At 38.6% G+C, this 42,557-nt stretch carries 38 protein-coding genes and 1 other RNA gene (1 of these 39 cut by a window edge); 23 read left to right on the top strand and 16 right to left on the bottom strand.

From position 1 onward, the window contains the following. Positions 1-503 precede the first annotated feature (503 nt). Entirely contained in the window at positions 504-1,373 is an 870-nt protein-coding gene (locus tag HC176_RS09100) for a lysophospholipid acyltransferase family protein (protein ID WP_167917884.1), read from the bottom strand. A gap of 50 nt (positions 1,374-1,423) precedes the next feature. Between HC176_RS09100 and HC176_RS09095 the strand changes: the two genes are divergently transcribed. From HC176_RS09095 to HC176_RS09070, 6 genes are all read left to right on the top strand, one after another. Continuing rightward, on the top strand, positions 1,424-2,074 hold the full coding sequence (locus tag HC176_RS09095) for a rhomboid family intramembrane serine protease (RefSeq protein WP_167917883.1): 651 nt from the start codon (positions 1,424-1,426) through the stop codon (positions 2,072-2,074). Positions 2,075-2,253: 179 nt separating this feature from the next. Continuing rightward, entirely contained in the window at positions 2,254-4,704 is a 2,451-nt protein-coding gene (lon, locus tag HC176_RS09090; RefSeq protein ID WP_167917882.1) for an endopeptidase La, read from the top strand. A gap of 225 nt (positions 4,705-4,929) precedes the next feature. Next, entirely contained in the window at positions 4,930-5,949 is a 1,020-nt protein-coding gene (porQ, locus tag HC176_RS09085) for a type IX secretion system protein PorQ (RefSeq protein WP_167917881.1), read from the top strand. Positions 5,950-6,020: 71 nt separating this feature from the next. Then, positions 6,021-6,725: a (d)CMP kinase gene (gene cmk / locus HC176_RS09080; protein ID WP_167917880.1), complete on the top strand. Its 705-nt coding sequence runs from the start codon at positions 6,021-6,023 to the stop codon at positions 6,723-6,725. A 92-nt stretch (positions 6,726-6,817) separates the two neighbouring features. Continuing rightward, a complete protein-coding gene (locus HC176_RS09075) occupies positions 6,818-8,047 on the top strand; it encodes a class I SAM-dependent rRNA methyltransferase (protein ID WP_167917879.1) in 1,230 nt (409 codons plus the stop codon). Positions 8,048-8,107: 60 nt separating this feature from the next. Further along, the gene (locus HC176_RS09070) at positions 8,108-9,055 is read left to right on the top strand and encodes an NAD(P)H-dependent flavin oxidoreductase (protein ID WP_167917878.1); all 948 of its coding nucleotides are present in this window, start codon (positions 8,108-8,110) and stop codon (positions 9,053-9,055) included. On the opposite strand, the gene HC176_RS09065 is transcribed toward HC176_RS09070, so the two are convergent. Together HC176_RS09065 and HC176_RS09060 are read right to left on the bottom strand one after the other, a co-directional pair. Then, positions 9,048-9,392 carry a hypothetical protein gene (locus HC176_RS09065; protein WP_167917877.1) on the bottom strand — a complete coding sequence of 115 codons (345 nt, stop codon included), beginning with the start codon at positions 9,390-9,392 and terminating at the stop codon, positions 9,048-9,050. The two genes, HC176_RS09070 and HC176_RS09065, sit on opposite strands and share 8 nt — an antisense overlap. Positions 9,393-9,653: 261 nt before the next feature. After that, complete coding sequence (locus HC176_RS09060; protein WP_167917876.1) at positions 9,654-10,838, bottom strand: MFS transporter; 1,185 nt, start codon at positions 10,836-10,838, stop codon at positions 9,654-9,656. A gap of 284 nt (positions 10,839-11,122) precedes the next feature. Between HC176_RS09060 and HC176_RS09055 the strand changes: the two genes are divergently transcribed. Beyond that, entirely contained in the window at positions 11,123-11,305 is a 183-nt protein-coding gene (locus tag HC176_RS09055) for a CAL67264 family membrane protein (protein WP_167917875.1), read from the top strand. A gap of 22 nt (positions 11,306-11,327) precedes the next feature. Next, complete coding sequence (gene ettA / locus HC176_RS09050; protein ID WP_167917874.1) at positions 11,328-13,019, top strand: energy-dependent translational throttle protein EttA; 1,692 nt, start codon at positions 11,328-11,330, stop codon at positions 13,017-13,019. Between the two features lie 55 nt (positions 13,020-13,074). On the opposite strand, the gene HC176_RS09045 is transcribed toward ettA, so the two are convergent. From HC176_RS09045 to HC176_RS09035, 3 genes are all read right to left on the bottom strand, one after another. Then, entirely contained in the window at positions 13,075-13,410 is a 336-nt protein-coding gene (locus tag HC176_RS09045) for a CCC motif membrane protein (protein ID WP_167917873.1), read from the bottom strand. 2 nt (positions 13,411-13,412) lie between these two features. Beyond that, positions 13,413-13,691 carry a DUF2752 domain-containing protein gene (locus tag HC176_RS09040; protein WP_167917872.1) on the bottom strand — a complete coding sequence of 93 codons (279 nt, stop codon included), beginning with the start codon at positions 13,689-13,691 and terminating at the stop codon, positions 13,413-13,415. Positions 13,692-13,753: 62 nt separating this feature from the next. Continuing rightward, entirely contained in the window at positions 13,754-15,622 is a 1,869-nt protein-coding gene (locus tag HC176_RS09035) for a T9SS type A sorting domain-containing protein (protein ID WP_167917871.1), read from the bottom strand. Between the two features lie 172 nt (positions 15,623-15,794). Between HC176_RS09035 and HC176_RS09030 the strand changes: the two genes are divergently transcribed. Together HC176_RS09030 and HC176_RS09025 are read left to right on the top strand one after the other, a co-directional pair. Beyond that, positions 15,795-15,989, top strand: coding sequence for a hypothetical protein (locus tag HC176_RS09030; RefSeq protein WP_167917870.1), 195 nt, complete (start codon positions 15,795-15,797; stop codon positions 15,987-15,989). Continuing rightward, positions 15,989-16,546, top strand: a complete 558-nt coding sequence (locus HC176_RS09025; protein ID WP_167917869.1) for a Smr/MutS family protein — start codon at positions 15,989-15,991, stop codon at positions 16,544-16,546. The genes HC176_RS09030 and HC176_RS09025 overlap by 1 nt, the downstream gene beginning before the upstream one ends. Here HC176_RS09025 and HC176_RS09020 read toward each other — a convergent pair whose 3' ends face one another. Further along, entirely contained in the window at positions 16,547-17,476 is a 930-nt protein-coding gene (locus tag HC176_RS09020) for a hypothetical protein (protein ID WP_167917868.1), read from the bottom strand. It abuts the gene before it with no gap. Between the two features lie 134 nt (positions 17,477-17,610). Between HC176_RS09020 and HC176_RS09015 the strand changes: the two genes are divergently transcribed. Together HC176_RS09015 and HC176_RS09010 are read left to right on the top strand one after the other, a co-directional pair. Further along, positions 17,611-18,753 carry a cysteine desulfurase family protein gene (locus HC176_RS09015; protein WP_167917867.1) on the top strand — a complete coding sequence of 381 codons (1,143 nt, stop codon included), beginning with the start codon at positions 17,611-17,613 and terminating at the stop codon, positions 18,751-18,753. 295 nt (positions 18,754-19,048) lie between these two features. Continuing rightward, the gene (locus tag HC176_RS09010; RefSeq protein ID WP_245234865.1) at positions 19,049-20,488 is read left to right on the top strand and encodes a cell wall anchor protein; all 1,440 of its coding nucleotides are present in this window, start codon (positions 19,049-19,051) and stop codon (positions 20,486-20,488) included. A 3-nt stretch (positions 20,489-20,491) separates the two neighbouring features. On the opposite strand, the gene HC176_RS09005 is transcribed toward HC176_RS09010, so the two are convergent. Next, positions 20,492-23,014: a TonB-dependent receptor gene (locus HC176_RS09005; protein ID WP_167917866.1), complete on the bottom strand. Its 2,523-nt coding sequence runs from the start codon at positions 23,012-23,014 to the stop codon at positions 20,492-20,494. After that, complete coding sequence (locus HC176_RS09000) at positions 22,968-24,653, bottom strand: M23 family metallopeptidase (protein ID WP_167917865.1); 1,686 nt, start codon at positions 24,651-24,653, stop codon at positions 22,968-22,970. The genes HC176_RS09005 and HC176_RS09000 overlap by 47 nt, the downstream gene beginning before the upstream one ends. A gap of 175 nt (positions 24,654-24,828) precedes the next feature. Here HC176_RS09000 and HC176_RS08995 point away from each other — a divergent pair, with 175 nt between their 5' ends. From HC176_RS08995 to rny, 4 genes are all read left to right on the top strand, one after another. Continuing rightward, complete coding sequence (locus HC176_RS08995) at positions 24,829-25,119, top strand: hypothetical protein (protein WP_167917864.1); 291 nt, start codon at positions 24,829-24,831, stop codon at positions 25,117-25,119. 16 nt (positions 25,120-25,135) lie between these two features. After that, complete coding sequence (locus tag HC176_RS08990; RefSeq protein WP_167917863.1) at positions 25,136-25,429, top strand: cell division protein ZapA; 294 nt, start codon at positions 25,136-25,138, stop codon at positions 25,427-25,429. A 55-nt stretch (positions 25,430-25,484) separates the two neighbouring features. Next, positions 25,485-25,615: non-coding RNA, 6S RNA (ssrS, locus tag HC176_RS08985), on the top strand. A gap of 59 nt (positions 25,616-25,674) precedes the next feature. Then, the gene (gene rny / locus HC176_RS08980) at positions 25,675-27,249 is read left to right on the top strand and encodes a ribonuclease Y (RefSeq protein WP_167917862.1); all 1,575 of its coding nucleotides are present in this window, start codon (positions 25,675-25,677) and stop codon (positions 27,247-27,249) included. 80 nt (positions 27,250-27,329) lie between these two features. Here the strand turns inward: rny and xerD are convergent, their stop codons facing one another. Further along, positions 27,330-28,232, bottom strand: coding sequence for a site-specific tyrosine recombinase XerD (xerD, locus tag HC176_RS08975; protein ID WP_167917861.1), 903 nt, complete (start codon positions 28,230-28,232; stop codon positions 27,330-27,332). Positions 28,233-28,454: 222 nt separating this feature from the next. Between xerD and HC176_RS08970 the strand changes: the two genes are divergently transcribed. From HC176_RS08970 to aroQ, 3 genes are all read left to right on the top strand, one after another. Further along, positions 28,455-28,952, top strand: coding sequence for an outer membrane beta-barrel protein (locus tag HC176_RS08970; RefSeq protein ID WP_167917860.1), 498 nt, complete (start codon positions 28,455-28,457; stop codon positions 28,950-28,952). Between the two features lie 136 nt (positions 28,953-29,088). After that, positions 29,089-29,649 (top strand): porin family protein, encoded by a 561-nt coding sequence (locus HC176_RS08965; RefSeq protein ID WP_167917859.1) that lies wholly within the window; start codon positions 29,089-29,091, stop codon positions 29,647-29,649. Positions 29,650-29,727: 78 nt separating this feature from the next. Then, the gene (gene aroQ, locus HC176_RS08960; protein ID WP_167917858.1) at positions 29,728-30,150 is read left to right on the top strand and encodes a type II 3-dehydroquinate dehydratase; all 423 of its coding nucleotides are present in this window, start codon (positions 29,728-29,730) and stop codon (positions 30,148-30,150) included. Between the two features lie 150 nt (positions 30,151-30,300). On the opposite strand, the gene lpdA is transcribed toward aroQ, so the two are convergent. Continuing rightward, complete coding sequence (lpdA, locus tag HC176_RS08955) at positions 30,301-31,677, bottom strand: dihydrolipoyl dehydrogenase (protein ID WP_167917857.1); 1,377 nt, start codon at positions 31,675-31,677, stop codon at positions 30,301-30,303. Positions 31,678-31,784: 107 nt separating this feature from the next. On the opposite strand from lpdA, the gene HC176_RS08950 reads away from it, so the two are divergent. Further along, complete coding sequence (locus HC176_RS08950) at positions 31,785-33,071, top strand: NAD(P)/FAD-dependent oxidoreductase (protein WP_167917856.1); 1,287 nt, start codon at positions 31,785-31,787, stop codon at positions 33,069-33,071. 46 nt (positions 33,072-33,117) lie between these two features. Here HC176_RS08950 and HC176_RS08945 read toward each other — a convergent pair whose 3' ends face one another. Then, positions 33,118-34,284, bottom strand: coding sequence for an agmatine deiminase family protein (locus HC176_RS08945; RefSeq protein ID WP_167917855.1), 1,167 nt, complete (start codon positions 34,282-34,284; stop codon positions 33,118-33,120). Between the two features lie 472 nt (positions 34,285-34,756). Continuing rightward, positions 34,757-35,239: a peptide-methionine (R)-S-oxide reductase MsrB gene (msrB, locus tag HC176_RS08940; protein ID WP_167917854.1), complete on the bottom strand. Its 483-nt coding sequence runs from the start codon at positions 35,237-35,239 to the stop codon at positions 34,757-34,759. Between the two features lie 142 nt (positions 35,240-35,381). Here msrB and HC176_RS08935 point away from each other — a divergent pair, with 142 nt between their 5' ends. Next, entirely contained in the window at positions 35,382-36,197 is an 816-nt protein-coding gene (locus HC176_RS08935) for a M48 family metallopeptidase (protein WP_167917853.1), read from the top strand. Positions 36,198-36,265: 68 nt separating this feature from the next. Then, entirely contained in the window at positions 36,266-37,585 is a 1,320-nt protein-coding gene (locus tag HC176_RS08930) for an MFS transporter (protein ID WP_167917852.1), read from the top strand. On the opposite strand, the gene HC176_RS08925 is transcribed toward HC176_RS08930, so the two are convergent. Then, a complete protein-coding gene (locus HC176_RS08925; protein ID WP_167917851.1) occupies positions 37,582-37,983 on the bottom strand; it encodes a hypothetical protein in 402 nt (133 codons plus the stop codon). The two genes, HC176_RS08930 and HC176_RS08925, sit on opposite strands and share 4 nt — an antisense overlap. Before the next feature lie 92 nt (positions 37,984-38,075). Beyond that, on the bottom strand, positions 38,076-40,379 hold the full coding sequence (gene metE, locus HC176_RS08920) for a 5-methyltetrahydropteroyltriglutamate--homocysteine S-methyltransferase (protein ID WP_167917850.1): 2,304 nt from the start codon (positions 40,377-40,379) through the stop codon (positions 38,076-38,078). 128 nt (positions 40,380-40,507) lie between these two features. Here metE and HC176_RS08915 point away from each other — a divergent pair, with 128 nt between their 5' ends. Further along, entirely contained in the window at positions 40,508-40,996 is a 489-nt protein-coding gene (locus tag HC176_RS08915) for an Lrp/AsnC family transcriptional regulator (protein ID WP_167917849.1), read from the top strand. 63 nt (positions 40,997-41,059) lie between these two features. On the opposite strand, the gene HC176_RS08910 is transcribed toward HC176_RS08915, so the two are convergent. After that, on the bottom strand, positions 41,060-42,557 hold the 3' portion of the coding sequence (locus tag HC176_RS08910) for an ATP-dependent Clp protease ATP-binding subunit (protein ID WP_167917848.1). The gene runs 1,049 nt beyond the window's last position; the window shows 1,498 of its 2,547 coding nt (coding positions 1,050-2,547); its start codon lies beyond the right edge, outside the window; its stop codon occupies positions 41,060-41,062.

Here is a 42,557-nt window from a genome sequence, read left to right as displayed (position 1 = left end):
GTTCGTTTTCTTTTAAGATCTTGATGATCTGACTTTCGGTAAATCTACTTTTTTTCATCTGACAGTTTATTGGTTTAAAATTAATAATTTCGAATTTTAAACTGTCTTATTTTTAGGGAAGGTTACAAAGACACAAAGGTTTTCTCTAATTTATATTTAGCGTGATTTCGATAATAATGTCGTATTTACCGTTTGTATTCCCAATAAAACTGACTGTTGTCACCTTGAGCATTGGTTGAATAAGAAATATATTTCTTTGAAAGCACCTTGCGGAGCAAAACGAAAGGTCTTGAAAAAATAGGATTTCAATTAGGTTTCGACTTTAGTTTATCTTGAGCGAAGCCGAAAGGCTCAACCTGACACAAAACGCCAATTTATTGATATTAACGTGTAATAAATGGATAGTTATTTCGAACTCACGTTAAATTAGTTTCCAAACTCTAAATTCAAAACCCAAAACCCAAAACCCGAAACTTTAAACTTTAAACCCGAAACTTTAAACCCTAAACCCGATGCTTCCAACGTTTGTGCGTCCAGAAATAATATTCGGGTGCTTCGTATATTTGTTTTTCAACCTCGCGTAAAAATAGGTCGGTTAGCTCGTAATCTTTGTAAATTCTCGAATCTTCCGCTAAAGTGATGATTTCAGCTTCGTAATAGCCTCGTTTTACCTTGTTCACCTTTAAATAAGCGGTTGAAAAATCCAACTTTTTAGCCAAGCGTTCGGCGCCCGTAAAACAAGGTGCTTTTATCCCCATAAATGTGCTCCAATATACTTCTTTGCTCAATCGGGGCGATTGGTCGCTTAAAAAACCGGTAATGGATTTTGTTCCAGTCAACTCGTTTTGGGTGATGGTGTGTATAGTTTCTTTGGTGCTGATTAGGGTGGTGCTGTATTTCGAGCGGATATCACGAACCAATTTATCGAAATGCTTGTTGGCCAATTTTTTGTAAACCGCAAAACCTTTAAAATTGATATAGTTCTGCAACACGATAGACCACTCCCAACTGGCATAATGACCAAAAATTAAAATGATGCTTTTATTAAGTTTTTCAAGGCGTTTCAGTTCTTTCGGGTTGGTGATTTTAAAGCGTTTTTCCAGTTCTTTTTCAGAAATAGTCATGGTTTTGGCCATTTCCAAAAACATATCGCAAAGGTGCTTGTAGAATTTCTTTTTTATAGCGGTAATTTCCTGATCGGTTTTTTGGGGAAAGACCAATTTTAAATTTTCGGTCACCACCTTTTTTCGGTAGCCCACAACGTAGTACAGCAGTAGGTACAGGCCATCGGAAAGCAAATACAACAACCGAAACGGCAATTTGGAAACCATCCACAATAGCGGATAAACCAAAATATAAACTAGAAATTGCATGAATAAATTTTAGATTTGCAAATATAGACTAATTCAAACTTATATTCCCCATGGGTAACATAGATCTGATAACCATAATTCTTATTGCGGCCAACGTTATTATTTCATACAAAGGATTTCAAGATTATTCGTTTTTCGAAAAGTACAAATTCAATGTAGGGGCGGTAAAACGCGGTGAACAGGTAAGAATGTTCAGTTCCGGCTTTTTGCATGCCGATACGCAGCATTTGCTATTTAATATGCTTACGTTGTATTTTTTTGCCGGTGTGGTTATTACATTATTGAACACTACTCAGTTTGTTTTAATTTATCTGGGCAGTTTATTGTTGGGTAACTTGTTGTCGTTATACTTCCATAAAAATGAATACCATTATAGTGCCGTTGGTGCCAGTGGTGCGGTTTCTGGAGTTATTTACGCCGCCATATTATTGCGACCGGATATGAGTTTGTACTTGTTTTTTATACCCATTCCTATTCCGGCGTATGTTTTTGGTATTGGGTATTTGCTGTATTCCATTTACGGAATGAAAAACCGTATAGGCAATATTGGTCACGATGCGCATTTTGGAGGTGCTATAGGTGGTTACATCATTACTTTAATCCTTTCTCCGTGGTTGTTCAAAACTAGTTTGCTAATGGTCGTTTTGTTGGCCATTCCCATTGTGTTGCTTTTTGTATTGAAGAAAATGGGGAAGATGTGATACTAAACCTCAAATTGGGTTTTACAAAATCCAATTATGGCACAGCAATTGAATTTACTACATTAAAGAGAATAGGTGTGTTCGTTTAAACCGCCTGTTTTCAGCATTTTAAAACTTTTAGAGTTAAATTAAAAATCAAAACCATCTGTTTTTAATGACAGATTGGCTTAATATAGTATATGAAGAAATCGAATATCATGAATCTTGACAGTTTGTCATTGCAGGAGTTTGACGAAAATGCAGAATTGATTCCGTTAATGACACCAGAAGATGAAGAGGCCATAAATAACGAAGAGCTGCCCGAAACCTTGCCAATTTTATCATTACGAAATACGGTATTGTTTCCGGGCGTGGTGATACCTATTACCGCTGGTCGAGACCAATCCATAAAACTGATTAACGATGCTAACAAAGGCGGAAAGGTAATTGGCGTAGTGGCCCAAAAGGACGAAAATGTAGAAAAGCCCACCGCAAAAGACATCCACCCAACTGGAACCGTAGCTCGTATTTTAAGGGTTTTAAAAATGCCCGATGGCAACGTTACCGTTATCATTCAGGGTAAAAAACGCTTTCAGGTGGCCGAAGTCATCACCGAAGAGCCCTACATGAACGCCACTATTAGGGATATTCCGGAAACAAGGCCAGCTCAAAAAAACAAAGAGTTTAATGCCATTATCGAGTCCATAAAAGAATTGGCTCTAGATATCATAAAGGAAAGTCCAAATATTCCCAGCGAGGCTTCGTTTGCCATAAAAAACATCGAAAGCAGTTCGTTTTTGGTGAATTTTGTGTCATCAAATATGAATCTTACTGTAGACGAAAAACAGGAGCTTTTAGAAATCAATGATCTAAAAGAACGTGCTCTGGCTACCTTAAAATATATGAATGTTGAGTTTCAGAAGTTAGCCTTGAAAAACGATATTCAGTCTAAGGTTCAAATGGATATGAGCCAACAGCAGCGTGAGTATTTCTTGCACCAACAAATGAAAACCATTCAGGAAGAATTGGGCGGTGTAAGCCACGATACCGAGATTGAGGAAATGCGCATCGCGGCTAAAGAGAAAAACTGGGACGAAAAAGTAGCTAAGCATTTTGAGAAGGAAATTGCGAAAATGCAACGTATGAATCCGCAGGTGGCCGAATATTCTATTCAACGTAACTATTTGGAGTTATTCTTGGATTTACCGTGGAACGAGTTTAGCGAAGATAAATTCGACCTAAAACGCGCCATGAAAATTTTGGATAGAGACCATTTTGGTTTGGAAGACGTAAAACGACGCATCATTGAATATTTAGCGGTACTGAAACTTCGCAACGATATGAAATCGCCTATTTTGTGTCTTTATGGACCTCCGGGTGTAGGTAAAACGTCTTTGGGGAAATCCATAGCCGAAGCTTTGGGGCGTGAATATGTGCGTATGTCGTTGGGTGGATTGCGCGACGAGGCTGAAATTCGTGGGCACCGAAAAACTTATATTGGCGCTATGCCAGGGCGTATCATTCAAAGTTTGAAAAAAGCAGGCACTTCAAACCCCGTGTTTGTATTGGATGAAATCGACAAGCTATCCAATTCGCACCAGGGCGACCCGTCGTCTGCCATGTTGGAGGTATTAGATCCCGAGCAAAACAGCGAATTTTACGACAATTTCTTAGAAATGGGCTACGACCTCTCTAAAGTGATGTTTATTGCCACTTCAAATAGCTTATCGACCATTCAGCCGGCATTGCTCGACCGAATGGAAATCATAAACGTAACGGGCTATACCATTGAAGAAAAGGTTGAAATTGCCAAGCAGCACTTGTTGCCAAAGCAATTGAAGGAGCACGGGTTGTCTTCCAAAGATTTAAAAATTGGCAAGCCACAATTGGAAAAAATAGTTGAAGGCTATACGCGCGAATCGGGTGTGCGTGGTTTGGAAAAACAGATTGCCAAAATGGTACGCTTTGCAGCCAAAAACATTGCCATGGAAGAGGAATACAATATTAAAGTAACCAACGAAGATATTGTTGAAGTTTTAGGCGGACCAAAATTGGAGCGCGATAAATACGAAAACAATAATGTGGCTGGCGTGGTAACAGGTTTGGCTTGGACCCGTGTTGGTGGTGATATTCTGTTTATCGAATCCATTTTATCAAAAGGAAAAGGCAACTTAACCGTAACCGGAAACTTGGGTAAGGTTATGAAAGAGTCCGCCACCATTGCCATGGAATACATCAAATCGAACGCAGACGAGTTCGGTATTGATTCAGCTGCATTCGATAAATATAATGTACACATTCACGTTCCGGAAGGAGCCACCCCAAAAGATGGGCCAAGTGCAGGTATCACCATGTTAACCTCGTTGGTGTCTTTATTCACTCAGAAAAAAGTAAAGAAAAGCATCGCCATGACTGGAGAAATTACCTTGCGTGGAAAAGTGCTTCCCGTTGGTGGTATTAAAGAAAAGATTTTGGCGGCTAAACGTGCCAGAATCAAAGAGATTTTATTGTGTGAAGATAACCGTCGCGATATTGAGGAAATCAAACCAGAGTATTTAAAAGGCTTGACATTTCATTATGTATCCGATATGAGTGAGGTGATTAAATTAGCCATCACAAATCAAAAGGTTAAAAACGCCAAGAATATTTAAAGTTTACAGACTGTTTAAAAAAGTAACCTGTAAACGTCATTAAGAGAAATTTATATTTCGAAGCAATCTCATAATCATTAGCTTGATTTTTTTAAGATTCCTTCTCCCGATAACTATCGGGATTCAGAATGACGGCTTTTTTAAACAGTCTGTTTTTTTATATTCTAAAATAAAATATACGTACCGCCGTTTTAAGATAGATTTACTTTCTTTGTGTTCGTAAATATGCTGAAACCATTCGTCTTATTTTTTAGCCTCACATTAACCACTTTTGCTTGGGCGCAGGTTGGGGGAGAGCATACCTATCAGTTTCTGAATTTGGTATCGTCGCCCCGTCAGGCGGCCTTGGGCGGAAAGGTTTTAACCAATGTGGATTACGACGTAACACAAGCCCTTTTCAACCCGGCGACCATCAATGTGGAAATGGATAACCAATTGGCACTGAATTATACAAGCTATTTAGGAGGGATTGGTTACGGAACGGCCGCTTATGCTTATACGGTCGACAGGCGTACACAAACCTTCCATGGTGGTATTACTTACATTAATTATGGTTCATTTGAAGGCTATGACGAGGACGGAAATTCAACAGGAACGTTCAGCGGAAGCGAAACCGCATTATCTTTAGGCTACGCTACACAAATTGGTTATTCCGATTTTTATTTCGGTGGAAACCTAAAGCTCATCACCTCAAAACTGGAACAATACGGTTCCTTTGGTGCGGCGGTCGATTTAGGGTTGGTTTATATTAATGAATACCTCGATTTTAATGCTGCTTTGGTGGTTCGAAATTTGGGCTCGCAGATCACTACGTATGCGGGACTTCATGAGCCCTTACCTTTTGAAGTGGCTTTTGGGATGTCGCAACTCATGGAAAACGTACCCATCCGTTGGCATATAACTTTAGATAATTTACAGGAATGGCCCATTTCCAGACCAAACCCAGCCCGAACTACCAGCGATTTATCGGGAAATTCAACCGAAGAAAGCATCGGGTTTATTGGCCAAGTGATTCGCCATACTATTGTTGGGGCAGAGATTTTTCCCGAGGGAGGATTCAACATTCGTTTAGGATATAATTTTAGGCGGGGCGAGGATTTACGCATTTTAGACCAACGTAATTTTTCGGGGCTTTCGGCAGGTATTTCCATAAAAATGAACAAAATGCGTTTTAGCTATACCCACGCCAAATATACAAGTGCTGGCAATTCTAATTTTTTCGGCTTGCAGATTGATTTACAGTAAAAAACTTTTAATATCCCAATATTTTAAAGGCTTAAGCATTTTAAGTATTTTTGGCACTTCAAAATTAAATCATGCAAAATATCACCATTGCTATTGACGGGTTTTCGTCCACAGGAAAAAGTACCGTTGCCAAACAGTTGGCCAAACATTTAGGCTACGTATACGTTGATACGGGGGCGATGTATCGGGCGGTGACGCTTTATGCCATGCAAAACGGATTAATTGATGCTGAGGCTTTTAATGTGGAAACCTTGGTAGACCATTTGCCGGAAATTAATATCAGTTTTAAGTTTAATGCCGAATTGGGTTTTGCTGAAGTATATTTGAACGGCGTGAATATTGAAAAAGACATCCGAACGCTAGAGGTGTCCAGTTTTGTGAGCCAAGTGGCGGCCATTTCAGAAGTGCGCCAAAAACTGGTGGAGCAGCAGCAAAAAATGGGTGCTGATAAAGGCGTGGTTATGGACGGGCGCGATATTGGTACTGTGGTGTTTCCAGATGCTGAATTGAAATTGTTTATGACGGCAACGGCCGAAACCCGTGCCCAACGTCGGTTTAAGGAACTCATCGAGCGAGGGGACCAAGTGGCATACGAAGATGTTTTAAACAATGTAAAGGAACGCGATTATATTGACTCGAACCGTGAAGATTCGCCTTTGGTAAAAGCAGATGATGCCATTGAAATTGACAATTCGGACCTGACTTTCGAGGAGCAATTCGAAAAAATCCTTCAGTTGGTCAAATCGGTTATTGGGAATGGTAATTATAATGGATAGACAAATTTCAGTCAGTTTAAATGAGTTCCATACGGTTATTTGTAAATTCACCCGAAAAAAGATTTACTTTTTAACTAGCTTAATTTGTTGAAATGCCATTTTCATTAAGTCTTAAATCTAATTGCCAACCCAAACGTTTGGCCGTAAAACTCAATGCCAAAGGCGAACAGTTTGTTTTAAAAGGCCATCCGTGGGTATTTTCAAACAGTATCGTGAAAATAAATGATGATGCCAAAACGGGCGATTTGGCTATAATTTTCAGTAAAAATAAAAATCGTGTAATGGGTTTGGGATTGTACGATGCACAGTCTCCCATCCGAATAAAAATGCTCCACAGCGGTATTGAAAAGGTAGAAATCAACGAAGTATTTTTTCAAAAAAAAATTACCGAAGCATTTCAAAAAAGGAGTGAGTTACAGAAAACAAACACCAACAGTTATCGTTTGTTATTCGGTGAAAACGATGGTTTTCCGGGGTTGATAGCCGATGTATATGCTAAAGTTTTGGTAGTAAAACTGTATTCTGAAATATGGTTGCCGTATTTGGATGTTGTTATGCCCATTTTACAAAGTACTTCAAAAGCTGAATCGGTAGTAATTAGATTGAGTAGAGGGCTTCAAAATTCAAAAAACCATAGGTTAAAAGATGGCGAGGTAGTTTACGGCACACTTGAAAACGAGGTTGTGGAATTTGTGGAACATGGCGTCAATTTTTCGGCTAATGTGATTAAAGGTCATAAAACAGGTTATTTTTTAGATCACCGAGCCAACCGAAAGCAAGTAGGTGAGTGGAGCAAAAATAAAAGTGTTTTAGATGTTTTTAGTTACGCAGGCGGGTTTTCGGTACATGCCTTGGCCAATGGAGCCAAAGAAGTGACCAGTTTAGATATAAGCAAACAAGCCTTGGAAATAGCGGTTGAAAACGGTAAACTCAATACCTATTCGGGCGTACATAAAACCATTGGAGGCGATGCTTTTGAAGAATTAAATAAACTTATTAAAAAGCGCGTAACATTCGATGTGGTGGTAATTGACCCACCAAGTTTTGCAAAACAAGCTTCGGAAATCGATTTGGCCAAAAAGAAATACGCCCAACTTGCCGAATTGGGTGAAAAATTAACAGCTAAAAATGGACTTTTGGTATTGGCTTCATGTTCATCCCGAGTGGTTTCGCAAGCGTTTTTCGATATTAATAATGAGGTGTTGTTGGCTTCAAACCGTCCGTTTAAAATGATTCTTCAAACACATCACGATATGGATCACCCTGTAGGATTTCCCGAAGGCGCCTATCTCAAGTGCGGATATTATCGGTTTTCAAATTAAATAGTGGTGCTGTTATGCATGCATAATATTTGTTATATTTGTTGAAGTCAAGTTCAATAAATGGAAACACGCCTTACTCAACTTCTCGATATTAAACATCCTATTATTCAAGCGCCAATGTTTTTGGTTTCTAATGTAGCCATGGTAAAGGAAGCAATGCACTGCGGAATTGCCGGTTGCATTCCCGCTTTAAATTACCGTACAGTGGACGAATTACGAATAGCAATCAGGGAATTAAAAGCAGCCAAACCAAAAGGCGGTTCGTTTGGGTTTAACCTTATTGTTAACAGATCGAATGTAAAATATAAAGGGCAATTGGAAGCCATTTGCGAAGAAGGTTGCGATTTTATTATCACTTCGCTTGGAAGCCCTGAAGAAACCATTAAACGGGCGCGCCAAGTTGGCATTAAAGTGTTTTGCGATGTGGTGGATTTAAAGTTTGCAAAAAAGGTCGAAACATTAGGTGCCGATGCCATAATTGCTGTTAACAATGAAGCCGGAGGGCACCGAGGGAATTTATCGCCCGAGAATCTAATAAAAGAATTAAAGGCGCATTGTAACATCCCCATAATATCGGCCGGTGGTGTAGGCTGTAAAGCCGATTTAGATAAAATGTTGGGATACGGTGCCGATGGCGTTTCGGTGGGAAGTCCGTTTATAGCTTCAGAAGAGGCCAATGTTACCATAGACTACAAGCAAGCGTGCGTAAATTACGGTGCCAATGATATTGTAATGACCGAGCGTATTTCGGGAACACCCTGTACCGTTATCAATACGCCTTATGTTCAAAAAATAGGAACTAAAGCCACATGGCTTGAAAACATCCTGAACAAAAATAGAAAACTGAAAAAGTGGGTAAAAATGATTCGTTTTGCCATTGGTATGCGTGCTACCGAAAAAGCGGCAAAACAGGCTACTTACAAAACCGTATGGGTGGCGGGCCCCAGTATTGAGCACACTAATAAAATTCTACCGACTAAAGAAATTGTTAGGCGACTGATTAGTTGACCAATGCCACGGCTTTCTTTTTATTGCCAATAAAAAGGCTCAAAGTGGTGCTCATAAACAATCCGCCAGCGGTAGTAGCAACAATTTCTCCTGTGTCAAACCGTTCATTTTGGCCAAGGTCAATAGCTTCTTTTGCTATACCGGCTAAAGCAGACGCGCCCAAACTATACCAAAAAGCTTTTTTCTTGTTTTTGGTAGCTGAATACACAGTATAAGACACTCCAGAAACTAAAGCTCCTGCTCCTAAATGTAGTCTGTCATCCGCAGAAATGAATTGGGCGTTACAAATAAGTATATTAGAAAAAAATAATAGCAAAAGGGTTAAAATTAGTTTCATAAGTTTACCAAAATGTTTTTGAAGATTTAAAGTAACTAAATGGTTTTTTAACAGCAAAATATGATGCTTAATTATCAATTAACTCCGATAAAATGTTTATATCCTTAAAAAAAAATTGGTGTTGAAAAACGGATTGTCAAGGTGTTTTTGAGTGTGAATGAGCCACTACAGATTTCCAATCAAAAAGTTTTATATGAGAATAATTTTTTTGACTATTGTGTCATTCCCTGGCTAATTAATTACTTTTTAGACACCCATTTTTTATGAGTAACAGGTTTTTAACTCACTATTCTTTCGTTTTTGCTGTTGCCTTAAAGCGATAATTCCGAAGGCAATAATAACGCCTACAGAAGCCATAGCGGCGCCAATCCAATCGGCTGACGTGTAACCGAATCCCATGGCAATTGGGATACCGGCAAAGTACGCTCCGGTAGCGTTTCCAATGTTGAACGCACTTTGGTTAAGCGACGATCCCAAAGTTTCCGAACCTTTTGATGCATTGATGATAGCCACCTGAATAGGGGTGGAGAGGCAAAAGGTTATCGTACCGATAATAAAGGTCATAACCAAAACCATAATTTTGTCTGAAGCCAAATAGGTATTGAGGCCCAAACAAATTACCATAAAAATGAGGGTAATAATGATGGCATTAATTGGTGAAAATTTTTCGGCCAGTTTGGCACCAATAAAATTTCCGATAAACATGCCCAATCCGGCCAAAATCATAGCCAGCGATACCATTTCCTTTGGGTGTCCTGCAACATCGGTAATCAGAGGCGCAATGTAGCTGTACCACGCAAAGAATCCGCCCGTACCAATGGTGGTCAATAAAATAATTAACCACAATTCCAGTCGTCTAAAAATTTTAAATTCTTCAACAAAACGGGTTGCCGAAGATTTTTTCAACTCAGGCATCCAAAATTTCACGCTTAAAACTGCCAGAAAGCCAACAAAACCAACCATTAAAAACGAAACGTTCCAATTGAATCCTTTTCCTAAATAAGTGCCCAATGGAACCCCCAAAAGGTTAGCGATGGTTAATCCACTAAACATAATGGCAATGCCTTGTGCCTGTTTTCCGGGTTTGGAAAGTTTGCCCGCTACCACAGCCCCAATACCAAAAAAAGCACCGTGGGGTAAGCCGGATAAAAATCGTAAAATCAAAAATTGGTAATAACCGTTGGCGAACGCCGAAATGGTATTGAAAACCGTAAACCATACCATAAGTGCCAAAAGTACTTTATGGGCGGGCCATTTGCTGCCAATTCCCGTTAAGGTTGGTGCGCCAATCACTACGCCCAAAGCATATGCCGAAATAAAATGTCCTGCTTGGGGGATACTGATATTGAATGCCGTAGCCACCTCGGGCAAAATGCCCATAATTACGAATTCGGTCAATCCAATGCCAAAACCGCCAATGGCTAATGATAGTAATGCTTTGTTCATAAGCGTTCAAAGATTTAGAAACGACAAAAATACACACCAATGCATTAATTGAACGCTTGCCGAATGATAAATAAAAGTTAATTCAGAAATCGGTAAAATACAACCTCGATAATTATCGTTTTGCAATATTTTGAGAAATGATATTGTACAATTGATGCCTGTTAAACTGTTTTTGAATGAAAAACGATTTCTTCAAAAAGAAATATATAAAATGAAGAGATGCTTTTTAATTTATGGTTAATAACCGATATTTGCCTATAACTAACCAAATAAAGAAAAAGATTATGGCAATGAATAAAAACACGGTATTGGCTTGGGCTACATGGATTATGATTTTTGTGGGGCTAGGGTTAATTGCCATGGGAGCTTTTAAATATCAGGAAGTAGCAGGTTGGGGATTTGCAGCTGTAGGATTGGGCTTTTTCGCTGTGGCTTGGGTATTTAATGCTTTAAAGGGACGTGTTTAAATTAAAACTTACTTAAAATAAAATGAGCGACGATAAAAAAATAATATTCTCAATGTCTGGTGTTACCAAGACATTCCAGAGTGCCAATACACCGGTGCTTAAAAATATTTACCTCAGTTTTTTCTACGGGGCCAAAATCGGTATCCTGGGGCTTAATGGTTCGGGTAAATCTACTTTACTGAAAATCATTGCGGGTGTTGATAAAAACTATCAGGGCGATGTGGTGTTTTCGCAAGATTACTCAGTCGGCTACTTAGAGCAGGAACCGCAGTTGGATGAAGAAAAAACGGTGATGGAAGTAGTTCGTGAAGGCGCTGCCGAAACAGTTGCCATTCTTGACGAATATAATAAAATAAACGATATGTTTGGTTTGGAAGAAGTGTATTCCAATCCAGATAAAATGGAAAAATTGATGAACCGCCAAGCCGAGCTTCAAGACCAGATTGATGCCGCCAATGCTTGGGAGCTAGACACCAAATTGGAAATAGCGATGGATGCCTTGCGCACGCCCGAAGGAGATAAAAAAATAGGTGTGCTTTCTGGTGGTGAACGTCGCCGTGTAGCACTGTGCAGATTGTTGTTGCAAGAGCCCGATGTATTACTGTTGGATGAGCCTACCAACCACCTGGATGCCGAATCGGTACATTGGTTGGAACACCATTTGGCGCAGTACAAAGGCACGGTGATTGCGGTAACGCACGACCGTTACTTTTTGGATAATGTAGCGGGTTGGATTTTAGAACTCGATCGAGGTGAAGGCATTCCGTGGAAAGGGAATTATTCGTCTTGGTTAGATCAAAAATCAAAGCGCATGGCGCAGGAAGGTAAAGCCGCTTCAAAACGACAAAAAACCTTGGAACGTGAGTTGGAATGGGTACGTCAAGGCGCTAAAGGCCGACAAACCAAACAAAAGGCACGTTTAAAGAATTATGATAAACTTTTGAGCCAAGACCAAAAACAGTTGGATGAAAAACTGGAAATTTACATTCCAAACGGCCCACGATTGGGAACCAACGTTATTGAAGCCAAAGGCGTAAGCAAAGGCTATGGCGATAAGTTATTATATGAAGATTTAAATTTCAATTTGCCACAAGCGGGAATTGTAGGTGTTATTGGGCCAAATGGAGCTGGTAAAACCACTATTTTCAGAATGGTAATGGGTGAGGAAACACCAGATAAAGGTGAATTTGTAGTTGGTGACACGGCCAAAATCGCCTATGTGGATCAGAGCCATTCCAATATTGATTCCGAAAAAACCATTTGGCAAAACTTTAGCGACGAGCAGGAATTGGTGATGATGGGAGGAAAGCAAGTCAATTCACGAGCTTATTTGAGTCGATTTAATTTCAGCGGAAGCGAGCAAAATAAAAAAGTGAAACTGCTTTCGGGTGGTGAGCGTAACCGACTTCATTTGGCAATGACCCTAAAAGAAGAAGGCAACGTGCTGCTTTTGGATGAGCCCACTAACGATTTGGACGTAAACACGCTTCGTGCCTTGGAAGAAGGTCTTGAAAACTTTGCAGGTTGTGCAGTGGTTATTAGTCACGACCGTTGGTTTTTAGATAGAATTTGCACCCATATTTTGGCTTTTGAAGGCAATAGCCAAGTGTATTTCTTTGAAGGTAGTTTTTCTGAATACGAAGAAAACAAAAAGAAACGATTGGGAGGCGATTTAATGCCGAAACGAATTAAGTACAAAAAATTGGTACGATAAAAAAAGAGGTCGTCTAAAAAGTAATTTTTAGGCGACCTCTTGAGTTTTTGGGTAATTAATTACTTTGTTGATTTTGAATCTGCTCCATCATTTCTTGCGATTGCTGCATTAATTCGTCCCAACCAATAGTTGAAATCTGATAAATGGTGTAAACAAGGTAAAGAACATTGATGATTAAAATGATTAAAGCCACTGTTTTGGCGGTTCCCATGGCTTTTATACTGTTTGCCTCGTAATTTTCAGGGTTTAACTTTACGGCGTTTAGTTTGCTGTTGGCAATGAAAAAGGCCACAGCAGCAAGAATAGCGCCAGCACCACCAAAGCAACAGCACAAAAGGCCTACAATTGCTAAAACATAAACAAGGCTTGGGTTGAGTTTTTGTTGTTCCATATTTAATTATTGATTAATTTAACCATATAGCTTATTACAATAGTCGTTACCGTTATTATGGCTAATGCTCCAATGATTTTATTGGAATGTCTAAATTTAAAGAAAATATTTACGCCCATAACAGTAAACAGTATTAATAAACTATAAACGGCTGGATACATTTTGAAAGCTGCCACAAACTCTCCTTGAAACACAAGGGCGATAGCCCTTTGCAAACCACAGCCTAAACATTCAATGCCAAACAGTTTTTTGTTCAGACAAGGTAGCATATATTTTTCCATAGTTAATGTTTGAAGTGAAATGCCCAAGCAAATTTAATAAAAAGAAAAGATACAAAGGAAGTTTATTTTGTAATATCATGAACAACCACTTTTTTGGTAATGCTTTGATTATCTGAAGTTTCAATATTTACCAAATAAGTACCAACGTTTAAAGATTTTGTTGATATTACATGCCTTTTTTCTGAATGAAAATGTTTACGGTTTACTATCTGTTTCCCGGAAATATCAAAAAGTGTTAGGGCTTTAAGTTCTATTTGTTCGGGGTTTAAAATGGTGATTTCAGAGGCAGGTTTATTAAAGAATACTTTAAAGTTGTTTTCGGCAATAACTGGAAGGTTTAAAGCATTTTTAGAAAAAGTAATTTCAAATCGGTTGTTATATGTTCCTTGATTGAGGATGATTTCAAAAGTGCCGTTTTTTACATCGGTATAGCTGTTGTTTTCACGGTCATAAACATATACGTCCACATGCTCAGGAACATTGTTTAGTTTATGGATTTTTAAGCTGAATAGGCTATTATCTTTCCCGGCCTTAAACCCCAAAGGTAAACTAACCGATTCACCATATTTTATGGATTTTACAACCAGTTTTTCGTTGCTCGAAATAAGGTAAACATCAGTAGCTAGATTATTTATGTTTCTACCATCAAAAAACTTGTTGTAGGTACTGTTGTTCGGAGTGCTTTCCCTGAAAGCAATAACGTTTTCTTTATAATAACTGTTGTTAATATGGGTGTGCAATCTAATTTCAGGCACAATCGTTGGGTTTTCAAAAATGGCTTTGTAATCTATACCGTTGTGCGAAATTGGGTGTTTTTTTTCTTCAGATTCAGCCTTTTTATTTTTGCTTTTAGCAAATACAGAACCATTTACTAAATCTTTGGCGGCATACACTCTCATCGAGTTGTTAAAGGTAGCGAATCCACTAAATTTGTCGCTTGCTATAATAAAACCTTGACCTACTGCAGCAAAGCGCCTTTCATAGGTGTTTATACTTCCAAAATCTGTGGTTGTACCAGACGTGTTTCCATTGTCGCTTCCGTCGCCATTATAGCTTTCAAAAAGAGCAGTTGAATAAGTGCCATTGTCGTTTAAATCACCTAAGTTACCTGGGGTATATACACCATAACCGCCTTCATAATCAGCTAAATAATGAGAGCTTTTTTGTTTTTGTTCCCAAAAATAAATTTCACCATTTAAGTTGGTTTGGTTATCAGCATGAGCCAAAAATAATTTTAAATCCAGAGCAGAGGGGTAAGGGTTTCCTGCTAAAGTTTGGGCGTGATTTAGCAAGCCTGAAGGTTGGTTGTCTGTACCGTCATACGAACAGCTTACAGTAAAGGTACCATTATTTGGTCGACCTCTAAAATCCAAAACGTTATTGGTATTTGGGCTTCCCTTCAATGTAAAACCGTAACCCGTTTCAATAGTGCCCGTATCGAAAACTTGCTGCCAATTCCAATAACCTTCTGAGTCTTTTAAAGTGTATATCCAATAGTTTGAAAGTTGGGTAGCTGTACCGTTATAGTCTGAAGTAAAACCATATAAGCTTGAGTTAACATTTGTTACATCGGCGTCATCAATAGGATCATAAATGTTATTTCCGCCCAAGAAATCAGCATTAGCTTGAGTTGTGCCATCGGTGCCTAGGCCTACAGGAGAACACCAATAGTTGTATTCATAAATGCCAGTAGTTTGGTTTTGATAAATGGAAAGGCTGCCTGCATCAGAATTTTTTATGTCATTACTTTGAATAAGTTGGGCATCACCGCGAAAGTATAAATTAGATGTTGGCGTTTCCAATCGAATATCATCATTTACAAAAAGAACGACATCATTAGCGAAAAGATAGCTATTGTCGGCCACGTAAAGATCTTGGCTAAAGGCGAAATTCAATGAAAATAGGAAAAAAAACAGGGATTTGGAGTTCATAACAGCAGATTGTAGGTGTAACCAAATATACGGAATTTATATTTTCTTACATAATGATATGTGGCAAAAAAGTGACTAGCCTCTTGTTTTTCAGGCTCAACATAGTTATGAGATAAGCGCCTTAAATACTAAAATTAATGTAATTTTGTTCTACGAATTTTATTGATAAATAATGAAATATTTAAATTATATATTGATTATTGTTGGTGCTTTTGTGGCTATTTACGCCAAGGCAGGGGCAAATCAAAACCAATTTGTTTTGATATTGGGAATAGTGTTGCTCATGATTGGTGTTTACCGTATTTCAAAGACCATTCCCAGTAGAAAAAAAGATGAAGATTCCGGGAATTCTGAAAACGAAAACTAATGTTATTTAAACCTGACGATTACGTATTTGTGTTGGATGAACAACTTTCAGGAAAGGTGAAATCCGTTAAGGGAACAACGGTTTCAATAGAAACTGAAGAAGGCTTTGTGTTGGAATTTGAAACGCACGAATTGGTAAAAAAACAAGCTAAGGAAACCATGAAGTCTCAGTGGTTGGCACATTCGGAGTTAGATTCTATAATTTCAGAAAAAGAACAACCCAAAAGAAAGCAGCAGCCCAAAAAGAAAGCAAAGGAACGTTTTGCTCCAGCAATGGAAGTCGATTTGCATATCCATCAACTAGTTAAATCGACGCGGGGCATGAGCAACCACGATATGTTAACGCTTCAATTGGATACCGCGCGGCGTAAATTAGAATTTGCCATAGCCAATCGCATTCAAAAAATAGTATTCATCCACGGGGTGGGCGAGGGTGTTTTAAAGCTGGAGTTGGAATATTTATTTGGTCGTTATAGCAACCTAAAGTTTTATGATGCCAATTACCAAAAATATGGCTTGGGCGCTACTGAAGTGTATGTTTACCAAAATCCTCAGTGATTAATTAAATTCGGGCGTTACTTTCCGGCTTTTCGAAATATCGGGTATGGCACTGCTTTCAAGGGTTCCAAAATTAAAAACGTCTAAGGAAATCAAAGTTAGATCAAAATTTTCAATCACCAGGGTTACGGTAAACGTTCTGTTGATAGTGTGTTCTCTGTAGGCTGTTGCGGGTACCAAAGTTGTAACAGCAGGGTTTAAATAATCGGCTCCCACTTCGCTGTTGGTAATATCGTTTGCGGGGTTGTTGTCTTGAGTGTCGCCTTCTTCATCACGGGTTAAAATACCGTCGCCATCATCGTCAGCATCTAGATAATCAGGAATGCCATCACCATCGGTATCTTGTGCATCATCAAAAATACCGTTGCCATCGGGGTCTGGGTTTTCATCTTTGGTTAAAATATTGTCGCCATCGTCATCGGCGTCAATATAGTTGGGTATGCCGTCGCCGTCGGTATCATCATTTTCTAAATCGCCATCACCGTTTATGTCTTCAAGTTCAGCTGGCACCCCATCGTTATCGTCTTCAATCAATTCCGTTCTTAATTTTGCAGTACCACTGGTGCTTTCAATATCTTCTTTTAATTTTACTTCAGAATTAGGTATGGCATTGCAAAACAAATCGTTGGGCAATGTGGTGTTGCTGTAAGTTCTGTAGTTAAAAGGGTTGTTGGCGTTTATAGTGATGTCTTTTTTGTATTCATTTTTTTCATCAACTTTCAAAATATCTGCAATAGTTAAATCGGTAACCTTAAGCGATAAAGATTCAGATGGATCGTTCTTAGTTTTGTAAAATACCAAATCGCCACCGCTCTCGCAAACTTGAAAATCATCATCAAAATCCAACTCAAAAGTGATGACATCACCGTCGTCACAAGAGTTAAGAGGGAGAAGTATAAAAGTTGAAACAGCTAAAAATAACTTGCGCATGGGGTGTGGTTTTTAGGCAAAAATAACAGAATTGTTATTTATAACGTAGCGTATTGAAAATAATTTTATTTCAAGTACTTTTGAAGTTTTAAAAGCATGATTTTTTTTAATGGGCATTAAGTTTACACTTTAAAATGAAACAGGTATATTTTGATAATGCGGCAACAACCCTTATTCGGGATGAGGTGATTAAAGGAATGGTTGAAGTAATGAATGGAAATTATGGTAATCCCTCATCTTCACATAGTTTTGGTCGTTCATCAAAAGTGTTAATTGAAAAATCCCGAAAAGCAATTGCTAGTCATTTTAACGTATCTGCTAGTGAAATTATTTTTACCTCGGGGGGAACCGAGGCCGATAATTTAGTGTTGAAAAGTGCAGTTAAGGACTTGGGGGTTCGGCGTATCATCACTTCAAAAATTGAACACCATGCCGTTTTGCATACCGTTCAACAATTGGAGGTTGATTATAAAATTAACGTGAGTTATGTAAGCCTTGACAAAAATGGGAATGTGGATTTCGAACATCTGGAAAATTTATTGAAAACCGACGATAAAACTTTGGTGAGCTTGATGCACATTAACAATGAAATTGGCAATATTTTAGACTTAAGACGAACTGCTAAACTATGCAAGGAAAACAATGTGCTTTTCCACACAGACGCGGTACAATCCGTCGGGCATTATAATTTGGATTTACAGGATATTCCTGTGGACTTTTTGGCGGCATCGGCACATAAATTCCATGGGCCAAAAGGTGTCGGTTTTGCCTTTATTAGAAAAAACAGTGGGTTAAAACCTATGATTTACGGAGGGGAACAAGAGCGCGGCTTGCGGGCAGGTACCGAAAGTGTACATAATATTGTGGGCATGGAGTTGGCTCTAAAAGCGGCGTACCAAAATCTCGAAAAAGAGCATCAAGTCGTGTTTGGTTTGAAACAGTATTTTATTGATAAAATGAAATCTGAAATCCCGAATCCCACTTTCAACGGGGAATCTGAAAATACTGAAAACGGTACTTATACGCTCGTTAACGTGTGTTTGCCCGTGCCACCAAAAAAGTCTGCTATGCTCTTATTTCAGTTGGATTTAAAAGGGATTGCCTGTTCTAAGGGGAGTGCCTGCCAAAGTGGAAGTTCGAGAAATTCACATGTACTGTCTGAAATTCTAAATGAAGATGATTTGCAGAAGCCATCTATCCGGTTTTCGTTCAGTATTTACAATACCAAAGCGGAAGTGGATTATGTGGTTGGAGTTTTAAAAGAATTTAGCACCTAAAGATCGCATAGGGTTTCTTCCATTTTCTTGTATTTTGCCAACTTAACTAAAATAAAAAAATTCTGTATATCGATAGGTTTGTTAAAAGGAAGTTTTTAGTAATAATGATGCAGGCTAATTGAAGCTGTTTATGTTAAATAAATCATATAGTTTTCAACTCTTGAATTGGCTAAATGATTTGTTAATAGTGTTTTTTAAACACGGAATTATCATACGTTTTTTTAGCCCTGCTCATGGTTCTTTGTGTAAATTTTGTACTTTTATAGAATAGAAATCCCAAATCTCTATAAGTTGTATGAAAAAAGATAAACTCATTATTTTTGTAGTGTTTTGTCTGCTAACCTCGACTATGGCTGCGCAAATTGGAATCGGGACAACCAACCCTAATCCGTCTTCAATTTTAGACATCGAATCTACATCGCAAGGTGTTTTAACTCCAAGAATGACATCATCCCAAAGAACAGCAATAGCCTCTCCGGCAGAAGGTTTGTTGGTTTACGATACCGATGAAAGTGCATTTTATTATTACGGTAGTAGTGTATGGGAAAAATTGGGAGAGATTGAAACCCGAGATAATTATAAATTGATAAAAAGTGAAGCCGATTTAGCAGATGAACTAACTGCTGGTGGCGGAGCGTTTTATGAATTAGACACCAATACACTTTATGAAATTAATGGTGAAATCACATTAGTTGCTCCAATTGATTTAAACAGCGCTTATTTAATCGGCTTGGATACAAATGAAGATAAGCTTGTTCGGGCAAGTGGCATTTTGTTTTCTGGGGCAAATGGAGGCAGTATTAGGAATTTAACTTTAGAGGCCACAGGTGGCGGTGTTTTTGGATTATCCGGAAGTGGGGTAGAGTCGTTGGTGGTGCAAAATTGTATAGTCCAAAACTCATCTAGCGTGGGTAGTATTGCCAACTTTGGGCTTGTTTTTAATAATATCATTCAGTTTTCGGGAAATACTACAGGGATAACATATAGCTCCATTAATATGCTTTTGCTAAATAATATGGGATGGCTTGGGACTAATACCGGTACGTTTGAAACTTACACTGGTACATTTAATTTAATAGAAAAGGTAAGTGGTTTTAGCACAGTGCCTTCGGGGGCAACCGGTGTGGATGTGAGCGCAGACCCAGCTGTAACCGATGGCGTGTTGTTGGGAACGGCATTTTCTGGAGTAGGAACTTATGTGGATGGATATACCACGGGCAGCTATCCTGGGTATAACTTCACCAATAACTGGTTTGTAAATGCTCCGGGAATTGCAGAGGAAACTGATGGTGTGGCTTCTGGAAATTTTTACTTTAATGGTACCTTAACAACAGGTTTTTCTCAAACAATAATCAATGGTATAGCTACAGAGGTTCAAGGAAATGGTACTTTTACTGCTAATAGCCTTTTTAGGTTTACTAGTGCTGGTGGCAACAACAGATTAGTTTACGACGGATTAAAAGAAAGAGAATTCCAAATCAATGCTTCCATGTCGGTTCGCGTTACAGGTGCAGCAACAAACTTTTATGCGTTTGTTTTAGCAAAGAATGGAACTGTCCTTACCGAATCGAATTCTATAGTATATATTGACAGTGATACACAAATCCAAAACATATCGATAAACGCGAACGTTAATCTTGAAAACGGAGATTACATAGAGGTTTATGTTCAGAGGTTAACCGGAAGCGGGATTGATAGCTTAGTGGTTTTTTCGGAAAACCTAAGCATTAAATAGTTTTCAAAACTTCATCGTCGTGCGTACATTAAAAACACGTGGCGTTAAATAATTGGGTATGGCGTACTGGCGTTTGGTATTTACATCGCGCACCCATGTATTGGTAATGGAATTTTGTACATCAAAAATGTTGAAAATTTCAAATCCGAACGAAAGCTCCTTGAATGGTTTTTTCCATCCGCTGTTAAATTGTTTTTGTCCTTCAACCAAAACAAACTGTAGCCCTAAATCGGCTCGTTTGTAATCCGGTAGGCGCGTTTGGTACACGTAAGGGTCGGCGTAACTAGGCGAACCTCCTGGCAGCCCGGTGTTGTAAACCAGGTTTAAATACATTTTCATGTTTGGTACATTGGGCACATAATCCTGAAATAGCGCCGCAAACTTTAAGCGTTGGTCGGTGGGGCGGGAGATATATCCGCGGTTTTCAATGTTTTCTTCAGTCTTCAAATAGCCAAAACTAAACCACGATTCGGTACCTGGAACAAACTCGCCGTTTAGTCGCATATCCAATCCGTAGGCATAAGCCTTGGCGCTGTTGTTTGCACGATAACGGATGCGTACGTTTTCCAAAGTATAAGGGTTGACATCGCTTAAGTTTTTATAGTACAGCTCTGAAGTGAGTTTAAACGGACGCTCCCACATTTTAAAACTGTAATCGTTCCCCAATACCAAATGAATTGATTTTTGAGCTTTCACATTCGGTTGAACCACACCGTTGGCATCACGAAGTTCGCGATAAAACGGTGGTTGGTAATACATACCTGTAGCTACTCTAAAAAGCATATCTTTTTCCCAATCGGGTTTGATGGCGAATTGCGCACGCGGACTGAAAACAGTTTGAGAAGATGGCGCAATGCCATCGCCGCTAACCGTCCAATTATGGGCTCTAATACCTGCATTGTACCAAACATCGGTATTGCCCCAGCTGCTGTGTTTGCTCCATTGGGCGTAGGCCTGAAAGCGGTTTATGGTCGTGTTATTCGTGGCGCGAACATTGTTATAGGGCTCCAATGGGCCGGTAAATGGCACATAAGGCTGTTCGTTGGATGAGGTTTTAGGCGGACGCAAAAAAAACCCTGCCGAGTCAATCACTTCCCATTCCACCAATCGGTCGCGGATGTTTTCATGGGTGAATTTTGCAGACCATTCAATGCGGTTATCGTTAATTTTAAAATCGCCTTTATGCTCAATATTCGTAATTAAGGCGTCTAAATCGTTTCGGCCGTGCGTTAGTTGGCTGCCAATGCCTTCGCTAAATTCTACTTCGCCTAAATTTTCGTCGCCTATATTGTTGTTTACTTCGCCTAATCGGTACTGTGCAAAAATATCGAAATACTCCTCTTCGGTCGTGTGGTAGGTCGAGGTAATGAGTTGCAGCGTTAAGTCGTCGTTTACAAAATACGAACCTTTAAATGCTCCGAAAAGCGTTTGGTAGCGGTCTTTTTCCTGGCCTTCGTAAAACACGATAAGTGCCACAGGGTCGGCCAAGGTTCCAAAATTGGTCTGTCTTGTTTGTGGTTGGTAGTCGTAGGTGTTCAACGAAGCGTTCCCTAAAAAGCTCAAATGGAATTTATTGGTGAATTTATAGGTGAAAAACGCTTGGGCGTCTGTGAAAGACGGCCGGAAATTGGTTTCTGTTTCTTTGGCATTTACTAGCAAACTATTGTCGCGATAACGTAGCCCCACAATGCCCGATAATTTTGAATCTTTGCTCACGTTTTCAACGGAAAGGCTTCCGCCGAGTAAGCTCAAATCGGCATTCACTTCAAATTGATACGGGTTTTTATAAGTAATGTCCAAAACAGAAGATAGTTTGTCTCCATATTTGGCTTGAAACCCACCAGCGGAAAAATCGACGTTTTGAACCAAGTCGGTATTTACAAAACTCAATCCTTCCTGCTGTCCTGAGCGAACCAAAAACGGACGATAAACTTCAATGCCGTTAACGTAAACGAGGTTTTCATCGTAATTTCCACCGCGAACCGAATATTGGGTACTCAACTCGTTGTTGTTGCTTACACCTGGAAGTGCCATCAATAAATTTTCAACACCGGCATTGGCACCCGGTATTTTTCTTATGGTTTCTGGGTTTAGGGTAACCACACCTTCAACCTCTTTTCGGCGGTCGCCACTAACAACCACAACTGCAATTTGCTCAACGGTATTGTTCATTACCGGGTTAAATTCGTAAACCTCGCCGTTTTTTAAGTTGAAAGTGCTCTCGACCTTTTTGTGAGAAATATGTGTAAAAACTAAGGTGATATCTTGGTTAATGGGGATATCGATGGTGTAAAAACCATTTTCGTTGGTTTTGGTGCCGGTATCTCTGTTGCTTTTTATGTTTACATTTTCAATAGGTGTATTGCTTTCATCGAGAATTATACCTTTTACGGTAGCGGTTTGCGAGAAGCCAATGGTAATTAAAGAAAAAAGTAAACAAGTGGTTAGTAAGAGTTTTGCTTTCAAAGATGTAAAAAGTTTATTTGCGGTAAAATAACGCTTCAAAAGTAGAATTATTTCCAACATTATCGGTCACAATCACTTTTAAATTGTTTTTGGTTTCGGTTATTATTCCATCGTTAAAATCGTGCGTTAGGGTTTTGGTTTTGTAATCGTATTCCATTAAAATCCATTTGCCGTTAACGGTGGCCCTGTAATTTGAAATGCCCGAAGCGTCGTCATCAATTTTAATTTTTAAATAATGGTAATTACTCATCCACTGTCCATCTTTAAAATTTGAAGCTGAAATAGTGGGTGCAATGGTATCAGTAGCAAGAGTGTAAGTGCCCAGTTTTTTAGAGCTCGCTGTTAGGATTTTGTCATTTTTTTTAGTGTAAGTGTAAGATGGATATTGATTGTAACCCACCAAACGCGCTACATAGAGTTTCTTTAGGTCTTCGTCGGAATATTTACTGGCATCAAACGTTATGCTGAAGTTTTTTTGGCAGGCCATAATGTCGTCATGCAGTATTAAAGTGTCGTTTGTTACTTCAAAATCCAAATAAAAATCATCGTAAAAGGTGTCTTTATAAAAATCGACGCTAACTGGTCCTTGTTTTAAATTGGTGGTTTGATCAGCTTGTATAAAATATGGTGTAACCTTGGCGTGTTCGGGTTCACCCATGCTGTTTTTAGTGCCCTTTATTTGAACGGTCACCCACGATTCGTTGTTTTTAAAATCGGTTACCCTAATCTTAAATACCGACTGGGTACTGTCTTGTACGGTAATGATGCCGTTGTTAAAAACTGGCTTAATAATGCTGAGCGGATTATTTTTTTTGAACAGTTTCTGGATGCGTTCGCGCTCTGTAGTATAATGGGCGTAATCAATCAGTTCATTGAGGTGTTTGGTTTCATCAAATGAAAAACGACGAAAATCCAGTTCGAAATTTTTACTACCATTAACGAACGACTGGATGTTGTAAACCCCGTTGGAATTAGCCGCGTAATCCTGTCTGTCGATGGTTTCTATGCCAAAGCCAATGTTACCGATGGCTTCAATATTTTCGGCAATATAATCGCCATTTTGTAAAGGTGTTAAGCGTAATTTCTGTTTGTTTTGAAACTTATTGACAAACGAATTTTCATCCAACGGATACACGTATAACGAATGCACTATAGGATACGAGGTATCTTTTATATCAATGCCAAATAGCATGGGGTTAATGGGGCGCTCTTGTTTGTCGCGTATTTCGTAATGCAGATGCGGCCCGCCAGAACCCCCGGAGTTTCCGCTATAGGCTACAAGGCTGTCTTTGGTAACGGGCAGCGTTCCAGCGCTTGGGAAGAGCTCGATTTCGTAAGACTCTTTTTCGTATTGGTGCTTTTTAACATAAGCTTCAATCTCAGGAGCGAATTTTTGTAAATGCGCATAAACCGTTGTGTAGCCGTTAGGGTGGGTGATGTAAAGCGCTTTTCCGTAGCCATAATGTGACACTTTTATCCGGCTTATAAATCCGCTGGCAGAGGCTTTCACTCTCAAACCTCGGCGTTGTTGGGTTTTAATATCAATGCCGGAGTGGAAATGGTTTGACCGCAATTCGGCAAAGGTGCCAGAAAGTATCAGCGGAATTTCTAAAGGACTACTAAAATAATCCTGCGGATAGTTGTTTTGGGCATTTACAACTATTGAAAACACTAAAAAAAGAGTAGGTAAAAATCGCATAAAAAAGTATTGTGCTAAAATATTAATTAGAAGTGAAATCGCCAAGCATTGTGCAAAAATCGAGCCAATGGGAAATAGGTGGCTATGATAAAATGTGTTTAAAATTTTATGAAAAAACAATTGTTATTCTTAATGAGGTATGTTAACTTTGTGAGGTAAGTATTGGATTTTGCAAATGGGTAATATTGAGGATATTGTAGATTCTTTAGAAAACAAGATTAGTAAAGTATTACACAAACTAGAGCTTTTGAAGCTTGCTAATGCGAAATTAAAGGAAGAATTAGACGTTTCAAAGCAAGAAGTAGCCGCCCAAAAAGAAGTGATTTCGAATTGGGAAGAAAAATACGAAGCTTTAAAAATGGCAAATTCCATGCTTGGTAGTAACGATAATAAAAGAGAAACTAAGCTTAAAATAAATGCGCTAATTAGGGATATAGATCATTGTATTGCCCAACTATCAGATTAGCACAACATCACACTCAATGTCAGAAAAGCTTAAAATCAAACTGTCTATAGCTAATAGGGTGTACCCGTTAACTATCGAAGCCCATCAAGAAGAGGGGCTGCGCAGGGCGGCCAAAAACATTGAGGTTATGATAAAACAGTTTGAGCAAAGTTATTCTGTTCGAGATAAACAAGACGTGTTGGCCATGTGTGCCCTACAGTTTGCCTCTCAGGTAGAGCAGAAATCTATCGATAAGGCAAATGTTAATGAGCATGTTGAGAATAAACTCAATGCGCTGCACGGTTTGTTGCAATCGCACTTAATCTCTTAGTCGTTCTTTAAAATAAGTAAAAGTTACTGCCTACATTAGTTATTTTTTTTGATAAACTCAACGTTAATTCTTTAAAAAGGGTGAGTTTAAGTTGTAAAAGCAGGCCGCTAGTGCCGAACTTGTTTCGGTATCTATGGGCGGATCCTTGATCAGCTTGTTAGCCCTAAACTTGTTTTTAAGGAGTTTATACAAAACTTTATGCTGGTGTAGGCTTTTTTTATATATGTAAATTAACTAAATCAAAGATGGACAACTCAATTATATTTGCAGTGGGTGGTGTTATTTTAGGGCTAATTTTAGGCTTTATAATAGCTAAAATACTAGAGAAAAATAATGCTTCAAAATTGGTAAAGGAGGCCAAGAAAAATGCCGCCTTAATTCTTAAGGAAGCCAATAGTGAAGGTGAAAGCATTAAAAAGGACAAGATTCTTCAAGCCAAGGAAAAATTCATTGAACTTAAAGCTGAGCATGAAAAGGTGATTTTGGCGCGCGACAAAAAGATGGACGAAGCCGTTAAGCGTACGCGTGATAAAGAATCGCAGGTTTCGAGTGAACTTTCCAAAACCAAAAAACTTAACGACAGTTTAGAAGGAAAAATAAACGACTACAATCACCGATTGGAAGTGCTAGATAAAAGACAGGAAGAGGTTGACAGATTGCATAAAAGCCAAGTACAGCAGTTGGAGGTTATTTCTAGCCTTTCGGCGGAAGAAGCCAAAGAGCAGTTGGTTGAATCGCTTAAAGGAGAGGCTAAGAATGATGCTATGGCTTACATTCAAAGCACTTTGGAAGAGGCCAAATTAACGGCAGAGCAGGATGCTAAAAAAATCATAATTAACACGATTCAGCGAATTGGTACAGAGGAAGCAGTTGATAATTGCGTGTCAGTTTTCAATATTGAATCGGATGATGTTAAAGGACGAATTATCGGTAGGGAAGGACGTAACATCCGCGCCATTGAAGCGGCTACAGGTGTTGAGATTATCGTTGACGATACGCCGGAAGCGATTATATTATCCTGCTTTGATTCCGTTAGGAGAGAGGTAGCCAGACTATCGTTGCACAAATTGGTAACCGATGGACGAATTCACCCTGCGAGAATCGAAGAGGTGGTTAAAAAGACCCAAAAGCAGATTGAGCAAGAAATTATTGAAGTGGGTAAACGTACCGTTATCGATTTGGGTATTCACAATTTGAATCCAGAATTGATTAAAATGGTTGGTAGGATGAAGTACCGTTCGTCTTACGGTCAAAACCTATTGCAGCACTCGCGCGAAGTAGCTAAGCTTTGTGGAGTGATGGCTGCCGAATTAGGATTGAATCCGAAACTGGCCAAGCGAGCCGGTTTATTGCACGATATTGGAAAGGTGCCAGATGCCGAAGCCGATATGGAAACACCACACGCTATTTTAGGAATGCAGTGGGCTGAAAAATACGGCGAGAAACCAGATGTTTGTAACGCAATTGGGGCACACCACGACGAGGTAGAAATGAAATCGTTATTGGCGCCAATTATTCAAGTTTGTGATGCTATTTCTGGTGCTAGACCGGGAGCACGTCGCCAAGTATTGGACAGCTATATTCAGCGTTTAAAAGATTTGGAAGATATTGCTTTTGGCTTTACGGGCGTGAAAAAGGCTTATGCTATTCAGGCGGGTAGAGAACTTCGTGTAATTGTTGAAAGTGAAAAGGTGGACGACCAAAAGGCAGCCGACCTATCATTCAACATTTCGCAAAAAGTACAAACCGATATGACTTATCCTGGCCAGGTTAAGGTTACCGTAATCAGGGAAACTAGGGCGGTTAACATCGCCAAATAAGTTATTCCTGCGAAAGCAGGAATCTCTAGTTAAATATTTATAATAAGAATCCAGTTCAAAAAAGAGCTGGATTTTTTTGTTTATCGACTTTTACGAGGGTGGAATTTCTCAACCGTTTCAGTTAAATGTGTTTTGTCCATGTGCACATAAATTTCGGTAGTGGTGATGCTTTCATGGCCCAGCATTAGTTGGATGGAACGTAAATCGGCGTTATTTTGCAATAAATGTGTCGCAAAAGAATGTCTGAAGGTATGTGGTGAAATGCTCTTTTTTAGCCCGATTTTTTCAGTAAGTTGTTTGATAATGGTAAATACCATGGCGCGGGTGAGTTGTTTGCCCCTTCGGTTTAAAAACAAGGTGTCTTCATGTCCATTTTGTATGGAAAGGTGCGTTCTGACTTCGTTTTTGTAGATGTTGATGTACTTTTGGGTCAGGTCAACAATGGGTACAAAACGCTGTTTGTCTCCTTTGCCCGTAACTTTTATAAAGCCTTCTTCAAAAAACAGATCTGAAATTTTCAGGTTTACAAGTTCGCTAACACGTAATCCGCAACCGTATAAGGTTTCCAGCATGGCCCGATTCCGTTCTCCTTCCGGTTTGCTTAAATCTATGGTGCTTATGATTTGGTCAATTTCCGCTTCCGATAAAGTGTCAGGTAACTTTCTGCCAATTTTAGGTGATTCAATGAGTTCCAAAGGGTTGCTTTCCCGGTAATCTTCAAAAACCAAATAATCGAAAAAACTTCTAAGACCAGAAATAAACCGCGATTGAGACCGTGCACTTACGTTTTTGGCTGTTTCATAAATGCACTCTTGAATGGTTTTGGTGGATACATCGATAGGTGAGGTGGTGATCTTATTGTTTTCTAAAAAAGAAACCAGTTTTTTTATGTCGAGTGCATAATTGTTGATGGAGTTTTCTGAAAGCCCACGTTCAATTTTTAAATACAATTGATAATCCTTAAGTGCATTTTGCCATTTCATAACTGTAAAAATAGGTAAATAGGGTTTTATTTTTCAAATTTTGTAATACGTAATTCTACGTATATTAATTGTTTTTTGTTAACAACTAAAAGTTTAAATGATTGATAATTAAGTATTTGATAAAAAATGTTAATAAAATTGTTGATAACCTAATTAGTTTTGTAGGATTTTCCAAAAATTTGACCTTAATTTGTCAATATCAAACTAAATACATTTAATATTATGAAAAAATTATTTTTATTGGCTGCTATTGCAGTATTCGGAATTACAGGCCTAAATGCTCAAGGGCAGTTTAATGGAGGTGTTAATGTTGGACTTATCACTGGAGATTTTAGTGATTTTTATTCTTTTAACATTACTGTAGACGCTTCTTATTTATGGGAGGTTTCTGATCAAATTCAAGCAGGTGTAGCAACGGGTTTTTCTCAGTCTTTTGGTAAAGATACAGATTTTGGAGATGCTGAAGATGCTCAATTTTTGCCCTTAGCTGCAGCAGGACGTTTCAATGTTTCTGATGAATTCACATTGGGTGTAGATTTGGGATATGCAGTAGGCATTAATGATGGTAATGATGGTGGTTTTTACTATGCACCAAGAGTTCAGTATGCTGTGAGTGAGTCTCTTGATGTTGTACTTGCCTACAGAGGAGTTAGTATTGACGCTGGTCCTGTAACAGTAGGTTTTAATACAATAACTGCTGGTGTAGAATTTGGATTGTAATCTACACGATAATTTAAAGAAAAAGGGAAGTTAAAGCTTCCCTTTTTTTATTGATTAAAATAAAAGCAATTAATAATATAATTTTATAGTAAACTAAATCTATTTATGTTTGTTACATAATTCAATTAAATATATTATGAAAAAAGTTTCAATTTTAGCAGTGCTTTTTGTTTCTCTAGTAATGAGTCTAAACGCGCAAGACACCAAGTTTGGAGCAACTGCTGGTTATAACTCTTTAATTGCCTCAGTAAAATTTGATGGTATATCGGCTTCAGATAATGTCTCTGGGTTTTACGTTGGTGTATTTGCAGATATAAAAACTTCTGAAAAATTCCATATTCAACCAGAAGTGCAGTATGTTAACTCAAGACAGGATGGAGAATCTGGTAATTCTTTAGTTATACCATTAATGGGGAAGTTTAATGTTTCAGAACAATTTAGCTTACTATTTGGGCCTCAATTAGATTTTATTTTAGAGGAATCCGACGGGGTTAAAAAAACGGGTATAGGATTATCTGCAGGAATGAGTTATGATATTACTAACAAGGTTTTTGCTTCTGCAAGGTATTCTTTAGGTTTAAACAATAGATTAGATGATGATGCGTTTGTTTTTCCTGATGAAGATTCCGGAATTGATCCTAGTGATATTAAGACGAAGTTTAACTTTTTGCAAATAGGTCTAGGATTTCGATTTTAATTAGAGATCATATTTAACTTAAGCCGAAGTATCCTATATTTCGGTTTTTTTATATTTCAACTTTTGTATTTTTACTGCATGAAAAAAATAATCATCATCAACGGCCCCAATCTAAATTTATTGGGTAAGCGCGAGCCTAATATCTACGGAAGCCTAACGTTTACTGAATTTTTTGATACTATAAAAGATAAATACCCCGATGTTGAATTGAGCTATTATCAATCGAATATTGAAGGAGAAATAATAGATAAGTTACATGAGGTAGGGTTCAGTTTTGACGGTGTAGTTTTAAATGCGGGTGCTTATACCCATACGTCCATTGGAATTGGTGATGCCATCAAAGGCATTGAAGCGCCGGTGGTTGAAGTACATATTTCAAATACATTTGGACGGGAAGAGTTTAGACATCAATCGTATATTTCGCCGAATGCGAAAGGTGTTATTTTAGGTTTCGGACTGCAAAGTTACGAGTTGGCTATTCAAAGTTTTTTCCCCTCCTAGCCTCCCCGAAGGGGAGGAACCCCACTCAAACTTTTTAATTGTGGACAAAAAATACGGTAATAAAAAATGCTGGTGAACAAATTTGTTCACCAGCATTTTTTATTATTTTCAAGAGTGTTCCTCCCCTTCGGGGAGGCTAGGAGGGGTCGTTTATATATGAATCACTTCATCATAAGCCGCGGCAACGGCTTCCATCACTGCTTCACTCATAGTTGGATGAGGGTGAACGGCTTTTAATACTTCGTGCCCTGTAGTTTCAAGTTTTCTACCTAAAACAGCTTCGGCAATCATATCGGTTACTCCGGCACCAATCATGTGGCAGCCCAACCATTCGCCATACTTGGCATCAAAAATAACTTTCACGAAACCATCTTTGTTTCCACCAGCACTGGCTTTACCAGAGGCCGAGAACGGGAATTTCCCTATTTTTATATCGTAACCTTTTTCTTTGGCAGCTTTTTCGGTTAATCCAACGCTAGCAATTTCTGGCGTACAGTAAGTACATCCAGGAATGTTGCCATAGTCGATAGGCTCAACATGCATTCCAGCAATTTTTTCAACACACAAAATACCTTCAGCAGAAGCCACGTGCGCCAACGCTTGCCCTGGAGTAACATCGCCAATAGCGTAATAACCCGGCATGTTGGTTTGGTAGTAATCGTTAACGATAATTTTGTCTCTATCAACCACAATACCCACATCTTCCAATCCGATGTTTTCAATATTGGTTTTAATTCCAACGGCACTTAAAATGACATCGGCCTCAAGAACTTCTTCTCCTTTTTTAGTTTTAACTGTAGCTTTTACGCCTTTTCCAGAAGTATCTACTTTAGTGACCTCGGCAGAGGTCATTACATTGATACCACTCTTTTTAAACGAGCGCTCCAATTGTTTTGAAACGTCTTCGTCTTCAACAGGCACTACGTTTGGCAAATATTCAACAACCGTTACTTCGGTGCCCATGGAGTTGTAGAAATAGGCAAACTCCACTCCAATAGCGCCCGATCCAACCACAATCATTTTTTTAGGTTGCTTTTTCAAGCTCATCGCTTCACGGTAACCTATTACTTTTTCGCCGTCTTGTGGAAGGCTAGGCAATTCGCGACTGCGCGCTCCGGTAGCAATAATAATATGGTCGGCACTGTATTCGGTACCATCAACATCTACTTTTTTGCCTGGTTTTATTTTTCCGTAGCCATTAATAACGTCTATTTTGTTCTTCTTCATTAAAAACTGAACCCCTTTGCTCATCCCGTCGGCCACACCACGGCTGCGCTTTACTACAGCATCAAAATCGTGTTTTGCGTCTTTTACGGTTAAACCATAATCTTCAGCATGTTTCAGGTATTCAAATACTTGGGCCGACTTCAATAAGGCTTTAGTTGGGATACATCCCCAGTTTAAACATACGCCCCCAAGATTTTCTTTTTCAACTATAGCGGTTTTAAAACCTAATTGCGATGCTCTAATAGCCGTAACATAACCACCAGGACCACTTCCAAGAACAATAATATCGTATTTACTCATTTGTTAAAATTTAGGCTACGAATTTACGAAATCGAATTTTAATAAGGAATTTAGAATGCCGTAAAATTTGCATCTTTATACTACCTTTACCCAGTAAGTATCAATTTATGAACATACCAAGAACGAGTTTTCCCAGAATTGTAATTATAGGGGGCGGATTTGCCGGAGTGGCGTTGGCCAAAAAACTGTCAAAACAAGAAGTGCAGGTGGTGCTTCTCGATAAACATAACTACCACACGTTTCAACCTTTGCTGTATCAGGTGTCTACCGGCGGATTAGAGCCCGATTCCATTGCGTACCCCATTCGGAAAATATTAAAGGATTTTCCTAATTTTTACTTTAGGTTGGCGAATGTCGAGGAAATCGACACGGAGAAAAACAAAGTGGTTACCGATATTGGAAAGTTGAAATTCGATTATTTGGTGGTGGCTTCGGGTTCAACAACCAATTATTTTGGGAATGCTGAAATTGAAAAGAACAGCATGGCCATGAAAACTGTGCCGCAGTCGCTCAATTTGAGAAGTTTAATTCTTGAAAATTTTGAAGATGCGCTGTTGACTTCCGATTTAAATGAACGCAACGCTCTGATGAATTTTGTAATTGTGGGTGGCGGACCAACTGGCGTGGAATTAGCCGGCGCTTTGGCTGAAATTAAAAAAGGTATTTTGCCAAAGGATTATCCAGATTTGGATACACGTATGGCTCAGATACACATTATTCAATCGGGCGATTGTATTTTGAAAGGCATGAGCGAAAAGGCCTCACACAAAGCTGAAGATTTCCTTGAAAAGTTGGGCGTTCAGGTATGGAAAAATGTACGGGTAACCAATTACGACGGAAAAACCGTTACCACCAATACCGATTTAACTTTTGAAACCGCCACAGTAGTTTGGGCAGCAGGCGTAAAAGGAGCGACCATTAAAGGTTTGGATGCCGAAGATTTCATTACCCGTGGTAACAGGATTTTAGTAAACGAATTCAATCAAGTAAAAGGCTTTGGTCATATTTTTGCAGCTGGCGACATTGCTTGTATGGTTACCGATGAGTTTCCCAATGGCCTGCCCATGATGGCACAGCCGGCCATTCAGCAAGGTGAGCAATTGGGCGATAACATGCTGCGCCTCATTGAAGAAAAACCTATGGAACCGTTTAAGTATAAAGACAAAGGTGCTATGGCTACCATTGGAAGAAATAAAGCCGTGGTCGATTTAAAACGTTGGAAATTTCAAGGTGTTTTTGCGTGGTACGTTTGGATGTTTGTTCACTTGTTCTTTCTTATTGGTTTTAGAAACCGTATGGTGGTTTTTGTAAACTGGGTGTACAATTACATTCGGTTTGATCGGGAAGCCCGATTGATTATCCGGCCGTTTAAGAAGAAGTTGAAATCAGAATAATTACAAATCATACTTAAAATGGATGTTTTTCAATAAAACCGATGTGCTATACTACTTTTTTCCTTTTCTTTGGTTTTGGCTTATTAATTGCTACGCAATGAAACCCTCCACCGCTTCTGTTCAACTCTATACAATCGAGCATGACAATTTCTTTTTCAGGGAATATACTCTTAAATATAATTTCTACCTTAGAGTCCTTGGAAATTGCTTCATCGCTCTTTAAATACTGGGCATAGCTTGGTACAATTACTTTATTTTTAGTGATAATAAAGTTTAGGTAACTGGTGGGTTTTATAAAAATTTTAGTTTCATTGAAGTTTGATTCTTTTTCAAAAAGTAGAGGGGCGACAGGTATCCGAATTATATTTAACGGATTACCATCTTGATCTAAAGAATTTTTTAAGATAGTGTAATTTTCTTCCAATCGTTTATTAGCTATTTTTGATATAGGGTTAGTATTTGTTTCATTTTTATCTACTTCGGCAAGCAAAACTGTATTTGGAGAAATAAATCTGCAAAAATTATCTATATGGTTCGCCCCATCTGTGTAAATATTTTCAAATATGGGCGTTGTGGCAAACACGGCATCTTGGGGAAGCCCCCTTTTTAACCATATAATTTTTTTTACGCCTATTTTTTTTCTCAACTCCTTAGCTATCATGTCTTTGGTGAGGCTTGGGTTGCTTACTAATTCATGTTCTTCAACCAAAATAGCCAACCCTTTTCCATTTAATTCTCGGGCACCGCCAATTCCCACAATTTTAGAAGCTCTGAGTCGTTCCTTTACAAAGGCTTGGTATTCATAGGGAAATATATTTTCTGTATGATTGTAGTAATTAAAACTTAAAATTTTGGTTTTATTTGTTTTTTCATTATTCAAGAAAACTGGGCCAAAGTCTCTAATCCAAATATTATTATTGGTAATACTTTGTAATTGAACATTGTCCATATTAACGCCATATAGGTTTAGTTGACAAAATAAACTATCTAGGTGGGTTGGTTGAGGTACAAATAATGTTACTTGGTCGTCCTCAGCTAAATTCTTTATAAACCCCTTATAGGTTTTAACATGCGTACTAGACCAAACCACCAAATGAGATTCAGTTTCATCAAAATCGGTAGAGGCTTGATATTCTTGGTTGTATCCTATAAAAAACCATGTTAAACTTAGTGCCATCACCAGGAAAGCAATAACAATTTTTATTGTTTTCATATAATACATTTAATCGGTCTAAATTAAATGTAAATTCATTTAATAAAAAAGTTAATTTTTAGATGGTTTTAATAAAAAAAGAATTCCTTAACGCTCTGTGTTTGGGTTTCTGTTGAAATTTCATTCCTGTGAAATCGAAGATTCATGAGTTCAAAAATTAAGAATAAGTACCCATGAATAAAACGGAAATCTAAATACGGTACCGAAAGCTTTCGGATATGTTTTTTCAACTTGTACGGTCAAAAATGAAACGAGCGAAATATTCCTACGTATCTGTCTCGGAATAGTTCGTTTCAAGAAATCTTTTATTTAAAAAGAAACCCCTATAGCATCAAGGATTATAATGTTTTTCGTTTTATGTGATTTGTGGTTTGGATGAAATTTTAAAGTGAGTAAATAGGTAAAATAGATACGTATCGATTATAAATCGCAGAGGGATTGAAAAATCATTTGAAAATCAAAGCCAAGGTTTTTATGGGAGGTTTTTATTCGTAACAAAATCTAAGGCTACTCCGTTTATACAATGCCTTTTTCCAGTGGTGTTTTTAGGGCCGTCGTTAAAAACATGTCCCAAATGGCCGCCACAGGTAGCACAGTGTTCTTCGGTGCGTGCGTAGCCTAAATCATAATCGGTTGAAAAAGCCACGTTGCCTTTTATCTCACGGTCAAAACTGGGCCAACCCGTACCAGAATCGAATTTATGTTCACTTTTAAAAAGTGGTGTTTGGCATGCTGCGCAAACGTAAACACCGGCTTTGTAGTTTTTGTTCAACGGACTCGAAAAAGCACGTTCTGTTCCAGCCTTGCGCAAAACGTAAAATTCCATATCGGTCAGTTCAGCTTTCCATTCGGCTTCGGTTTTTGTAATCTTAAAATCTGTTTTCTTGGGCTTTTGCGTGTTTCCTTTGCAATTGAATAAAAGTATGGCTAGGACCACTAAGGCTGTTTTTTTCATGAAATGTTTTTTTAAACTAGTCGTGATTGGGTCAAAAACTTAACGTTCTCAGCCAAAAGAATAGTGACAAATTATTGATATTAGTGTCGTAATATAAAGGTATGATTTTTGTATTTTTATAATCGAATAAAAGTTTTAAACGATGACATTGAAAAGAACATTTATAATATTAGGGTTGCTTTTGTTGGTAATTGCTTGTGCCACAAACCCTTTTACAGGTAAAAAAACCATGGCATTAGTGCCGAACTCACAATTATTCCCAACATCTTTTGCTCAGTATAACCAATTCTTAAATGAGAATAAGGTAATTACGGGGACTAAAGATGCTGAAATGATAAAACGAGTTGGGCAGCGTATTGCTGTTGCAGCCGAACGTTATCTGAATGCGAACGGGCATCAAGGATATTTGGCCGATTATAAATGGGAGTACAACCTTGTTGCTGACAAAACCGTAAATGCTTGGTGTATGCCTGGGGGTAAAATTGTTTTTTACACCGGTATCTTGCCCATAGCTGATGGAGAAACTGGCGTAGCTGCCATTATGGGGCATGAAGTGGCGCACGCTTTGGCCAATCATGGTCAGCAACGTATGAGTGCCGGTATGTTGCAACAATTAGGTGCTGTTGCTGGAAATATCGCTATTCAAGATGAGCAATCCAGAAACGCTTTTAACCAATATTACGGAGTAGGTTCGCAGGTTGGTGTGATGTTGCCTTTCAGTAGGGCGCATGAAACAGAAGCCGACCAAATAGGCGTATACTTAATGGCTATTGCCGGTTATAATCCTACTGAAGCAGCCGAATTATGGAAACGAATGAAAGCCAACAGTGGCGGGCAAGCTCCACCAGAAATTTTAAGTACGCACCCATCAAATGATAGCCGTATAGCCAATTTAAAAGCCTTGGCTCCAAAAGCCATTGCCGAAGCTAAAAAATATGGGGTGGCATCGTTTAGATAACACAACAATAACTTATAACTAAAAATATTTTTCTACTTTAGAAGCTGCTAAAAAAAGCAGCTTTTTTTATGAAAAAACTTAAAAAAGGGAGCAAGAAGCTTCTTAACGCATGGGCGTTTTACGATTGGGCCAATTCGGTTTATACACTAACCATAGCTTCCTCGATTTTTCCCATATTTTATTCGGCGTTATTTATTTCTAATGCTTCAGAAATGAAAACCGTTTGGGCATTCGGATTCGAATTTAAAAGTACGGCACTAATCACTTTTGTCACGGCATTTACGTTTTTAGTGGTTTCGGTGATGTCGCCCATTTTATCGGGTATTGCCGATTATGTGGGTAACAAAATGAATTTTTTAAAGTTTTTCTGTTACGTGGGTAGTGCCGGCTGTATCGGGCTTTATTGGTTTGATGTTTCGCCCGAGCGCATACATTTGAGCTTATTGTTCTATTTTATGGGCTTGATTGGCTATTGGGGCAGTTTGGTGTTTTATAATTCATATTTGCCCGATATCGCTTTTCCAGAGCAGCAAGATAGTGTCAGTGCTAAAGGGTTTTCTTTGGGGTACTTTGGGAGTGTTATTTTATTGATAATCAATCTGTTTATGGTAATGACCCAAAGTGATGGTGAAGCAAAAATGCAAATGATGCGTTATGCGTTTATTACGGTCGGGATTTGGTGGGCTTTATTTAGTCAATACTCTTTTTATTATTTACCCAAAGGTACTTCGTCCGGTCACAAAGTGACGATGAATGTTGTTTTCAATGGACTGAAAGAATTGCGGCAAGTTTGGAAGCAACTCAAACAAAATTTAAGGCTGAAACGTTATTTGTATGCTTTTTTCGTATTCAGTATGGCGGTACAAACCATTATGTTGGTGGCGGTTTATTTTGGTGAAGAAGAAATAGCGTGGGGGAGTGACGGCGAAAAAACCACAGGTTTAATTGTGAGTATTTTGGTGATTCAATTGGTGGCCATAGCTGGGGCTGTTTTAACTTCAAAAGCATCTGAAAAATTCGGAAATATAAAAGCCTTGATTGGCGTAAACTTTATTTGGATGAGTTTGTGCTTTTATGCATATTTTATGGAGACTCCTGTTCAGTTTTACATCGCGGCTGGTATAGTTGGTTTGGTGATGGGCGGGGTGCAATCACTGGCGCGCTCAACGTATTCAAAGTTTTTGCCCGAAACGGATGACACCACTTCGTATTTCAGTTTTTATGATGTGGCCGAAAAAATAGGCATTGTTATCGGTATGGTAATTTTCGCAAGTATAGACCAAATTACGGGTACCATGCGAAATGCGATTCTATTTTTATTTATTTTCTTTTTGTTTGGAATTATTCTTTTGTTTCGAGTGCCAAAAACGAATAAAGACTATTTCTAATTGTTGACGCAATTCGTTTTTTTGCCGTTCTGGTTCAATAAGGAATGTGCCCAGTTAACAGCGCTTTCAATATTTGTGAAAGACTCAAAAGGCGTGGAGGAAAACAGTTTTTCAATTTCAACATTATTGAATGCTAACGGAGTATTAGCAACAACCGCAATACCTGCCAAATTTTCTATTAGCGAGGTTTTTTTGTAAACCGAAGGATTAACAGAGTACGAATTTTTTCGGACCGTGATGTAAACAAACATTTTGTTGCTAAAGTAAGTAGCAGCGATGTCTTCCAAAATTTCGCTCGAACTCACTTCAACGCTTTTACCTTCGTGAATTTCAGCAATTAAGTAGTTCTCGTGAATTTCTATACGCCCTATCGGAAGGTTTAAAGTCTTTCTTTTCATTTGTTTAAAGATATCAATTTTTAAATAAAAAAGCCCAAAAGTAATACTTTTAGGCTTTTAAGTGTAGAGCTTTTGGTGCTAAAACTGCAAAACTATGCAGGAACAGTTTCCTCCTTTCGTAATTTCTTGGCTACGCTTACGAGGTTTTCCAAAGCACTTTTGGTTTCGGGCCAATCACGGGTTTTCAATCCGCAATCGGGGTTTACCCAAATATGTTCTTTGGGCAATACACGTTTGGCTTTGTGGATTAAATGTTCAATTTCCTCCAACGAAGGCACTCGTGGCGAATGGATATCGTAAACACCGGGACCAATTTCATTGGGGTATTTAAAATTCACAAAGGCGTCGAGCAATTCCATTTCAGAACGCGAGGTTTCAATGGTAATCACGTCGGCATCCATATCGGCTATACTCGAAATGATATCATTAAATTCCGAATAGCACATGTGGGTATGTATTTGGGTGTCATCTTTGGCTACACTCGCCGAAATTTTAAACGCATTTACAGCCCAATTGAGGTACTTATTCCATTCGCTTTTCTTTAGTGGAAGGCCCTCACGAATGGCCGGTTCGTCTATTTGAATGATTTTTAATCCGTTTTTTTCCAGATCGGCAACCTCGTCACGAATGGCCAAAGCAATTTGATTGCAGGTGGTGGCTCTCGGTTGATCATTCCGCACAAACGACCATTGTAAAATTGTAACCGGTCCAGTAAGCATACCCTTTACGGGCAAGTTGGTGAGCGATTGTGCGTAAGCCGACCATTTTACGGTTATCGCGTTTTTACGGGAAACATCTCCAAATAAAATAGGTGGTTTTACACAGCGGCTACCGTAGCTTTGCACCCAACCGAAATCGCTAAAAGCAAAACCATTGAGGTTTTCGCCGAAATACTCCACCATATCGTTCCGTTCAAATTCGCCGTGTACCAATACATCCAATCCTATTCTTTCTTGAAAACGGATTGATGCTTTAATTTCGTTCGCAATCAGTTTGTCGTAATCGGGTGTGGGTAACAGTCCTTTTTTGTGTTTAAGTCGCCAACTTCTAACTTCTTTGGTCTGCGGAAACGACCCAATAGTGGTTGTGGGGTAGAGCGGCAAGTTTAGTGCTTGTTTTTGTTTTTGTTGTCTTTCGGGAAATGTGCTATTCCGAAGGCTATCGGATGCTTTTAAATTTAGAATGCGATTTTTTGCAGCTTCGTTGTGTATAAGTTTTGATTGCTGTTTGTTGATGTTGGCCAACTTGTTTTCTTCGAAAAGATAAAGGAAACTTTCATTTTCGTTTGAGGCTAAATTTTTTAGAGCAATAACCTCTTCCAATTTTTGCTTGGCAAAGGCCAGCCATTGTTTAATGTTCGGGTCGATGTTTTGTTCGTGTTCTAAATCGTAAGGCACATGCAGAAGAGAACACGATGGGGCAATCCATAAATTTTCCGAAGGAATTTTTTCAGATGCCTTTACAATGGTTTTTAATGAGGCTTCAAAATCATTTTTCCAAATGTTTCTGCCGTCCACAATGCCTAAGGCTAATTTGGTTTTTGGGTTGTAATGTTCGGAATTTAAAATATCATCCAACTGCAATGAACATCGAACCAAATCCAAATGCAAAGTATCTACTGGTAAGTTTAGGGCGGTCTCTAAGTTTTCTCCGTAGCAGTCAAAATAGTTCGCTAAATAAATTTTTAAACTTGGGAATTTTTGAGCGATTTGCTGATAAGTGGAGGTGATGGCTTGTCGTTCGTTATCATTGAGGTCGAGAGCCAAACAAGGTTCGTCAAATTGAATATACTCTACACCAAGTTGAACCAGTTCTTCAATAAATTCAAAGTAAACAGGAAGTAGGTTTTTCAACAAATCCATTCTATTAAAGCCGGTTTCTTTTTCTTTCCCAAGCAACAAAAATGTTACAGGCGCAATCAAAACGGGTTTTGTTTTTATACCTAGATTTAGTGCTTCTTGGTATTCATCAATAACTTTTCTGGAAAAGAAACTAAAGGATTGGTTTTTTTCGAATTCCGGGACAATGTAGTGGTAGTTGGTGTCGAACCATTTGGTCATTTCCATGGCGGTGACGTCTATTCCGTTTTCCTGTAGGCCGCGTGCCATGGCGAGATAGAGTTTTGAGGTGTCGTTTTGGTCGATGGATTTAAATCGTTCCGGAATGCATCCAAGCGAAAAACACATGTCTAACACCTGATCGTAAAACGAAAAATCGTTGGAAGGAATTAGGTCAATGCCAATTTCTTGTTGCTGTAGCCAGTTTTTGCGTTTGATTTCTGAAGCTGTTTTTTGTAAGCTTTCAAGGTCTGTTTTTTCTGACCAATATTGCTCGCAGGCTTTTTTGAGTTCACGTTTGTTTCCAATTCTGGGATATCCTAAAATGGTAGTTTTCATAATTTGTAGTTTTTTAGACTGTTCAAAATTATAATGGAAGAATAAAAACGCATAATTGCAAGTTGTTTTTGGATGAATAAACTATTTTTGATTTTTATTATGGGTGAATAATCTTTTAAGATGTTAATATGGAAGACTTTTTAGAAAAAAATTCTACAATAAAATTGGATGAAATCGATTTAAGGATTTTGAAATTACTACAGGCAAGATCTAACTTAACCACAAAAGAACTGGCGTTAAAAGTGAACCTGTCCGTAACACCTGTTTTTGAGCGCGTAAAGAAATTGGAGAAAAACGGATTTATAAAAGGTTATATAGCTGTTTTGGACGCAGAAAAACTGAATAAAGGTTTGATGGTGTTTTGTAACGTAACCTTAAAGGAACACACCCGCGAAATTGGAAGGCAGTTTGTGAAAGATATTATGAAATTGGAGCAGGTAGTGGAGTGTTACAATATTTCAGGCGATTACGATTTTTTGCTAAAGATAATGGTGGCCGATATGAAAGAATACCAAAATTTTGTTTTAGACCATTTGGGCAGTATAAAGAATATAGGTAGCGCCCACAGTACATTTGTGATGGGTGAAATTAAGAATACGCATGCTGTGCCCATTTAACAATATTGCAAAAAAATAGCCCGAGTTCATGTTCGGGCTATTTTCATTTTATCAGTTGTGATTTTACGATTCTGTTGGCTCTTCGGCCTTGGTAATCGTAATTTTTAATTCATCTGTGGCTTTATCTAAATCAATATTGATTTCATCGCCTTCCTGAAGATGAGAAGCAACAATCTCTTCGGCCAAAGCATCTTCAACATACTTTTGGATAGCTCGTTTTAAAGGTCTGGCACCGTATTGTTTGTCGAAACCTTTTTCGGCAATAAAATCTTTTGCCGCATCGGTTAAGGTCAATTGGTAGCCCAAGCCTTTTATTCTGGCCAATAGTTTATCCAATTCGATATCGATAATCTTGTTGATGTCTTCTTTCTCCAAAGGATTGAACACCACTACATCGTCAATTCGGTTTAAAAACTCTGGTGCAAACGATTTTTTCAAAGCGTTTTCGATAACGCTTCTTGCGTTGGCATCTTCCTGTGCCTTTTGCGACGAGGTGCCAAAACCGATCCCGGTACCAAAATCTTTAAGTTTTCGGGCTCCAATATTGGAAGTCATTATGATTATGGTATTTCTAAAATCAATTTTTCTTCCCAAACTGTCGGTTAAATAACCATCGTCCAGCACTTGAAGAAGCATGTTAAATACATCTGGATGCGCTTTTTCAATCTCATCAAGAAGTACAACGGCGTAAGGTTTACGTCTTACTTTTTCGGTAAGCTGTCCGCCTTCTTCGTAACCTACATATCCTGGAGGTGCGCCAATTAATCTAGAAATGGCAAATTTCTCCATGTACTCACTCATGTCTATTCTAACCAAAGAATCTTCGCTATCGAACAGTTCGCGAGAAAGGATTTTAGCCAATTGCGTTTTACCAACACCAGTTTGCCCCAAGAAAATGAACGAACCAATGGGTTTGTTCGGGTCTTTAAGCCCGGCGCGGTTACGCTGAATGGCTTTTACTACTTTACCAACGGCTTCGTCTTGGCCAATTACTTTGCCTTTAATAAGTTTTGGTAATTCGGCCAATTTGTTGATTTCGGTTTGTGCAATTCGGTTTACCGGTACGCCCGTCATCATTGAAACTACATCGGCTACGTTATCTTCAGTGACAATTTCACGGTGTTGTTTGGTATCTTCTTCCCATTTTTCTTGGGCAATGGCGAGCTCTTTTTCAATACGTTTTTCGTCGTCCCTTAATTTGGCCGCTTCTTCATATTTTTGCTTTCTAACAACGGCATTTTTTGTTTCCTTAATGGCTTCCAATTGCTTTTCCAGTTCAATAATCTGTTTGGGAACATCAATGTTGGTGATGTGTACTCGTGATCCAGCTTCATCTAATGCATCAATGGCCTTGTCTGGTAAAAAACGATCGGTCATGTACCGGTTCGTTAATTTTACACAAGCTTCAATAGCTTCTGGGGTGTAATCTACATTGTGGTGCTCCTCATATTTTGTTTTAATATTGTTGAGGATTTCTATGGTTTCTTCAACCGAAGTCGGTTCAACAATTACTTTTTGGAAACGACGCTCAAGAGCACCATCTTTTTCAATGTATTGTCTG

This window comes from Tamlana crocina (genome assembly GCF_012037625.1).
Note: the sequence above shows the minus strand (reverse complement) of the source record. Positions and strands in the feature narration are given on the sequence as shown.

What these genes read in the sequence shown, in the direction of transcription:
- aroQ (WP_167917858.1), top strand. Translation starts at nt 29,728, where the DNA reads ATGAAAAAAATAATCATCATCAACGGCCCCAATCTAAATTTATTGGGT.
- HC176_RS08990 (WP_167917863.1), top strand. Translation starts at nt 25,136, where the DNA reads ATGTCAGAAAAGCTTAAAATCAAACTGTCTATAGCTAATAGGGTGTAC.
- HC176_RS09055 (WP_167917875.1), top strand. Translation starts at nt 11,123, where the DNA reads ATGGCAATGAATAAAAACACGGTATTGGCTTGGGCTACATGGATTATG.
- HC176_RS09095 (WP_167917883.1), top strand. Translation starts at nt 1,424, where the DNA reads ATGGGTAACATAGATCTGATAACCATAATTCTTATTGCGGCCAACGTT.
- rny (WP_167917862.1), top strand. Translation starts at nt 25,675, where the DNA reads ATGGACAACTCAATTATATTTGCAGTGGGTGGTGTTATTTTAGGGCTA.
- HC176_RS08925 (WP_167917851.1), bottom strand. Translation starts at nt 37,983, where the DNA reads ATGAAAAGAAAGACTTTAAACCTTCCGATAGGGCGTATAGAAATTCAC.
- HC176_RS09015 (WP_167917867.1), top strand. Translation starts at nt 17,611, where the DNA reads ATGAAACAGGTATATTTTGATAATGCGGCAACAACCCTTATTCGGGAT.
- xerD (WP_167917861.1), bottom strand. Translation starts at nt 28,232, where the DNA reads ATGAAATGGCAAAATGCACTTAAGGATTATCAATTGTATTTAAAAATT.
- HC176_RS09035 (WP_167917871.1), bottom strand. Translation starts at nt 15,622, where the DNA reads ATGAACTCCAAATCCCTGTTTTTTTTCCTATTTTCATTGAATTTCGCC.
- HC176_RS08935 (WP_167917853.1), top strand. Translation starts at nt 35,382, where the DNA reads ATGACATTGAAAAGAACATTTATAATATTAGGGTTGCTTTTGTTGGTA.
- HC176_RS09040 (WP_167917872.1), bottom strand. Translation starts at nt 13,691, where the DNA reads ATGGAAAAATATATGCTACCTTGTCTGAACAAAAAACTGTTTGGCATT.
- HC176_RS09020 (WP_167917868.1), bottom strand. Translation starts at nt 17,476, where the DNA reads ATGCGCAAGTTATTTTTAGCTGTTTCAACTTTTATACTTCTCCCTCTT.
- HC176_RS08970 (WP_167917860.1), top strand. Translation starts at nt 28,455, where the DNA reads ATGAAAAAATTATTTTTATTGGCTGCTATTGCAGTATTCGGAATTACA.
- HC176_RS09070 (WP_167917878.1), top strand. Translation starts at nt 8,108, where the DNA reads ATGGAAACACGCCTTACTCAACTTCTCGATATTAAACATCCTATTATT.
- lpdA (WP_167917857.1), bottom strand. Translation starts at nt 31,677, where the DNA reads ATGAGTAAATACGATATTATTGTTCTTGGAAGTGGTCCTGGTGGTTAT.
- HC176_RS08930 (WP_167917852.1), top strand. Translation starts at nt 36,266, where the DNA reads ATGAAAAAACTTAAAAAAGGGAGCAAGAAGCTTCTTAACGCATGGGCG.
- HC176_RS09060 (WP_167917876.1), bottom strand. Translation starts at nt 10,838, where the DNA reads ATGAACAAAGCATTACTATCATTAGCCATTGGCGGTTTTGGCATTGGA.
- HC176_RS08950 (WP_167917856.1), top strand. Translation starts at nt 31,785, where the DNA reads ATGAACATACCAAGAACGAGTTTTCCCAGAATTGTAATTATAGGGGGC.
- HC176_RS08995 (WP_167917864.1), top strand. Translation starts at nt 24,829, where the DNA reads ATGGGTAATATTGAGGATATTGTAGATTCTTTAGAAAACAAGATTAGT.
- HC176_RS09005 (WP_167917866.1), bottom strand. Translation starts at nt 23,014, where the DNA reads ATGTTGGAAATAATTCTACTTTTGAAGCGTTATTTTACCGCAAATAAA.
- HC176_RS09075 (WP_167917879.1), top strand. Translation starts at nt 6,818, where the DNA reads ATGCCATTTTCATTAAGTCTTAAATCTAATTGCCAACCCAAACGTTTG.
- cmk (WP_167917880.1), top strand. Translation starts at nt 6,021, where the DNA reads ATGCAAAATATCACCATTGCTATTGACGGGTTTTCGTCCACAGGAAAA.
- HC176_RS09025 (WP_167917869.1), top strand. Translation starts at nt 15,989, where the DNA reads ATGTTATTTAAACCTGACGATTACGTATTTGTGTTGGATGAACAACTT.
- HC176_RS09030 (WP_167917870.1), top strand. Translation starts at nt 15,795, where the DNA reads ATGAAATATTTAAATTATATATTGATTATTGTTGGTGCTTTTGTGGCT.
- HC176_RS08965 (WP_167917859.1), top strand. Translation starts at nt 29,089, where the DNA reads ATGAAAAAAGTTTCAATTTTAGCAGTGCTTTTTGTTTCTCTAGTAATG.
- metE (WP_167917850.1), bottom strand. Translation starts at nt 40,379, where the DNA reads ATGAAAACTACCATTTTAGGATATCCCAGAATTGGAAACAAACGTGAA.
- HC176_RS09010 (WP_245234865.1), top strand. Translation starts at nt 19,049, where the DNA reads ATGAAAAAAGATAAACTCATTATTTTTGTAGTGTTTTGTCTGCTAACC.
- ettA (WP_167917874.1), top strand. Translation starts at nt 11,328, where the DNA reads ATGAGCGACGATAAAAAAATAATATTCTCAATGTCTGGTGTTACCAAG.
- porQ (WP_167917881.1), top strand. Translation starts at nt 4,930, where the DNA reads ATGCTGAAACCATTCGTCTTATTTTTTAGCCTCACATTAACCACTTTT.
- HC176_RS08915 (WP_167917849.1), top strand. Translation starts at nt 40,508, where the DNA reads ATGGAAGACTTTTTAGAAAAAAATTCTACAATAAAATTGGATGAAATC.
- HC176_RS09065 (WP_167917877.1), bottom strand. Translation starts at nt 9,392, where the DNA reads ATGAAACTAATTTTAACCCTTTTGCTATTATTTTTTTCTAATATACTT.
- HC176_RS08945 (WP_167917855.1), bottom strand. Translation starts at nt 34,284, where the DNA reads ATGAAAACAATAAAAATTGTTATTGCTTTCCTGGTGATGGCACTAAGT.
- HC176_RS09045 (WP_167917873.1), bottom strand. Translation starts at nt 13,410, where the DNA reads ATGGAACAACAAAAACTCAACCCAAGCCTTGTTTATGTTTTAGCAATT.
- HC176_RS09100 (WP_167917884.1), bottom strand. Translation starts at nt 1,373, where the DNA reads ATGCAATTTCTAGTTTATATTTTGGTTTATCCGCTATTGTGGATGGTT.
- HC176_RS09000 (WP_167917865.1), bottom strand. Translation starts at nt 24,653, where the DNA reads ATGCGATTTTTACCTACTCTTTTTTTAGTGTTTTCAATAGTTGTAAAT.
- msrB (WP_167917854.1), bottom strand. Translation starts at nt 35,239, where the DNA reads ATGAAAAAAACAGCCTTAGTGGTCCTAGCCATACTTTTATTCAATTGC.
- lon (WP_167917882.1), top strand. Translation starts at nt 2,254, where the DNA reads ATGAAGAAATCGAATATCATGAATCTTGACAGTTTGTCATTGCAGGAG.